This is a genomic window from Martelella sp. AMO21009 (genome assembly GCF_053484295.1).
In genome coordinates, this window is record NZ_JBAKFR010000041.1 from 1 (window position 1) to 41,164 (window position 41,164).

Consider the following 41,164-nt stretch of genomic DNA (forward strand, 5'->3'; position numbering starts at 1 on the left):
GTACGCGCATCCAAGCGCTCCATTTCGATACCGACCAGCGCAAATTCGCGCAAAAGCGCATCCGAAACCGACCTGTGACGTGTTCTGAGTGCTTCCAGAGCAGCATCGGGCCATTGCGATTGTCGCATTGAGGGCGCGCCTGAGAGGTTTTTCCTCCTCGCCGCCTGTCCCGCCTTGATCTCGTTCTTTGTCAGGTTGGAGGGGCGTGACCACACCGCCAGATAGGAACGTTCTCCGGTCAGCTTTCGCGGCAAAATCCTGCGGCGCTCGTCAATCAAATCGCCGACATCAAGTCCGCTGTCATGGGCAACGCGGCCGATTGAGCTTAACGCCATGTCGATTTCGGATGCGCCGAGATTCGGCGATTGGCCGAACCAGAATTGCAGGGCGCAGCCGGGGGAGGCGAAATAGGGCGTGATGGTGCGTCGCAGCTGTTCGACAGTCTGCGACACCTCCACTTCACCGGCCAGCGAGCGGAACCCTTCGAGCGCAAAGACACTCACCAGCGACCCGTCGTCGGCGACAAGAGTATCGTTGTCCTCCGCGGTTACCAGACGGCAATAGCTATCCAGCGACTTGCGGAAGGCCGAGCGGCTCAAGGCCGCTGCGATGTAGTCGAGGGTTTCGCCGAAACGTGCCATATCAGTTGATGCTTCTCAGCGTTCCATCAATGGTCGACGTATCCGCACCCGAGCCGAGGAAGCTCGTGACACCAACGCCGGCCCAGGCCGGCAAGCCGATCAACAGTGCGCCGGCGAGAAACCAGATGAGCATCGACATCGGGGAATGCTGTTGATGCGGATTTCTGGAGTTCGAGACTAGTTTCACAATGCCGATGATGATGCACAAAAGGCCGCCGAAGAAGGCGACTGAGCCGAGAAGGTCGGCCCATGGGCCAAGCGTGGTCGTCGAAAAGTTGCTGGCAAGATCGCCCAGCGATTGTTGCGCCATCACGGGCCCTAGCGTGGCCAGATAAAAGCCGGAAAATGTCAGCAGGCCGGTGCACTTTCTCTGCATTTGGTCTCTCCTTTTTATTTGACCAGAAGTTTTTCAAGCATCTGCAGGACAACGACGATGTTGATCGCCAATGTCCCTGCCACGAGATGGACAATCCCGCGTCCCGTATCGCCGATTTGCCCGCCATTGCCGGCGCGGGCGAGCAGGAACAGACCCCGTACAAATCCGAGAAGGCCGATGAATTGCGCGAAACGAACGAGAGCAATAACGGCTCTCTGGCTCATTTCGGCGGAAAGCGGCTTGGTGATTTCGGGCGCGTAGGTGAATACCTGTTCCGCCGACACGCTCTCGGATTGCAGGAAGAAGCTCATCAGGAATGCCCCGATGACCGTCGACAGCGAAATCAGCAGTGAGCCGACGAAGAACAGGACCAGCGGACCGGTGTATGAGCCAGACACCGCGCCCCCAATACTACGGAGCTCGTGGGCTGAAGCCATGCCGACGATCGAGCGCGCCACGAAGATGAGACCCACCAAAAAGCAGGTGCCTGCGACCAATGCCTGCAAGGGGGCAATGATCGCGACACCGCGCTCCAGAAGCTGGACAAAACTATCCATAGCCCGCCCTATTCCGCACTATCCCCGTCCGGGGCCGGCATGGCGACGACCGGATGGGTTACAATCTCGTGCTGCACGCCAACGCCGCCATTTGCGGCCTCTAAGCTCAGAGGTCCGCCGGTGCCTTGGAGTGTGACCAATTCGTTCAGGATGAACCTGTCCTGTTTCTTCAGCTCATTCACATGGCCGATAATGCGCTCGAGAACGCCGTTCCTGGCGGTCAGTGTGTTCAGTTGCTGTACCAGGTCAGCCTGTGCGGTTTTAAGCCGTTGTACCTCTGAATGTAGCTCTGAGACCTGCGCCGATGTTGCATCGGAGACCCGGCCTGATTTGACCGCCACTGGTTCACGCAAAAACAGATAGAGGTTGGCCGCCGACGCGGCCACAGCGACCACGATCGCCGTGAAAACAAGCGATTTAGGGCCAATTTTCAGCAAATTAGGGTTGCGTCGATACGATTCGTGTTCGTATAACTCAATTTGATTTGTCACGAGAGCCCCCGATGAGGTCTGATTTTTCCCCGAAATCACCCGCCTTCCAAGGGGACTTCACAGCTCCAATGTCTTGATGTATTACAGGCTCACGCCATTAAATGCAACATTGACAGGAACAAACTAGCGCCGGGGGCCTCCTTAATGTTCAAACGCAAGTCGGCGGTTTCTACGTCCGTCCTTTTCCCCGCCGCCTTACTCGGCCTGTGGCCACTCGGGGCGATCGCCGAAAACGTCACTCAGGCCGACATCGATCTGCCCTGGCAGACCACCTTTGTCGGTTGCAGCACATCAGCAGCACCTTTCATCGAGAACCAGCTCAACCTTTACGGCGCGCGCCCGTTGATGAAGGTCGGTGGTATGCAGGCATGGGCTGTGCCGCAGGGTGACGGCACAGAGAAATTTGCGCTGACAACGGAAGACGGACTGACGATTTTCGGCTCGGTTGTCGGGCCGCAGGGCGAGGACATTTCCGGCGCGTTGCTATCGACCAAGCCGAATGCCGTCTCACTCAAAACCGCCAGCGCCCCTTCTCCTTCACGGCCCCCTTCACCGAAGGTCGCCAAAGAGGAACCCGCTGCATCGAACCCCGGCGCTCTCAAAGCCCCCAAGCGGTTGACCGAGGCAGATACTGCGGAAGCTGTCGAAGCACCGTCTTCGGATGTGGTTGAACCGGGCGAGGATGCCGCGCCGGCCGCTTCGCCCGTCGAGGTTGACGCAGGCAAACCGCCCAAATTGGCGTCGGTCGGCTCTCAAAATACGCCTGACATTCCGACCGCTCAGTCTTTGGATGAGCTGGTGCAGCAGGCCCATGATTTCAGCGCGTGGTTCCCGGTCGGCAAGCCAAAGCCCGATGCGCCGACCTTCTTCCTGCTTGCCGATCCCACTTGCCCGCATTGTGCATGGTCGATCGATTCAATGAAGCCGCTCATTCAAAACGGCGATATCGACCTGCGCATCATTCTCGCTCCGATCCTCAGCGAGGCGGCTTTCAATATCTCTGCGGCAATCCTTCAGTCGGACAATGTCGGCACGGTTTTCCTGAAAAATGAGTATGCCGCGACCTCAAGCGTTGGTGGTCAAAAGGTTGCTGCAATCGCTCCCGACAAAATCGACGATCAGACGGCGGATATCCTTCGCAGAAACGTATTGTGGATGCGTCAGAACGTATCCATCCGAGCAGGACCGCGGGATTTTTGCTTTCGCACGTGGTAGATTGGCGGAATGGAGATCGACGAAGGCAAAATCGAAGATGCGGTGTTGGCGCTGCTATGGCTGACGCTTCACAACGAGCGTTTCGCCTGGAAGGGGTTTGACTGGGCGACAACGGATCGGTTGCACCAGAAAGGCTTGATTGGCGATCCGGTGAACAAGTCGAAGTCGCTGGTGCTGACGGATGAGGGTCTGCGCCGATCGGAAGAACTCTTCCGGCAGTTATTTACGCAGCAACTGCACCCTCCACCGCCTTGATCCTCTTCCATCCCCACGGCAACAATTCGTGCAGGAGGGAGACGGGCAGATCGGCGATGCGGGCCAGCACGTCCGCCAGCCAGGCCTTCGGATCGATGTCGTTGAGACGAGCCGTGGTGATGAGGGTCAGCATGATGGCGGCCCGGTCTGCGCCGCGATCGGAACCGGCGAAGCTCCAGTTCTTTCTTCCGCAGGCCACGCCGCGCAGGGCTCTTTCTGCCGCGTTGTTCGTCATGCAAATCCTGCCGTCGTCGGCGTACCGGGCAAAGTCTTGCCAGCGCGACAGCATGTAATTGATCGGCTCAAGCACCGGCGAGGATCGTGACAAACCTTCGCGCTCCTGCCGCAACCAAGCCTCCAACTCGTCGAGCAGCGGTTTGCTCTTTTCCTGGCGCACGGCAAGGCGCTCTTCGGCGCTCTTGCCGTTGATATCACGGTCAATGTCAAACAGCGCATCGATGCGTTTGACCGCTTCCAACGCCGTCGCAGAGACAGGCCTCAAGCCCTTGCCCCGCCGGGCGCTGCGAGAGACATCCGCCAGTTCGAAGAACTTTCGCCGCGCATGGGCAAAGCAGAAGGCCGGCGTCACCGGGATTTGTTTCCTGGTCCGGTCGAAGAGCGGATTGAAGCCATTGTAGCAATCGGCCTGCAGGATGCCGGTGAACTCGGCCAGGTGTCGTTGCGGATGTTCACCCCGCCGGTTGCTGGAGGCGTAGAAGACGGCCGCCGGCGGCGACTGCCCGCCAAAGGGCCTGTCGTCGCAAACGTAAGTCCATATTCGGCCGGTGGTGCACTGGCCTTTTGCGAGAATTGGGATAGTCGTGTCGTCGCCGTGCAATCGCTCGGCGGCAAACACATGGGTCTCGATCATATCGAAGAGTGGCTTGACGGCGGCGCTGATATAGCCAACCTGATCGGCAAGCGTCTGGGTCGACAGATCGATCCCCTCGCTGCGGAACCGGCGACTTTGGCGGTTAAGCGGCTGATGCTCGGAGAATTTGTCGAAGACGATGGTGGAAAGCAGGTTTGGGCCGAGGAAACCGCGTGGCGTTGCATGGAAGGGCGCGGGTGCCTGGCTGATGCAGCCGCACTCCCGGCAGGTAAACTTCTCCCGCACGGTCTCGACCACCTTGAATCGGCGCGGGATCTCCTCCAGCGTCTCGGTGATGTCCTCACCGAGCTTCGACAGGCGTTCGCTGCCGCAGTGATCGCAGGCACCGGGTGCGTCGATGACGACGCGCTCGCGCTCGATATTCTCTGGCCAGGGCTTGCTTGACTGCCGCTTGCGGGTGAAGGCACGCACAACTTGGGTTTTGGCCGAAGCCGCTTCTGAAGCGATCTCATCTTCGGTCGCATCGGCAACCAGCTCTTCGAGCTGCAGTTCCATCTGGTCGATCAGCCGCTGGGTGCGCTCCCGGCTCGGACCGTGTTTGTCCCGCTCCAGCTTGGCGATCAGCAATTGCAGATAGGCGTTGAGCGCCTCGATGCTGGAAAGCTCTGCTTTGGCTTTGGTCGCTTCGGCCTCGGCCTGCAACCGTGCCTCGCGTTCTGCCAGCAGCGCGGCATGGGCGCTGGCAAGATCGTCAGGAAAGGAAAGCGGCGGCAACGACATGCCGACACAAGAGCATATTTCTTCAACGAATTCAATGAATAAGACAATCAAATCCGTGTCGGACGCCAGGTTTCCTGAGGGGCCCGCCAGTCAATTCCGGACAGCAAATAAGAAAGCTGCGCCGGTGTGATTGCCACTGCGCCGCCCTCCACAACAGGCCAGATAAACCTACCGCGCTCCAGCTTTTTCGTGAACAGGCAGGCGCCCTGGCCATCATGCCAGATCAATTTTATCAGATCACCGCGGCGGCCCCGGAAGCAGAACAGATGACCGCCCAGCGGATCGTGCTTCAATACCTCCTGTACCCGCAACGCCAGCGAAGGGAAGCCGCACCGCATGTCTGTATGTCCGGTCGACAGCCACACCTTGATCCCCGCTCCCATCGGAAACGGGTTCATCGCAACGTCTCCAGTCCACGCATGATCCGCAGCAGGACCTCAACGTCGACATCCTGGCCGACGATCACACGGCGGCCGTTCGCACTCACCACCTCCATGCGGCCGTGGTCGATGACAGGCGGCGGCACAGCGACAGTCGCCGCGGGCGGCGTGTTCGCAACAACCGGATTGCCAACAACGACCGCCGGAACAAACCCGTTCGGCGCGCCGTGGACAAGCCGTCCTTCCCGCGCCGCCCTGCGCCAGGCATTCAACTGCCAGCGCGTGATCCCATGTCGCTGCGCGGTCGCCGTCACCTGCCGCGGGCCGTTATAACTCTCAGTCACAATCGCCAGCTTCGCTTCGTCCGTGAAACGACGGCGACGCCCGCTATCGACAATCTCCATCCGGCTGAAATGCCCGGTGAGATCGCTTGTGATGTCCATCATTAATGCACCGTCTATATTGCCGTCTATATAGACAGAGCATTCACACGATCACTCACATCCGCAATGCGGCCCTGCTCGGATGCGTACGTCAGAACGGGATCAAGGGCGTTCCTTTTTTCATCTACAAGACCCCCGAGGGCGGACAATTCGCATTTGGCAATCTCACCCAGCAGGCGCTCGATACGGCGCTCACGATGGAGTGAGGCATGAGCGAGCAATCCTATGGCGCACTCGAAACCGTCATGAAACGCACACAGACGTATCGGACAGCGTTCCGGGTGATGTCGGTGATCAGCGGTGCGCTTCTGGTCACAACCGTCGTTTCGGTGGGCGCGGCGGCCTACCTTGCCACCCATAAGCCCGCGCCGCGCTATTTTGCGACAACGACCAACGGCCAAATCTTGCCATTGGTGGCTTTGGATAAACCGCACCTCAATGCAAACGAAGTCGCCAACTTCGCCACCCAGGCCGTGACCGCCGCGTTAACCTACTCGTTCACCAACTATCGCGCCGACCTCACCGCCGTTCAGAAATATTTCACCCAGCCCGCCGGATGGAATTCGTTCATCGACGCTCTGGACAAGAGCGGTCAGCTCGAAATGGTGAAAGAGCGCAGGCTGAATACTACGGCAGTCGCACAAGATGCGGTGATCCTGTCGCAGGGGCCAAACGCCCGCGGCGTTTATCAGTGGGTCGTGCAGATTCCGCTCCGCATCACCTATGAATCCGCGAGCGAAGTGTCCGGGCAGGATCTTCTTGTGACAGTTACCATCAATCGGATGGAAACCTATCAGACCCCTGAAGCCGTCGCGATCAACCGCTTTATCGCAGCGCGTGGAGGCGCCTGATGACAATGCGTATTTCAGGCGTCCTTCTGTGCACTTTCCTGGCCACGACTACCCCTGCCCTCGCGCAGGACGCGCCAAGCGGGCTTGCCCAGGCGGCCGCGCAAGGCACACAGCGCGCCGAACAGATCAATCAGCAGAAGGCCGACCAACAGCAATATGAGCAGCCTGAGAGCGAGTTTCCTGTCATTGGGTCTGACCACTTACTCAAGTCGCTGGATGAGTTGGACCGGCCGCTGTCACCGGAAGAAATCACCGCTTACGGCGCGGCGGTTCAATCTCAAATGCCGATGACTCCCGAGTTGATCCGCGACTACAAGCGTCGGGTGAATGAAAGCCAGAAGGCCGCGGCTCAACCCGCGGCCGGCTTTCGGCCGAAGGCGATCTCTGATCAGGTTCAGGTTTCGCTTGAGGCATCCGCACAAACCACCGCCATCAAAACCTCGCTCGGAACGATCTCCAACCTCGCCTTCTTTGACCGCACCGGAAAGGCTTGGCCCATTGCCAGCTATGGCGTCGGTCGCCCCAATGCGTTTCAGGTCTATGCGATGCAGGAGGGCAGCAATCAGCTCATGATTACCCCGCTTCTTCCGCATGCCTTTACAAACCTGACCGTTTCGCTGGTCGGCGAGGACCGGCCATTGATCATTGACGTCGAGACAAACGAGAAAGTCACGCAATATCGGCGCGACTATCAGGTCGACGGACTTGGCCCGAACGCCCATGTTTCCACGGCTGTCAGCGCACCGCCGAGCCGCGCCTCGAACCAGGTTATGATGGCGTTCGTGCAAGGCGCTGGCATTCCACAAAACGCTACGAGGCTTTCCACGGACGAGCCGTCCGTATCGGCATGGCGCTACGGAAAGGATCTCTACATTCGCACGACCAGCACGCTGCTTTCACCGTCCTGGACTGAAAGCCTGACCGGTCCTGGCTCGGTTCACGCCTACAAGCTCAAACCTACGCCCGTTGCACTGATCTCGTCCGATGGCTCTGTCAAGAAAGTGAGAATTTTCCAATGACCGATTCAGAAAACCGATCTGACGAGAACCACAACAACCCCGATACCAGCGAAACGCACCAGGGCGCGCCGGAAGTCGAGACTGAATCGCCCATGAACGATGAACGGCGTTCCACGATCGATCGGAGCGCGCAGCGCAACAATCGCATTGTCTACGGCGGTATTCTGGTGATCGCAGTCGGTCTTGGTTTCGTGTTGTGGCAGAGCTATTCGTCTTCGCCCGTTCCATCGTCGAGCGTTGCGCGCCCACCGAATGTCGAGAGTACGCCCGGCGGCGAACAGCAGGGACGGTCGGAGCGCTACCAGAATACGCTCGATCAGTCTAACGAGGTCGGTGCCAAGACAGCTTTCGAAAACGACGAAAGCTTCATCGCGACACCTGACGAAGCCATGCGGTCGATTGATACGATCGGGCAAAAGAAAGAGCCGCCGCCGGTAAAACGGCCAGTCGCGCCCGCCAATGTAATCGAGCGTCGCGACCAACCTGTTGAATACCGAACCGCCGATCGTCGGCCGCCCCCCAAACCGCAAACTGACTATCGACGCATCGATCAGCTTGCGAGCGCCATGAGCGCGCAACAGCAAGGTTTGCTTCAGTCCTGGCAGCCTGTGGCCTCACAGGCAACAGTTGTCGTCGAACAGGATCTGTATACGCCGCCAGAACAGCTCACGGCCAGTAATGGACAGGGCGGTGGCAATGGTTCCGTCCAGTCGTCCGGATCTTCACCGGTTCAAACCTATGCGGTCGCCGGCGACACGGTCATGGCGCGTATCCAGAACGCTTCCGATTCCGATACGCCCGGACCTGTGATCGCCGAGATCATCAATGGCCCCCTCGATGGCGCCCGCGCCATTGGCGCCTTAGAGGTGAACAAGACGCAGAGCGCGCTCGTCATTCAGTTCGATCGGATCGTGATGCCCGATGGCGCAAACTACGACACCAGCGCCTATGCGATCGATGCGCAGCAGTCGACCATCGCCGTGAAAACAGACATCGACCGTCGTTATTTTCAGCGGTATGGCGGCAAGATGGCAGCCGCGTTCATTTCCGGGCTGAGTGGTTCTCTATCTGAACCACAGCAGCAATATGTTGGCATTTCCGACAATATTGGCTCCATCATCACCAACAAACCGACGGTGAACGAAAGCATCTATGCCGGCTTCGCCGCGGCTGGCGACGCCATTTCCAGCGACCTCAACAACAACGCGCCGAGCGGCCCCTTGGTCAAGGTTCGTGCCGGTCAGATGATCGGCATCCTTTTCCTCGAAAATGTCGGGGTGGCGAACTGATGGCGGAAAGCAGCTTTAATATCTACGGCACGCCGGTCTACTGGCGGGAAACAGTGCGAATGCCGCGCCTGCTTATCTTCGATGCACGCCTGATATTCTTCTTCCTGCTTCTGACGTTGCACTTGCGGCTGTGGACCTTCATCGCTCTCGTTCTCGCTTGCTGCGGATTCTGGCTCATCGAGCGCTATGGGTACGCTTTCCCGAATGCATTGAGAGCTATTCGCAGCCATGTTGCAGGTCGTCAACGCCCTGCCCTGCCCGGCTACAGATACCGGTCAATGATCGACTATGGCTTTGAGACGCGTGAGGTTCAGGGATGAGCACAGGTCGAGCAAACACCGCCAAAGCTCTCGTTTGCGCATGTGTACTCTCGGAAGGCACTGCCGGTGGCGGCGCAATTTGCGCTGTGCGTGGCGACTATAGCTTGATCAACGCGATACAGAACCAGTTGGCGGATGCCGCTGATTCTATTTTGACTTCGGTGAAGCCCAACTCAGCCTCGACAAAAAGGAGAGAGAATTTGAGGTAGCCTCAAAACGACAAAGCCCCGCGCGGCGGCAACCGGCGGGGGCTTAGTGCTAAAAATAGCCAACACTTGGATAGGTTCTTTTTAGCATTCGCCCGACATCGTAGGCAAGAGGAAAAACGCAGTTTCTGCGCACGATACCCCTTTGCCTGCTTCCTGCTCGAAAGCAAGGAAAACGGAATGTTAAAATCATCGACCGGGTGGCGCAAACAGACGGCATTGCCAAGTTGTTTGTCTTTGGTCGCGGGTTGGCGAGGTGTTCGTTTTTCAAGCTGCCATTTCTGCCGTGTAATCGGCCCACAGGCAGAAGGCATCTGCTCTTGCGTGTCGATATGAGAGAGCTGAGAGGTTGTATCGGCGGGGACGAAAGAGGGTGTTTATCTGATCGTGGGCTGACAGAAAACGTTGAGCTTGAGGAGGTGATTTGAATCGCCCCATGATCTTCTCTCGCTTCCTCGTCTGACGGTATGAGTTTTCAATTCTGTTGTTCAGGCCCTTGTGGGCCCGATGATCAGCATCTGGCGTCAGGTCTTGTATCGGCTTGATATAGCTGCGCAGCTTGTCCGTCACGACGACACGTGGTTCACCGAATTGCTTGACCAGCCTTGAGAAAAAACGCTTGGCAGCTTTGGTATTGCGGCGAGCTTGAACCAAAATGTCGAGCACGTCACCAGCGGCGTCAATTGCCCGCCAAAGCCAGAATTTCTTTCCGCTGATCGTGATGACAGCCTCATCCATATGCCACTTATCGTTCGGCTTGGGCCGGTCTGTGCGAATACAGTCGGCAAAATGTCGGCCAAAGCGGTTGATCCAGAGACGAACCGTTTCCCTGCTCACGATCACACCGCGTTCAGCAAGAAGATCTTCCACATCGGCCGTGCTCAACGCAAATCGATGATAGGCCCAGACCGCGTAGGCGACAACTCCACGCGGAAAACGAAACCCCTTCAGACGGGGAAATGAGCTCGGCAACTTCATCTCGTCTCGATACCCGAAACGCGGAGGTCAAACAACTCGGCAATGCCTACGAGAGGCATCAAACTTCCAATCGGCGGACGCTTCTGACCGGCTGATGTCGGCGAGCGGATACGAGCGAGGGGAAGACTACTTCCGCCTGATCTCAGCAGGATAGTCGCCAATCCGGCCGTCAAGCGCAACAAGCCAGGCCCGTGCGCCCTGGTCATCCGCCAGATACGCGTCGAGGAAGGCGAGCGTGAGTTGCGAGACTGCGGTACGCTGGCTGGCATTGCCCGGCGTGGGGTCGTTGTCGGTCATACCGCCGAGATAGTGGTCTGCGTTCCCAAGCACGGCAAGATATTTGTCGCTGGCGGGCGCAAGGTCGAAGGGCTCGGTCTTCCAGTGCCAATCCTGGCCCTTGGCGCCGCCGTCACGGCTACCGGTCACCGTCAAAACCGGACCATCCATAGCGTGCCATGAGCCGTCTCGCAGACCTTGCTGGTCGCGGCCCTGGGCACTCAGCAGAATAGCGGCGGAAAACCGCGGATCGCGAAACGAACGCGGCCCCTCGCCCGGCAGGTCGATTTCCGCACCGGCCAGAAGCTGCGCGGTATAGGCCCCGAAGGAATGACCGGCGATCGCAGCCGGCAGGGGCTCGTCCCAAGAACCCAGCGTCGCCGCACGGATCGACCGGAAATTGTCCATGATCGTCCCGACAATCCGGATCCGCGCCAACCAGTAGGCTGGCGTGTGCAGAATGTCGTATAGACGCGTCTTCAGCGCCGGAACGGTTGTCCACCGTAAAAGCTCCGGCGCATCGGGGGCAAAGCCAAGCTCCGGTTCGGCGGCCGCGACCGCCAAAATGCCATCGGCAAAGCTCGGATGAATGACGAGATAGCCGTGGCTGGCCAAAAAAGTCGAAAGTTCGACATGATCCTCACCACAGGCGCCAAGCCCGTGACAGAAGATGATGTATCCTTTCGCCCGGCCGTCCGACGGGAACCGGCAGACGAGCGGCAAGCTACCCTGGTCACTGCCAAGGCTGATCCGCACTGTCCTCGCAGTCCCGGGTTCACCCGGCCAATCCATGGTTTTCATGGCCATTCCTCAGATTACTCCGGCTGCACGCAGGCCGGCGATCTCGCTCGCCGAAAGTCCGAGACCCTCAAGCACGCTTGTCGTATCGGCGCCGAGTTCGGGCGGCGGGCTTGCCGCCGTCACCGCCGCGCCATTGGCGCGAAAGCTCATTGATGGAACATGGATCGGCGTGTCATGGCCTGCAATGGTGAACTCGGAAAGCAGCCCGCGCGCATCGATATGCGGTTCGGCAAGCGTTTCGTCGAGACCGCGCACGCGGGCGGCAGGGACATCGACCTCTTCCAGCGCTGCTTCCCATTCATCGGCAGATCGGGTGAGGAAGGTGGCGTTCAGCGTTTCGCGCAGAGACGCGCCGTTCTGCTTGCGCGCCGCCGGGTCGCGCCAGCGCGGATCGGACAGGATATCCTCGCGGCCGATCGCGCCGCAGAGCTTTTGAAACTGCGGCTCGTTGTTGGCGGCGAGCATCAGTACGCCGTCCATGGTCTGAAACGCGCCCGAGGACGGGCTTGCGCTCCAGGCCTCGTTGCCGTTCTGCTCGGGCTTCCAGTCGGCGGTCTTCTGCTGGGTCATCAGCGAGGCCATCAGCATCAGCGCGGTATCGAGCATGGCGACATCAACCTGCACGGCCTCACCGGTACGTCTGACTTCCAGCAGGCCGGCCATGATCGCCTGGGCGGCGTTCATGCCGGTTGCGAAATCGACATAGGGCGCGCCAACTTTGGTGGGGCCATCACCCGGCTTGCCCGTGGTCAGCATGATACCGCACATGCCCTGGATGACATGATCATAGGCGGGCCTGCCGCTCCACGGCCCGTTCTGGCCGTAAGCGGAGATCGAGCAGTAGACGATATCGCTCTTCAGCGCCTTCACCGTTTCGAAGCCGAGGCCGAGACGCTCGGCGACGCCCGGCTTGAAATTTTCAACGAAGACGTCCGCCTCCGCGATCAGGCGTTTTGCGATTGCCAGTCCTTCCGGGCTCTTGAGATTGAGTGTCACGGATTTCTTGGCGGCATTCTGGGTCAGATAGTTCGAGGCCATGCGCCGCTCGGCAAGTCTCGGCAGCAGGCCGCCAAGACGCGTCCAGTCGCCCTCGCCCGGCTTTTCGATCTTGATCACTTCGGCGCCCATCAGGGCCAGTTGATAGGTGGCGTAGGGACCGGCCAGAACCTGGCTCAGATCGATCACCTTCACACCCGTGAGCGGCTGAAACATGTTTACGTTCCGATTTTTTGGCGGGTGCGCCGCGCCAGGGCGCGACGCGATTTGACGCGGGGACCTTACTTGGCCGCTCCGCCCATGATGATCGCCTTGTTCTTGTCGTATGTGGCCTGCATTTCCGCATAGGCCTCATCGACGCCGAAATAGTCGATCGGGATACCGGCCGCTTGAGTCACCTTCTGGAAGCCGGGATCGGTTTCGGCGACCTTCAACGCTTCGGAAAGGCGATCGAGGATTTCCCGCGGCGTGCCCTTTGGCAGGAACAGCGTGGTGCGTGAATCCATGGCCAGCGGATAGCCCTCCTCCTCGATCGTGGGAACGTCAGGGGCGGAGGGATGGCGGAAACTGGTCAGCGCGGAAACCGACTTCAGTTCGTCCGGATAGCGGTAGTGGATACCCCCGGAAAAGGCGAGCGCCACCTGATTGCCGAGAAGCACATTGATCATTTCGCTGCCGCTCTGCAGCGGTACGATGTTGACGTCGAGGTCATTGGCCTTGATCAGTGCTTCGATATAAAGCCGGGCTTCCGGACTTAACGCGCCATAGCTCGAGCCCGGATTTTCCTTGGCCCAGGCTACATATTCGGTGATGTTGTTAAAGGGCTGGTCCTTCTGGCTCGCCATACCGACCTGGTAAGCGGTGATCATGCCGGCATATTCGAAATCACCCGGCGTGAAACTGACGCCCTCCATGATGAAGGGGGCCGAATTCACCACCGTATTGGAGTGAAACAGCATGGTATAGCCATCGGGCTTTGCCTTCATCAGCTCGCGCGCGGCAACGGCGCCACCCGCACCCGGCTTGTTGACGACATTGATCGGCTGGCCGAGACTGGTCGCCATCACCTGCGCTGCGGCACGGGCGATCAGGTCGGTCTGGCCGCCGGCGCCGTAGCCGACCAGCATGGTGATCGGCTTGTCAGGATAGGTATCGGCAGCAACTGCTGCGCCCGAGAAGCCGGCAAGCCCGATGGCCGCACCCCCGATGAGGCCGAGCAGGCCTCGTTTGGTAATCGATTTCATCGCTCATCCTCCCTTTTGGTTGCGATAAATTCATTGTCGTCCCGTCCTTCGGGGCCGGAAAAATCATGCGCGTCATGCTTGACGACCGAGGTCGCCATTCTGCTGCCATGGCCGATCCACCACGTGACCACGACCGTCAGGATCAGGAAGACAAGCGCGATCGGATGCTTCGCGATATTGAAGGCGTTGTGATCCAGCAATTGCAGCGACTGGCGGAAGCTCAGTTCCAGATTGGGGCCGATGACGAAGCCGATCAGGAACGTGACAAATGAAAAATCGAGCTTGCGCGCGAAAAACCCCACCAGCGCAAAGGCGAGCATCACATAGATCGAGAAGATGCTGCCGGTCTCCATGTAAGCGCCGACGCAGCACAGCAGCAGCACGCCGGGAATGATCAGGCGCATCGGCACCTTGATGATCTGCGAGAACACGCGCTGGCCGAGATAGCCGATCGCGAGCATGATCACGCTGGCGCACAGCATGGCGGCGTAGACATCGGCGACAAGGCGCGGCTGCTGCCTGAACATCAGCGGACCGGGGGTCAGCCCGTGCAGAATGAAGGCGGCGATCAGGATGGCGGCGATGACGCTGCCCGGAATGCCAAGCGCGAACAGCGGGATCAGGCTCGAGGGAACCACTGCATTGTCCGCGCTTTCGGCGGCCGCCACCCCTTCGATCATGCCCGTGCCGAATTTTTCGGGCGTCTTCGAGGCCTTCTGGGTCGCGCCATAGGAGAGGAACGAGCCGACGCTTGCGCCAAGCCCCGGCAGAATGCCGACCACCGAACCGATCAGCGTGCCACGGGCAATGGCCGGGAAACAGCGACGCCATTCCGACCACAGGATCACCCGGTCCTCGCGCTTGTCGCCGTCGCGAATCTGACCGGTTTCCGCATCCAGCGTCTTCAGATTGCCGGCCTGCACCACCATTTCAGCGACCGCCAGCATGCCGATCGCCATCGGCACCAGCTTGATGCCATCATCGAGTTCGAGAAAGCCAAATGTCAGGCGCGGCACGAAGGTTTCGGTCTCGAGCCCGATCGTGGCGAAGAAGATGCCGAGCGCGCCGGCAATCAGCCCCTTGGTCATCGATGAGCCTGAAAGTCCGCCGATGAAGGTGAGCGAGAACAGCAGGATGGTGCAAAGCTCCACCGGCCCGATCAGCAGCGCATAGCGCGCGATGGGGGCGGCCAGAACGATGAGGACGATGGTCGACAGGAAATCGCCAATCACCGAGGCAAGCAGCCCCATCTTCAGCGCCTTCTGCGCCTTGCCCTGGCGCGCCAGCGGGTAGCCGTCAAGCGCGGTCGGCGCTGACGACGGCTCGCCCGGCGTGTTGAGCAGGATGGCCGAAACCGCGCTGCCCGCGCCGCTGCCCTTGGCAATGCCGATCAGCATGCCGAGCGCTGCCGGCGGGGTGAGGTAGAAGGTCAGCGGAATGGCGACCGCCACGCCCGTGCCCTTGCCGAGGCCAGGCAGCGCGCCGACGACATAGCCGATGAACACGCCGAGCGCGACCCAGAACAGCGTCGTCGGGTTCAGCACATCCTGGAAGCCGAGAAGAAGATGGCTCATAGAATGCCCGTCCCGAGTATCTTGTAGAACAGCAGCCAGACCGCAAACAGCAGACCGACGGTCATGCCGATAATCACCAAAGGCCGGCGTTCGCCGAGAACAAGCAGGCTCGCGACCAGCAGGAAGGCCCCGCCGGCAAGCGGCGACACCCAGACGAACAGCGCTATGGCGCCCAGAAACACTGCGCCGATCTTGATCAGCGCCAGCAATTCGCTTGCGAGAATCGGCGGCTCGGCATCCCTTTGCGCGGGTTTTGCGCGGAGGTTGGACATCACGAGAAGAACCGAAAGCGCAACCACGACGACCATCATCATGCTCGGTACCAATCGTGGCGACATCATGCCCTGCGGCCCGTGGCCGATCGCGTTCGGTATGATCACGACAAGGGTCAGCAGGCCCAGAAGGACCAGAACCACGCCGGAAATGATGTTGGCGCGTCTCATTGCACCTCCCGTTTGATGACGTTTCGCCGGCACACAGCCTGGCCGTCACGCTCCTCGAAGAAACTATCGCCGATATAGCGAAAAGAAATAGTCGAAACTTTCTTCAATGTGATAAGATATGCTTATGACCGCCTCTTCAAACCGGCTCGATGGCCTCCGCCTCAGGCATCTGCGCATCCTCGCACTGATCGACGAACATCGCTCGCTCAGGGCCGTGGGCGCTGCCCTGAACCGTACCCAGCCGGCGGTTTCGCAGATGGTCAAGGATCTGGAATATGCGCTCGGCGCCCAATTGGTCGAGCGTTCCGTGCGCGGCGTCGAACTGACGCCCGCCGGCCATGTCGCGCTGGAGCGGGCCCGATCCGGCCTGTCCTCGTTCGATCACCTGCAGGCCGAGCTGAAGGCCCAGCCGTCGCCAATTCTGAGGATCGGCGCCAATCCCGCGCTGATCTTCAACATCATTCCGGCCGCGCTTCGTATCCTCGATGCCGAGAAGGGTGCGATCCGCTTCCGGCTGTCGACCGGCGTGGTCGGGGATATCCTGCATGGGCTCTGGGACGGCCAGCTCGACTGCTATGTCGGACGGATCGACTGGGACCAGATCCCGCAAAAGGTGATGCCGGCGCTGCGGCACGATCCCTTGATGCGCACCGATCTGGTGCTCGCCTGTTCGAAAAGCCATCCGCTGGCCGGTCGCACCGATATCGATATCGCAAGTCTTGCCGACTGGGCCTGGGTGCTGCCGCCCGCCGACAGCAACAACCGCATCGCGCTCGAGGCGGAACTGCGCAATCACGGCGTGACAACGCCGCCGCCGATGATGGAACTGACCGCCGACCCCGGCGCGCTGATGACGCTGACGCGCGACATGCAGGTGCTCACGCTCGCCCCCCGCTTCGTGCTGGAAACCAGGATCGCCGCCGGCGAGGTGGTGGCGCTCGACCTGCCGGATTTCAAGCTGCCGCCGATCCAGATCGGCTTCGTCACGCTTGCCGAACACGAGAACATGGCGACTATTCGCGCCTTCCGTCAGGCGATCAGGCAGGCCGCCGAGGCACTCGATCCATCCGCCCTTTAAACCGCCTCACATATGCGCGCATACGCGTTCTTCCATATTTGCCATTAGTCTGATTTAACTTAGATGCAATTGATGTTATCAATTTCTGAAGTCTTACTTCGAGAGCATCATGGACCTGAGGCAAATCCGTTATTTCGTGGCCGCGTGCGAAGAGGGCTCGCTCAGCGCTGCCGCCCAACGGTTGAATTGCACAGCACCTGGCGTCAGCCAGCAGATGAGTGCGCTCGAATCCCGCATCGGCACCAGCCTGTTCAAACGCACCCGCCGCGGCGTGGTGCCGACCGATGCCGGCCGCCGTTTCTATGAGCGATGCCTGGTCGTGTTGAAGGCGGTTTCGGAGGCCGAGATCGAGCTGGAGGATTTTCGCGCCGGCATGAGCGGCACGGTTTGCGCCGGCTTTGCCCCGGGCCTTGCCAAGGCAATTGTGCCGGCAGCCCTTGCCCGCTTCACCCGCGAATTTCCCCGCATCGACATCGAGATCGCCAGCGGCACGGCCGATACGTTGGTGAACTCCACCTCGTCCGGCGCGCTCGATTTCTACGTCGGGCAGTTCGTGCGACCGCAGCCGGGGGTCTCTGACGTTCATATCGGGCGCTATCCGGTCTCGCTACTCTCCGGTTCCAGGCGCGGTCTGGTGCAGATGAGGCCGATCCGCCTTGGCGATACCCCACTGAAACTGTTCGTGCCATCCGCCGCCAACAGCCTGCGGCCGCGGATCGAAGATGCGATCCGCAGCGGCGAGATCAACGTCGACCGCCGGATCCTGATCGACAGTCTCTCGGCTGCGCTAGAATTCCTGAGCCAGACCGACTGGTCCGGAATCCTGCCCTACTGGATCGGCTTGAAGGAACTTGCCAATGACCGGATCACGGTCAACCCGATCGCCGATCCGGCGCTGAGCGTCGACCTGGAAATGACTCACCCCGCCCAACGCTCGCTGTCGCGCCCGGCGCGGGTGCTGTTCGATTACGTCTGCCAGGAGCTGCAGCGAACCGAGGAAGAATGGCGCAGGCTGACGAATGTCAGCCTTAAGTAATCCTTAGGTTAGTTGTTAGAAGAAATAACTGCACGGAATGGCTGATCGCCTTTACAGAATGGAACGTCGGCAAGCTCTCATTCGCTGTCGGCGCGCAATTCAAAGGAGCAGCGCGACGAGCGCGCGGATGTCGGCGGTGTGGAGCGTCGACCGTCCGGATCCGTGGAGGAGAAACAATGCGACACCTGATTCTGGCCGGCGCACTCGCGCTGGCAAGCCTTGGCGGCGGCACCGCCGCGTACGCAGCCGACGGACCCGAGCTGAAGATGCAGTTCGCCTCGCCGGACGGCACGCCATGGAACGATATGGACCGCCGCTTCGCGGCTGAAATCGGGGACATCACCGGCGGCACCGTCGAATTCTTCCCGCCGAATTCGGTCAGCCCGTTCAAGGACTGGCTGCAATCGACAGGCGCCGGCCTGCTCGATCTCGGCTTCGTCTGGCACCCGGTTCTGCCCGGAAAGTTCCCGCAGATGGACCTTCTGAGCCTGCCGGGCCTTGCCAAGAACCAGACGATCGCCACCGTGGTCTACTGGCGCCTGCGCGAGAAATATCCCGAACTTGGAGAACTGTTCACCGACCAGGACAATGTCGTCGAGCTCGCGACCTTCGTGGCGATGGGGTCGCATCTGCATTCGGAGGATCCGGTCAAGACGTTGGCCGATTTCAAGGGCAAAGTGTTCGGCGCGCAGGATCCTGCCGGCGTGAAGGTGCTCGAGGAGCTGGGCGCCAGCGCTTCGGTCATGGTCGGGCCGGACGCCTATCTGGCTCTGCAACGCGGCACCATTGACGGCGTGCTGTGCGCCTGGGGCTGGGTCAACAATTTCAAGCTCAACGAAGTGACCACCTATCATACCCTTTTGAACCTCAATCCCGGCACCTATACATCGGTGATGAACAAGGATGTGTTCGACACGCTGACGCCGGAGCAGCAGGCAGCGCTCACCGGCATGGAGCCGCTCTACTTCTTCTACAACACAACCGATGGCGCGGCGCAGGCGACCGCCGACATTCCAGCCGAAAACATCTTCACGCTGTCGACCGAAGATCAGGAAGCGCTGACCGACAAGATGAAGCCGCAATGGGATGCCTGGGTCCAGAAAGCCAATGAACTGGGCTGGCCCGGACAGGAGATTCTGGACGAAGCCCAGCGCCTGATGACGCTGTACGATCAGAACTGAGGGATGATCCGCGCCGGTGCGCCGGCGCGGCTTTGTGGAGCGGCTCCGCGTTTCTCGGAGACGCAAATCCGCTCCATCTCTTTGTTTGCAGCATTTTCAAGCTGGTCAGGTGTCTCCGCCTGACCACGAGATGCGCCATGGGACATGACATGAATAACGCCACGCCGATGGTTTCCGGGACAAACGGGGTCGCAGCCCTGATCGAGGGCGCCGCTGCCGGTCTGCGCGCAACACTTCTCTGGCCGAGCCGGCTTGCGATCACTGTCGGCGGCCTCGCCATCGTCCTGCTGATGGGACTGACCGTTGCCGATGTCATCCTGCGCAATCTGTTTTCGCTGGTGGTGCCCGGCGGGCTGGAGCTTGCCGGCCTTTTGACCATCCTCGTCGTGCTCGCCGCCGTCAGCGTCGTCGAGATAGAGCGCAATCATGTGCAGGTTGATCTGGTGCTGGACGCGTTGCCGGAATACGCACGGACGCCGACCCTTGCCGGCGGCCTGATGCTTGCCCTGGCGGCCATGATGATCACGACCGTGGAGATCGGCAAACAGGCGCTGTACGTCAAGGGCAACGGCATCGTCACCGGCGTTCTCGCCCTGCCGGAATGGCCGTTTGTGGCTGCTGCCGCCGTGTTCCTGTTCCTGTTCGCCGTCGCCCTCCTCGCCAATCTGCTCGGTGCGCTCGCCAGGATCGCGGCAGAGCCGGACGGCCGCGCGCTTGCCATCCTCGCAGTCTGGGCACTGGTCGCCGCAGCCATTCTGTTTCTCTGCTTCTATCCCAAGCTCTCGCCCTTCGACTTCGCGCGCAGCACGCGGGCGCTCTTATCGATCGGCTTCTGTTTCGCCATGATCTTCCTCGGCGTCCATGTCGCCGCCGCCATGGCGCTGACGGCGCTGGTCGGCATCTCCGTGCTGATTGCGCCCGGCGCGAGCTTCACCAGCCTTGCCACCACCTCGATCTCGGTCGTCAGCGACCAGACCTGGAGCGTCGTGCCGCTGTTCACCTGGATGGGGCTGATCGTGGTCGCGTCCGGCTTCGCCGCCGAACTCTACCGCTCCGCCAATCGCTGGATCGGTCACCTGCCGGGGGGCCTGGCCTCCGCCAGCACGATCGCCTGCGCTGGCCTCTCCTCGATCGTCGGCGACACGCTTTCCGGCGTCTATTCCATGGGCGCGATCGCGCTGCCGGAAATGCGCGCCCACCGCTATGACATGAAGCTTGCCACCGCCTCGATCGCCTGCGCGGCGACGATCGGCGTGATGATCCCCCCGAGCCTGGCCTTCATCGTCTACGGGATGATCACCGAGGTTTCGATCGGCAAGCTGTTCATGGCCGGCATTCTGCCGGGCGTGCTGTTCGCCGTGATTCTGATCGGTTTCATCACCATCCGTGCGGCGCTCTATCCCGAGCTTGCGCCGCGCGGCGAGAAAAGCACGTGGAGCGAACGCATCCGCTCGAGCCTTTCGACCTGGCCGATCCTGCTTCTGATCCTGCTTGTACTCGGCGGAATCTATTCCGGCGCGGTCACGCCCAACGAGGCTGCGGGCCTCGGCGTCTTCGGCGCCCTGGCGATCGCCACGCTGATGGGGCGGATGAACTGGGAAAAGTTCATTGCCTCGATCACCAGCACGTTGCGGCTGACGGCGGGGATCATCGTGATCTTCATGTTCGCCGCCGCATTCAGCCGGTTCATCGCACTGTCGGGCCTGACCCAGCAACTGGCCGATCTGGTGATCAGCCTTGATCTCGGCAAATACCAGATCATCGCCGCGATCCTGGTGTTCTACCTTGTCATCGGCATGTTCATGAACGCGCTGCCGGCGCTGGTGTTGACCGTGCCATTGTTCTTCCCCGTCGCCATGAATGCCGGTTTCGATCCGGTCTGGTTCGGCGTCGTGGTGGTGATCATGGTTGAACTCGGCGTGGTGACGCCGCCGGTCGGCGTCAATGTGTTCGCGATCTCCGCGATCGCCCGCGACGTGCCGATGTACGACATCTTCCGTGGCGTATTGCCCTTCTGGCTCGCCTATCTGGCGCTGATCGCCCTGATCGTCATCTTCCCGCAGATCAGCCTCTTTCTACCCTCTCTGATGTAGGACCGTTTCAACAGGAGTTTTCCCATGACCATCGACCTGACAAACCGCGTCGCAATCGTTACCGGCGCCGGCGGCGGCCTTGGACGTCAACATGCGCTCGCGCTGGCAAAACGCGGCGCGAAACTGGTCGTCAACGATCTCGGAGGCAATGTCGATGGCACCGGCGGATCTTCGGCGGCCGCCGAGGCCGTCGTCGAGGAAATCCGGCAGACTGGCGGCGAAGCCATTGCCAACGGCGCTTCCGTCACCGATTACCAGGCGGTGGAGGCGATGGTAGCCAAGGCGACGGAACGCTTTGGCAGCGTCGACATATTGGTCGCCAATGCCGGCATCCTGCGCGACAGATCCTTCGCCAAGATGGATATAGCCGACTTCAAGGCGGTGCTCGACGTTCATGTCATGGGCTCGGTCAACTGCGCAAAGGCGGTGTGGGAGGGCATGCGCGACCGCGGCCACGGCCGCATCATCTTCATCACCTCTTCCACCGGCCTGTTCGGCAATTTCGGCCAGTCCAACTACGGCGCGGCCAAGATGGCGCTGGTCGGTTTGATGAACACGCTGGCGCTGGAAGGGGCGAAATACGACATCAAGGTCAATTGCCTGGCCCCCTCCGCCGGCACTCGCATGCTGGAAGGCCTGATCCCCGAAGACCAGTTGAAGGCGCTCGACCCGGCGCTCGTCAGTCCGGCAGTCGTGGCGATGGCGGCAAAGGACGCGCCGACCAGGACGATCATCTGCGCCGGCGCCGGCAGCTTCGAGATCACCCGCGTGCTGATGAGCCATGGCGTCCATATCGGCGGGGCCGACGATGCCGCCGAACAGATCCTCGGCGCGATGGACACGCTGAAAAGCATGGATGATTTCATCGATCCGCCGAGCGGCTTCACCCAACCCAGCCACGAACTGACGCTCGCCGGTTTTGATACCAAAAAGGAGAGCTGAGCCATGCGCGATGCCGTGATCGTTTCCACCGCCCGCACCCCGATCGGCAAGGCCTATCGCGGCGCGTTCAACATCACGCCGGCACCAACGCTTGCCGCCCATGCGATCCGCGCGGCGGTCGAACGGGCCGGCCTCGAGGGCGGCGAGATCGATGACAGCGTGTTCGGCGCGGCCCTGCCGCAGGGCTACCAGCACACGATCGGTCGCACCGCACCGATGCGCGCCGGCCTGCCCCAGACCGTTGCCGGCATGACCATGGACCGGCAATGCTCCTCCGGCCTGATGGCGATCGCGACAGCTTCCAAGCAGGTGACCGTCGACCGCATGGATATCGTGCTTGCCGGCGGCGTCGAATCGATCTCCACGGTCCAAACCGATCCGCTGCGGATCGACGAGGATGCCGCCTTACTCGCCATGCATGACGACATGTTCATGCCGATGATCGATACCGCTGAGGTGGTGGCCGCCCGCTACGGCATCGACCGCGCGCCCCAGGATGGCTATGCGCTGCAATCCCAGCAACGGACCGCCGAGGCCCAGAGGCAAGGTCGTTTCGACGACGAGATCATCCCCGTCACGGCCACCATGCGGGTGACCGACAAGGCGACGGGCGCCACCTCCGAGCGCGAAGTGACGCTGGAGCGCGACGAGGGCAACCGCCCGGAAACGACCGCCGAGGGCCTCGCTGGCCTGAAACCGGTGCGCGATGGCGGCGTGATCACCGCCGGCAATGCAAGCCAGCTTTCCGACGGCGCGTCCGCAACAATCGTGATGGAGGCTGGCCTTGCAGAACGCAGGGGCATCACCCCGCTCGGCCGCTATATCGGCATGGCCGTTGCCGGCACCAAGCCGGACGAGATGGGCATCGGCCCGGTTTTCGCCGTGCCGAAACTGCTGGAGCGTTTCGGTCTCGGGATCGACGATATCGGGCTCTGGGAACTGAACGAGGCCTTTGCCGTGCAGGTGCTTTACTGCCGCGAGCGGCTCGGGATTCCCGACGAGATTTTGAACGTCAATGGCGGCGCGATCTCGATCGGCCATCCCTATGGCATGTCGGGCGCGCGCATGATCGGCCATGCCCTGATCGAGGGCCGCAGGCGCGGCGTGAAATACGCTGTCGTCGCCATGTGCGTCGGCGGCGGCATGGGCGCGGCAGGCCTTTTCGAGGTATTCTGATGACGACATTTTCAGAGCTGCAAACCAAGATCGGCTCCGAACTTGGCGTCTCCGACTGGCATCTCGTCGATCAGGGGCGCATCTCCGGCTTCGCCGATGTCACCGAGGATCATCAGTTCATCCACACTGAACCGGAACGGGCAAAAGGCACGCCACTTGGCGGCGTCATCGCACACGGCTTTCTCACCCTGTCGCTGCTTTCGGTGTTCTTCGCAGAGGTCGTCGGCGAGATTGAGGGCACCTCGATGTCGATGAACTACGGTTTTGATGCCGTCAGGATGCTGAGCCCAGTTCCGGTGGGAAACCGGGTTCGCGGCCGGTTTTTGCTGGAGAAATGCACCGAGCGCCGACCCGGCCAGTGGCAGCTTTCCTTCACGGCATCAGTCGAGATCGAAAACCACGAAAAACCCGCGCTCGTGGCAAGCTGGCTGGTTCTAGTATGGCTTGGCACATAGCAAGGGTGAGGGCGTTGTCACGTAAACCGGGTTGCAGTTGCCTGCATTTCGGGTTGGGCGTAGATTTCTGCGATGCAAACACCCGAAATCAGCTTCAAGCGTCACCGTTTTCCGCCGCAGATCGTTGCCCATGCAGTTTGGCTGTATCTGCGATTCAATCTGAGCCTGCGTGAAGTTGAGGAAATGCTTCTTGAGCGTGGTATCGACGTTTCCTATGAGACGGTCCGCCGCTGGACCGCCAAATTCGGGCCCAAGATCGCCAGCAATTTGCGACGACGGCAGGCCCGCCCCGGCGATGTTTGGTATCTGGACGAGGTCGTCGTGAAATGTTCTGGAGAGAAATTCTGGCTTTGGCGTGCGGTAGATCAGCATGGCACCGTTCTTGAAGAAATCTTGCAGAAGCGACGTGACAAAAGGGCGGCAAAACGCCTGTTGGTGGCGTTGATGAAGCGCTATGGCTTTGCACCCAAACGGATCATCACCGATAAACTGCGCTCCTACGGCGCAGCAAAGGCTGATGTAGCCCCCGGCCTCGACCATTGGTCGCATAAGGGTCTCAACAATCGGGCTGAGAATAGCCACCTGCCGTTTCGAAAACGGGAACGAACCATGCAGGGACACCGATCACAGGGAGCATTGCAACGGTTCGTCTCCATGCACTCTGCTACCCGCAATTGCTTTTCAGTTCCATCCCGACGCCGAGCCGCACAAACAATTCGCTACCATCGGCTCGAAGCGTTCGATGCATGGAATATTGCGGCCTGCTGCGCCTGAAATTTTGGGAGCGCGGCAGGCCTTTCTCGGCATGGAAAACTCAATGTGACAACACCGGCGCGCAATATCCGTCATCGATCGAGTGGCCGGACAATGTCGAACGGATCGAGCATGTGCCGCCAGCCGAACATGCCGATTTCTACAGCCGCCAGCGCTTCACCCTCAATGTCACCCGCCAGGACATGGTCCGCGCCGGCTGGTCGCCGAGCGTGCGGCTGTTCGAGGCCGCCGCCTGCGCTACGCCGGTGATCAGCGATATCTGGCCCGGGCTAGAGGAATTGCTACCTGACGGTGAGGCAATCATTCTCGCACCTGACGGTGACGCCGTTGTGGCGGCCCTGAGGGAAACGGACGACGCGCAACTTGCGGCGATTGCCGAAGCGGCGCGCCAGCGGGTGATGTCAGGCCATACCGGCCTCGCCCGCGCCCGGGAATTGATCGCGGCGCTCGCCAGCCTGAAAGGCAGTAGCGCTGCAACGACCGCATCCGCCATCGACCAATAGACCAGCAAGGAGGAACACGATGACTGCACCGACACGTCACGGGGCCGATGCCGACATCGCTGCACTGGGACCCTGGTTCCACAACCTGCGGATCAACGGCAGCGAGACGGCGCCCGACCACTTTCTCGGCGACTTTCCGTCGAACAAATGGGCGGGCTTCAGCCACGTCCTTCCCGACGATCTGCAAGGCTGCAGCGTGCTCGATATCGGCTGCAATGCCGGCTTCTATTCACTGGAAATGAAGCGCCGCAATGCCGGGCGCGTGCTGGGAATCGATTGCGACGAACGTTATCTGGCGCAGGCGCGGTTTGCCGCCGCCGAATTCGACGTCGACATCGAATACCGCCAGATGTCGGTCTACGATCTGCGGCAGCTCGACGAGACCTTCGACCTGGTGCTGTTCATGGGCGTGTTCTATCATTTGCGCCACCCGCTGCTGGCGCTCGATCTGCTGCATGAAACGGTGGTGGGCGAGCGGATGCTGTTTCAGTCGCTGCAGCGCGGCGCAACGCAAACGGCCGAGCTTGCGGAGAACTACCCGTTCGATGAACAGGCATTGTTCGATCGCCCGGACTTTCCGAAACTGCATTTCGTCGAACAACGCTACGCCGACGATCCCACCAACTGGTTCATTCCCAACAGGGCGGCGGTGGAGGCGATGCTCAGAAGCGCGGGCTTTGCCATTCTTGAAAACCCGGAGCCGGAGGTCTTTCTCGTCGAGAGGGGCGAACGCTATTTCGCGGCGGATCCGGCGCCGCACACCGGTCAGGCTTGATGCCGCTGGCGTTGCGAAGGCGGCGCGTCGTCCGGCATTTCGCCGTTGTCGGCATCGAACAGCCGCCTGGCGGCCTCGTCGCTGCTTTTTTTCTCGGCGCTGGTAAGCCGCCGTTCGCGCGCAATGCCATAGGCGATCGCGGCGCCGAGCAGAACCGGGCCGATGGCCACGGCAAACAACCACAGAAGATTGGACATTTCGTCACCTTTCTCTCTGGAATCTCTCTGGAAACAGATTTCGTCCCAAACCGGTGAGGCCGACCTTTGTTCCGTCTCGAAAGACTGCGGGCGGGCGCGCTTTTCCGGGAACCGATCCGCGACGCGATGGTTAGAGGGCGGTGCGTCCATGCGGACGCGAAACGTGTTGAATCTGCGACAGGCAACCAACAGGAGAATATCCCATGGCAAATTCTGTAGCGCTGGTCACCGGAGCCGGTTCCGGGATTGGCAGGGCCGCCGCGATAGCGCTGGCGGCGGATGGTTTTGTCGTCGGTGTGCTCGGCCACACGCCCGGGGAGAATCGCGAAACCGTCGAAACGATCGAGGCCAGCGGCGGCACGGCGCTTGAACTTGCCGCCGACGTGGCCGGCGAAGAGGAGATGAATGCCGCTGTGGAGCAACTGGTTTCCACGCATGGCCGGCTCGATGTTGTCGTTGCAAATGCCGGCGTCAACGGCGTCTGGGCCCCGATCGACGAACTCGCACCAAAGGAGTTCGACCGGACCATCGCGATCAACCTGCGCGGCACCTATCTGACGATCCGGGCGACCGTGCCGCACCTGAAGTCGGCCGGCGGCGGCGCGATCGTGGTGGTCTCCTCGATCAACGGCACACGCACGTTCTCTTCCCCGGGGGCCACCGCATACACCGCAACCAAGGCCGCGCAACTCGCCATGGTCCAGCAACTGGCGCCGGAACTCGGCCAGTCGTCTATCCGCATCAACGCCGTCTGCCCCGGAGCCATCGATACAGAAATCGACGACAACACCAACATCCGGCATGCCGACAAGAGCGGCATCGAAAGCGAATGGCCCGAAGGCAATATTCCGCTTACCGGTGGAAAGCCCGGCCGCAGCGAAGATGTCGCTGCCGTTATCGCCTTTCTTGTCTCCGGCAAGGCTCGTCATGTCACCGGCACGCCGGTCTGGGTAGACGGCGGCCAGGGACTGCTGCGCTGATCATCTCGTATAGGAGCTGAAAATGACCCAATCGAAAACCACCACGGATCACGACGAAATCCGCCGCTGGATTGAAGATCGGAACGGACGTCCCGGCATCGTTCAGACCCGCGGCGTAGGCGGTATTCTGCGGATCGATTTCGCCGAACCAGAAGAAAGTCTGAAGCCCGTCGACTGGGACGAGTTCTTCCGCGTCTTCGACCGGAACAACCTCGCCTTTCTGTATCAGGAAGAGACGGGCGACGGCGAAACGAGCCGTTTCAACAAATTCATTTCCCGGCCGTGAGGCGAGCCGGGTTCTCGTTCCGGTCAACCGGAATCAACGATCAAAGGAGTACGAAATGCTGAAATGGGCACTGATATTTCTGGTAATCTCACTGATTGCCGGCTTCTTCGGTTTTACCGGAGTTTCGGCTGCCGCCGCAAATATCGCAAAGATCCTGTTTTTTGTCGCGATCGCGATCTTCATCATACTGTTCGTGCTCATGCTTCTGGGCGTGGGGGCCGCCTTCTAGAGCCGTCTCGCCGCCTTCAGGAAAGCCGTCAATCGGCTTTCCGACACGCGCAGACCGCCTGCTGGCTCGGCAGGCTGTGCTGCCTGCCGAGCCAGCAGGTGGCGCTCACTGTCGTCATTCGAAAGCGCTAGCACGGCCGGGTGGATATAGCTGCTGCGGCAGATCGTCGGGGTGTTGGAGAGTTCGCGCGCGGCGGCCTCGGCCATGTGCCTGATGAGCGGCGCCTGATTGCGGCCGAGTTCGTCAAGCGCCGCCTCGAATGCCGCAACCGTTCCGCCCCAGGTCCGAAAGGTCTTTGCCGAAAATCCGGCCCCGGAGATCTCGCCCAGATAGGCGTTGAGCTGGCCGGATTCGATCACCCGCGTCGTGCCGTCGGCCTCGCGCCAGCCAAACAGTTCCCGTCCCGGCAGATCGGCGATCCTCTCGAACACCCTTTGCAGGCGGGGCCCGTGCAGCCTGCGGCGCACCCGCCGACCGCCCTTGCCAGAGAACTCGAGTTCCAGATGTTCCCCGAAACGAAGATGCCGTTTCAAGAGCGTCGAGGCGCCAAACGTGCCATTCTCGTCGCGGTAGGAGCGGTTTCCGACCCTCAGATGCGCCGCGTCGAGCAACAATGTCATTGCCCCCAGCACGGCGCGCGGCCGATCGTCGAGCCGTTCCGCATCGCGCCGAGCGCGGCGGCGGATGCGGGGCAGCGCCTCAGCAAAATCCACGAGCTGATCGTATTTCTTCTCTTCCCGGAGCGCACGCCAATCCGGGTGATAGCGATATTGCTTTCGCCCGCGCGCATCATACCCGGTCGCCTGCAGATGACCGTCGGCCCGAAGACAGATCCAGACTTTTTCGTGGGCCGGCGGAATGCCGAGCGCTTCGATGCGCCTGCGCAAGTCCTTGTCCCGCACCAGGCCGCCATCCGGCATCCGGTAGCAGAAACCGCGCCCCCGGCGTTCGCGGCGGATACCGGGGTCGCGGTCGCTGACATAGACAAGCCCCAGCTCTTTCAACCCGGGAACCTCTTTGTTCATGCCGCTGCTCACCCCGGATCGCTCGACCTCGACAATCAGGAACGTATGTCCAGCGGCTGCGGCGCATCTTGAGCCGGGTAGAGTGGATTCGGCGGTTCCCGGCGCGCCGGGGACCATAACAGTCCCGCCTCAAGCGTTGCGGCCAGGAAAGCCTCACGCGAGGCGGCCAGTAGGCCGGTCTTCCATGTCGCCGCATGACAAATCTGCAATGCCCTCCGGCAGTGCGGTCCATTGGCGGCCGCGCGGCCGCTTTCCAGCAGTTCCACCGCCTCACCGGGACCTTCGACAGCCGTCGCTGCGCCGGCTTCAGAGCGGATATGGACCGGCACGCTCCAGAATGTGTATAGCTTTCCCATTGTTTATTCTCCTTTTTTGGGCATCAGTCTGCAAAGGTCATCGATAACGACGCAGCCGCGGTTACGCCTCAGCGGTCCCGCTTCGTCTTCATGGCGTCCGAAAGATCCTTCTTGCGCGGATCGCGCAGGTTCTCCCCCGTTGCGTCCCGGTCCTTTTCCGGATCGTCCTTCGCCGGCTTGTAGGCATTCGGCCGGTTTTCCTGCGGACCTTCCCAGCGCGGCCTTTGCGCAATGGTGCCGGGACGCGCCTGCTCTGGCTTCTTGTCGGGCATTTCCGTTCCTTTCGAGCGAATTATCTCTGCCGCATCAAACCGCTATCGCCGGGATTTGTTCCCAGGATGAAGCGGGAACATTCGTCCCCTCCTTCGAGTTCGGTGGAGGAATTCGACGGTGACAGACGCCGGAACCCTTATTTTACGGATGGAGATGGAATGTTCAGAAACAGGCTTGCACCACTCGTTGTGGCTCTTGTCGTGGCGGTCCTGATGCTGGCGGCGGTGGCGGCGGTCTACCGCTATACGGCAGCGCCGGTCACGCCGCCGAGCCGCCATCCGCCGATAGACGACGTTCCGCCGAGCGCGACGGGCGATGCCGATACCCCCTGACATGGTGCGTCGCGCCCAGCGCCGATGATCCAAACCAAGGCACCTGCCGGCATAGGCAGCATCGGATCGGGGCTGCGAATCTCTCAGGCGATGCTGAGCACGACCTTGCCCTGCGTATGCTGGTTCTCGAGGACCTCATGGGCCTTCGCGGCTTCGCTGAGCTGCAGCGTTTGCTGCACGCAAACGCGCAGTTTCCGCCGCTCGATGAGGTCGGCGATTTCCGCGAGTTGAGCCGCGTTCGGCCTGGCCATATAGCCAGCGGTCCGGATATTGAACTTCGAGGCGGTCTCCCCATCCGGCTCGCCGAGCGTGGAGACCAGGATGCCGCCTTCCTTCAGCACCTGAAACGAGCGTGCACGGGTTTCGCCGCCAACGAGGTCGAAAACCATGTCGACCGGATCGAGAATGCCCTCGAACAACTCCGACTTGTAGTCGATCACGCGATCCGCCCCGAGTTTGCGCGCAAAGACGACGTCTTCGGGCGAAACGGTCGTGGCAACCCACGCACCCTTCGCCTTCGCGATCTGGACGGCCAGATGGCCGACCCCGCCGCCGCCGCCATGCACGAGAACGCGCTGCCCCTCCTCAAGGCCGCCGTGATCGAAAAGTCCCTGCCACGCCGTGATGCCGGCGAGCGGCACGGCTGCGGCTTCCTCGGCGCTCAGGGATTGCGGCACGGCGGCGAGTTCCTCCGCCGGAACGGCCACATATTCCGCATAGCCGCCACGGGCCATGTCGAGAAACGCGAATACGCGATCGCCGGGCGAGAAGTGCCCGACATCCTCGCCGACGGCGACAATTTCCCCGCAGATATCGCGACCGGGAATGATCGGCAAATCGTCCTCGCCGATGGCGCCGTAATTGCCCGAGCGTATCTTCCAGTCGACCGGGTTGACGCTTGCGGCCAGTACCCTGACCAGAACTTCACCGGCTGCTGGAACGGGGCGCTCGAGCTGCTCGAGTTTCAAGACCTCCGGCGCACCGAAATCGTGGATGCGGATCGCTTTCATCTTTGCCATGACGTATCTCCTTGTTCGGCGCGGCAGGCGCTCTGCCGCCGTGTCCTGTCTCAACGATCGACGGGCCGGAATGTTCGCCCGACGTCATGCCTTGGCCCCGAAAAAGTCCGGAACCAAATCCGGCATTCCGGGTTAGGCGCAGACCCCGACAGGCCAGGTCGCCATCCTGGGCCGCCATCCTGGTTTTGCGTGATAACGCGCGGCGGGCCGCATCCAATAGGAGGAAATCTGGTGAAAGCACTGCGTTGGCAAGGAAAGCACGACATTCGCTGCGAGAGTGTACCCGACCCCGAGATAGAGGACGGTCGCGACGCGATCATCAAGGTCACGGCCTGCGCCATATGCGGCTCCGACCTGCACATCTACGAAGGCACGATACCGGAGATGCATCATGGCGATGTCATCGGCCACGAGGCGATGGGCGAGGTTGTCGAACTCGGCCGGGACAACACCAACCTCAAGGTCGGCGACCGTGTCGTGATCCCCTTCACCATTGCCTGCGGCGAGTGCTTTTTCTGCAAGCGCGGCTTCTTTTCCGGCTGCGAACGCTCAAATCCCGACAGGGACAAGGTCAGCAAACTCTGGGGCAATTCTCCCGGCGGGCTGTTTGGCTATTCGCACCTGCTTGGCGGTTACAGCGGCGGCCAGGCGGAGTATCTGCGCGTTCCCTTCGCCGATGTCGGTCCCTGCAAGGTGCCTGACGGTCTCACAGACGAGCAGGTTCTGTTTCTTTCCGATATCTTTCCGACGGGTTATATGGCCGCCGAGAATTGCGGGATAGAGCGGGGCGACACCATCGCCATCTGGGGATGCGGTCCTGTCGGACAGATGGCGATCCGCTCGGCTTTCATGCTGGGAACGGAACGCGTCATCGCGATAGACACGGTGCCTGAGCGGCTCGCGCTCGCCGAAAAAGGCGGCGCCGAGACTATCGATTTCGGCGAAGAGGACGTCTACGACCGGATCATGCAACTGACGCGCAGTCGCGGCGCCGATGCCTGTATCGACGCCGTGGGTACCGAGGCCGACGCATCGGCAAGCTGGGATTCCCGCTGGGACAGGATCAAGGTCGCAACGTTCATGGGGACGGACCGGCCGCATGTCCTGCGTCAGGCGATCCATTGCTGCCGCAATTTCGGAACGGTCTCGATTGTCGGCGTTTACGGCGGTTTTCTCGACAAGGTGCCGATGGGCTCCGCTATCAACCGCGGCCTCACCTTCAAGATGGCGCAGACGCCGGTACAAAAATACCTGCCGACGCTGATGGACCTCATCGAACGTGACGAGATCGATCCGTCCTTCGTCATCACCCACACCGCCTCGCTCGAGGACGGCCCCGAACTCTACAAGACCTTCCGCAACAAACAGGACGGCTGCATCAAGGCCATCATGAAACCCTGAAAGGCAAAATCATGGACACCCAAAAGCAGGACGAACTCGCGGTGATCACGGGCGCATCGTCCGGCATCGGCTATGAACTGGCCAGATGCGCGGCGAACGAAGGTTACGATCTGGCCATCGCAGCCAATGAACCCGAGATTCAGTCGGCGGCGGACAAGCTGACGGCGATCGGCGTCAAAGTTTATGCGGCGGAGGTCGATCTCGCCACGCGCGAGGGCGTGGAACGCTTCGCCCACGCCATTGAGCAGACCGGCAAGCCGGTCGGCCTGTTGATGGCGAACGCCGGTCGCGGTCTCGGCCATGGCTTTCTCGATCAGCAGCTCGATGAGGCGCAAAGGGTGGTGGACACAAATATCAGCGGCACGATCGCGATCGTCCACGAACTGGGAAGACAGATGCGCGAACGCGGCAAGGGACGGATACTGTTCACCGGCTCGGTCGCCGGCCTCATGCCGGGAAGTTTTCAGGCCGTCTACAATGGTACGAAGGCATTCGTGAATTCGTTCTCTTTCGCGCTGCGCGAGGAGCTGAAGGACGCCAGCGTCTCGGTCACCTGCCTGATGCCCGGCGCCACCGACACTGAATTCTTCGAACGCGCCGGCCTCGCCGACACGGCGATCGGCCAAGGCGACAAAGACGATCCGGCAAGGGTCGCCAGGGTCGGTTATGACGCGATGATGGCCGGAGAAGGCGACGTCGTTCCGGGATGGAAGAACAAGATGATGGCCACCGCCTCCAATGTGGCCTCAGACGAAAGACTGGCCGCCCAGCACCGCAAGATGGCGGAACCGGGTTCGGGAGAAGACTGATCGCCCGTCAGCCCCGATACGGATCATGGCAAAGCGATGGTCATCACAGTTTCAGCAATGGCATCCGTACCGACGCGCCCGGCCCGAGGGGCCGGCGCGCCGCGAATTCTATATCTTGCTGACGGCTCCCTTGCCTTTCATGCCATCATGGCCATGCTGGAGATCGAGGCTCGGCTGCGGCGCCTGTTTCAATTCGTCCGGAACCATCTGCCCCGGGCCGCCCTTGGCAATGGTCGTGCCGCCATCGGCATACCACAGCGCTCCGGTAACGTTCGACGCCTCGTCGGAGGCGATGAAGGCGTAGACGTTGGCGATTTCCTCCGGCGTGCCCCGGCGGCCAAGCACCGTGCCGGCGAGCGTCATTTTCTCCATCTGCTCATTCATCGGTCCGGTGTCGGTATGAGTCCAGGCGGTATCCACAGGCCCCGGGCAGACGCAGTTCGCCCGCACGCCATATTTGCCCTGCTCGAAGGCGACGCCGCGCATGAAGGCGTGGACGAAACCCTTGGTTCCGCCATAAGCCGCATTGTTCGCCTCTCCGATCTCGCCGGCTTCCGATCCCGCGGAAACGACGACGCCATGTGTCTTGTGCAGATGCGGAAGCGCGTATCTGGTCATCAGAAAGACCGAGCGGATATTTTCCGTCACGGTGCGGTCGAAGTTCCCGACCGAATAGTCCTGGCATTCCGCGGTTTCGAGAAACATGCCCGCATTGTTGATCAGGATATCGAGGCGATCGTAGTGAGAAACGGCTTGTTCGATACAAGCCCGGGCGTTTTCCTCGTCGGCGAGGTTACCCGAAAATGTCTCCGTCTGCCCTCCCTTTTCGCTGATCGACTTTGCGACATCTTCAACCGGGTCGTCAGGCAAACCGGCGAGCAACAGCTTCGCGCCCTCCCGCGCGAATTTGTGCGCGATCGCTTCTCCTATTCCCGTGCCGGCTCCGGTGACGATGGCAACTTTTCCTTCCAGGCGTCCAGTCATGGCATTTTCCTTTCTTCACTAGCAGTTTGCCGCCGTCTAACCAGCGCCGGCGTTTCATGTTCCAGGAACTTTGCGCTACCGTCAGTTTTCGATTTCATTGGCACGGGCGGTTGAAATTCCCGTATCCGACACGACGTCTGGAGGACAGAACTTCGGTGATTGCGACTGAAATTCCGGTACAATCGCCATATTGTTCAACAGCGCGACGTTCGGAACACCGTCGGCTCGACCTCACGCGAGCTGCCTTGCGACGATTGCCTGTCGGCATTAGCAGTTGCGGCCATCCCTAAACCAAAGGACAGGTGAATGTCAGACCCAACCCGCAAATTTCCGATCGTCGGCATCGGCGCCTCGGCCGGCGGCGTGGCTGCGTTGCGTGATTTCTTCAATGACGTGCCGGCCGAATGCGGAATGGCGTTTGTCATCGTCACCCATCTGAGCGCCGATCGCGAAAGCCTGCTGCACGAAATCATCCAGCGCCAAACGGAATTGCCGGTCACCGTCGCTGAAGACGGGCAGGTGGTGGAAAAGAACAATGTCTACGTGATGCCGTCGGGCGTGTCGCTGTCGATCGGCAACGGCATTCTTTCGGTTCGGTCGCTTTCAGGCAAACGCGACCGCAAGCCGATCGATGCGTTCCTGAGCACGCTTGCGATCGACCAGGGCGAACATGCGGTCGGCATCATTCTCTCCGGCGGCGATGGCGACGGCACGCTCGGGGCCAAGGCGATCAAGATGCATGGCGGGCTGACGCTCGCCCAGACCGGTGACGGCTCAGGACCGCAGCAGGCCGACATGCCCCGCAGCGCCATCAAGACCGGGGTCATCGATCTGGCCGTTCCGGTCGAAAGCATGGCTTCGAAGCTTGCCGACTATGTGCGCGGGTTCAGCCTTCTCGAACAGATGGGAAAGAGCGGCGAGGCGCTTGAAAACGATCTGGAGACCGCACGGCTGAAGATCTGCGCAATCCTCGGCAGTCACACCGGTCATGACTTCTCGGGCTACAAGCCCAAGACCTTCCTGCGGCGCACCCGCAGACGCATGCAGATCATGCATATCGGCAATATCGACGATTATCTTGATTTGCTGTACCGAGACACAGAAGAGGTCGATGCGTTCTTCCGCGACCTTCTGATCAACGTCACCAGTTTCTTCCGCGACGCCCGCGCGTTCAAGCTGCTCGAGACGGACATCCTTCCGAAACTCTTCGCGGACAAGGACGAAACCGACACGCTTCGCATCTGGATACCCGGCTGCGCCACCGGCGAGGAGGTTTACTCCATTGCCATACTCGTGCGGGAACATATCGCGCAAAGCAGCGGCGCCGCACCGCGCATCCAGATCTTCGCCACCGATATCGACGAGGCCGCGCTGTCAGTGGCAAGGGCCGGACGGTATCCGGCGTCGCTGCTCGAAGGCGTTTCGCCCGAGCGCCGCCGACGCTTCTTCACCAGCGATGACACGAGCTATGTCATAAACAGCGAAATTCGTGAATTGTGCATCTTTTCGCCGCACAATGTGACGCGCGATCCGCCATTCTCCCGGATGGACCTCGTATCGTGCCGCAACCTCCTGATCTACCTCGGGCCGGAGGTTCAAAAGCGGGTGATACCGACTTTCCACTACGCCTTGCGCCCGGGCGGCTTCCTGTTTCTGGGAACGTCGGAAAGCATCAACCAGCACCACGACCTGTTCACGGCGGTCGACAAGCAGAACCGGATATTCCAGGCCCGCGCCTATAGCGGCGCGACAAGCCGCCTGCCGATCAACCTCACAGATGCCGTGCCGGGCGTCGATGCGCGAGCGGACAAACCCGACCGTCGCGGCTCATCGAAGCTTTCGCTTCACCACATCGTCGATCTGCAGGTTTTGGAACGTTTTGCCCCGCCTCACGTGGTTGTCGACGAACATGGCGACGTGGTCCACTACTCCGCGAGAACCGGAGGTTTCCTCGAAGCGCAGCAGGGTGCGCCCAATCGCCAGTTGCTGGGAATGGCGCGGCGCGGCCTGCGGTTCGACCTGCGAACCGCGCTCGGCCAGGCCCATGACACCGGCAAGACGGTCGTCCGCGACAACGTGGTTCTCGATCAGGAGGCGGATGTCACGCAACTCGTCCGCATCACGGTCGACCCGATCCAGAAGAGAAGTGACGTTGCGGACACGCTCTATCTGGTGCTGTTCGAAACGATCGGCATGCGGCAGGACTCTCATACGGCGCGGGCTGAAAACAACGATCAGGATGCGGCCTTTGAGTTGGAAAGCGAATTGCGCGAGACGCGCGAGCGGCTGCAGGCCACCGTCGAGGAATATGAAACCGCCCTGGAGGAACTGAAGTCCTCCAACGAGGAACTCATTTCCGTCAACGAGGAGGCCCAGTCGACAAACGAGGAGCTTGAGGCATCGAAGGAGGAGATGCAGTCGCTCAACGAGGAACTGAGCACGATCAACACAGAGCTGCACGACAAGGTCGATGAACTCGACCGCGCCAACAACGATCTGAAGAACCTGTTCGCCAGCACCCAGATCGCAACGGTTTTCCTGGACAAGAACCTCGTCATCCGCAATTTCACGCCGGCCGCCAGCAAGTTCTTCAATCTGCGGCCGCACGATATCGGCCGTCCGCTGACGGAACTTTCCAGCACCCTGAACTATTCGGACATGGAAAGGGACATTGCGGCGGTGTTCAAGTCTGGCGACGGCCATGACGAGCACCTCCACCTCGACGGCGAGGACAGCAGCTATCTCGCGCGCCTTCTTCCCTATCGCGGCGAGGGTGAAAAGATCGAGGGCGTGGTGTTCACGCTGATCGACATCACGCAGCTGACAAGAGCGGAGGAACACCAGAAAGTCCTGAACTCCGAACTCAACCACCGGGTCAAGAACATGCTGGCCGTGGTAATCGCCGTCGCCGATCAGACGCTGGAATCCACCTCGTCGATCACGGATTATCACGCCGCGCTTGTCGGCCGCCTGAGAGCCATGTCACGCGCCTATATACTGCTTTCGCGCGAGCAATGGCGGGAGGCGTCCCTCAAGGAAATTCTCCTGAATGGCCTTGAGCTGTTCGAGACCTCGCATTTCAGTTTCCGGGGACCCGAATTCAAGGTTCCGCCCGAAACCGGTCTCGCGCTCGGGATGGTAATCCATGAACTGGCCACGAATGCCGCGAAATACGGCGCCCTGAGCACCCCGAAGGGCAAGATCGATATCAGCTGGACCGTGGCGGGCGGGCATTTCCGCATGGAATGGCGGGAGACGGCGGGCCGCAAGATCGAACCGCCGCAGAAATCCGGCTTCGGAAGCAGCCTCATCGAGGGCGAAATTTCCTACCGCCTCGGCGGAACCGTGGAGAACACCTACGAACCGACAGGCCTTACAGTCAGGCTCGGCTTTCCGGTTGGTGATCAGAAGGTTTCAGTGTCTTGAGCAGTATTCCTATGCGGCGATGCCGCGTGTGGTCACCCGGGAAAGAAAGTGTGGTCTGACGACGGAAAATCCAAACCGGATCGACGTTTGCACCGTAGCACTTCTAAAGAGAAAGAAGAGGTAGCTTTTTTGCACAACAAAGACGACCGACTTCGTCCGTTTTCCGGCAAGCATATCCTCGTCGTCGAGGACGAGTTCCTGCTCGCCGAACGGCTCAGGAGAGGGCTCGTGGAATCCGGCGCGCGCGTGGTCGGACCGGTGGGAAATGTCGAGGGGGCGCGGGCGCTCATCGCCGAGGCACATATCGATGCTGCGATACTGGACATTTCCCTGAACGGCGAGATGGTGTTCGCGATCGCGGAGCGGCTGGAGCGCGAGGCCATCCCCTTCGTCTTCGCCTCGGCGCACAACGTCAGCGACCTTCCTCTCCGCTACAGAAAATACCCATTATGCAGCAAGCCAGTAGAAATCCACCAGATCGCCTCGGCGCTGTTCGGCTGACATGGCCTTCTTGCCAGCGTCTGAAGTGGGTGGCAGTGCGAAGCGAGGAGCTATCGACCTCACCTTGCTTTTTATCAAGGGCACTGTAGGTTCACGCACACTGGGCCTCCTGCGCGAGAGGTCGCCTGGGTTAGCGGTGGAACAACATCCTTGTTCATGCGTTGGTCTGCTGGAATGCGATTTGACTTTTCACGACGGGGATTGCACGCCGTTTCTCCCATACGCAGGCCAAGCGATTTTGCGACTGATGAATGCGTGGAAAGCGTGTGGACCGAACGAGGATCCAGATCCCCTGTTATTCCCACGCTCCGGTCATCTGAACGCCACCGGAGGTTCGAATATGCAACTTGCAACCCAACACAATCCTTTCAACGGATCCGGTCCGGCGCCTCATGGCAGCGATTTTGCCCTGCAAAATCTGCGCGGATCCAGAATTCTGATCGTTGAAGACGAGTATCTGCTCGCGCGCAACCTCTCCCAGACGTTTGAACAGATCGGCGTCAATATCCTGGGTCCGGTTCCGACCATTCAACGGGCAATGCCGCTTCTGGCGCGCGCGGACGCAGCCGTGCTGGACATCGATCTGAATGGCATCCCGGTCTTCCCTCTCGCCGATCTTCTCGACCGCAACCGCACCCCCTTCGTTTTCTTCACCGGTTGCTCAGATATCGTCGTACCGGAGCGATTCCGCTATGTCCGCAATCTGCCCAAACCGGCGGATGTCCGCGACATCGTGTCGTCGCTGGCTTCGTCCTGCAATGCCTCCGAACACGTATGCGGCGAGACCGAAAGCGTCATGGAGACGATCCCGAGCCTCAGACTTGCCGCCCGGCTGATGATTTCTGACGAAGCAGCGGCCGACAGGCTTGTCGAGCGGACGTTCCTGCGGGCCATCGAGTCCGTTGCAACCAAGGAGGATGGGACGGTGACGCTCGGATGGCTGTTGACCCTGCTCGAAGACGTCCGTCGCGAAGAGGGCCAGTTCTGCCTGAACTGATGATGCCAAGCCACGATCTGCTTCGACCGGTTGCGGCGCGGCGAGGCGGCCGCGCGGGTCACCCTCATTTTATTACCTGTGGACCGCGCATGCGACCCGATGTCGGGCGCATCGTTAATAATTCATCCTGCAGGCTCTCCGCAGCGAGCCGCTGACGAACTATGGCGACGGCCGCCAGACCTGCTCCTTCTGCTTCTTTGATGGCCACCTCAGCGGCCTTGTGCGGTCGATGAACCTCACGGTCAATCCGGGGCCGTTGGAAACGGTTTCTTGCGAGCGCTCCGCCACGTGCCGGTTCGAGGAATTTTGCCATAGATTGAGCGCCAATGGTGCCTCCTCCAATGGAAAGGCGCGTGAACCCAGATCTCGGGTAATTTTGCCGCTGCCATCGACTGCGACGAATGGAATTTCCACGTGCTTTGGCCGGTCTCTTCTTCGTGTCCGGCTTGGAGCATCAACTTGCAGCCGGAAGTCGCCGAGCTGCTTCTTCAGCACCTCCTGCTCATAGCGTTGAATAATTGCCGCGCAGGGCTTGCACGACGCTTTCTCGAAGATCAGCGTGTTGTGGCCGTGTGCGAACGGAATGATATGCTCGTCAGTGAGATCAATGTGAGAGAATGCCGAGCCGCAATAGATGCAGACGCCGGGTAACGCGATGCGCCGCTTTTCGAACCTGTCGATCTCATATGTTCTCGTCCTCATCCAGCAAAGATAGGCGAGCGATTGCAGGGATGCCAGCAGGGGAACCCTGTCAGGGCAAATCCAGTCGTGCTGAAGGTCAATCGCCTCACAAAACTTTACGAGATTTACGAACTTGACGAACTAACGAAAATAGCCCATATTGGCGGTGAAGGAGCACCAAGATCATGTCTACCGCTAAAGCTATTGAGAAGCGCGGTCGAAAGTCCAGCCACGGCGGGTCACCCAACATTACGTTTTCTACAAAGCTCGCTGGAATTGCGGCGTTCAAGAAAGCGCTTATCGAGCAATACGGCGAGGCAGTCCGTCGCAGCAAGAAGGTTGGGCACCGGGTCAGCTTTCGGGTCGATGTCGATCCAGAAGCCGGAGCGCAAACCATCACAGTTGTCGAGGAGCAACCAGGCGCGGCCGCGGATGGGTTTCCCGTCGAACAGGTCGAGGAGCCGGATGCGGACCTCAAGGCAGCTTTGAGGGAAGCCCGAGCTCGCGGGAAAAAGCGTGTCTCCGAAATCGTTGCCGCAGACGATATGCTCACCGCAGAGGCGTTTGCGGATCTGTTGGGTGTGTCCAGAGTGACAGTCAACTCACGGCGTCAAAACGGCCAGCTTCTAGGCATCGATGGGGCCAAGAGGGGCTTCCGCTTCCCTGCCTGGCAACTTGATGATGAGGGCCGTCCGTTCGAAGCGCTGCCCGAACTCCAGCAAATCCTCGGTGGCAGTGCCTGGGCTGTCTATAGGTTTCTGGTAACACCGCAAGGCGGTCTTAACGGGCTAACCGGACTCGATGCGTTGCGGAGTAAGAAGCCTGATGAGGTTATCGAAGCTGCCAAGGGTATTGCTCACGGTGACTTCAGGTAATGCCAGCAACTGCGCCGCCCGCCGGCTTCGAGAACGCAAAGCTCGATATTGAAACTGTTCCTGCCGGAAAGCGGTTCGGGCGCATCTATCTGAATGCCTATCCGGATCCGCTCGGATTCGGAAAAAGCCCGAGCCGGTTCAGCGACCCGAGACGCCGGATCGCTGCAAACCGGTTCGGCGTCCTCTATCTCGGTGGATCCTTGAAGGTTTGCTTTCTGGAAGCTCTCCTTCGCGATCGCCGGGATGGACAAGTCGGCGACCTCCCGATTGAGGAAATTGAGATTCACGCCCGCCGGTTTGCCGAGATCGAGACGACAGAAGAGCTTCATCTCGTCGACCTGCGTGACGATCATGCCGTACGTATGGGCGTGCCCTCCGACGTCGCGAAAGCCTCGCGCCAGAGCCTTGCTCGCGCCTGGTCGTTGGCGTTCTATGAGCACAAATCTTCGCCGGATGGGATTATCTATCCCTCACGGCTCAATGGGCATGTCAACTTGGCAGTCTTCGATCGGGCGGTTTCCAAACTGGCAGCAAAACGTGTGGTTCCCCTAATGGGCGCACCGGGGCTGGCATCTGTTTTGCGGGAATTGCTGGTGGCACTGGTCTGAGAAGATCGGCTATTCTCGAATTGCCCGCAATTCAGGTTCAAGCCTTCCGACGCCGCTTGTTGGTGGCCTCGATCATCGACTGTGGCCGCGATATGTCCAGCACGACAACCGAAAGCTTCTCCTTCAAGTGAAGCGGAAGGTCATCTACAAGCATCGCCTCAAGCGCCTCGGGACTGTCGGCGCCATCGCATCTCTTAGGCGCGTT

General features: G+C 60.7%; 45 protein-coding genes and 2 pseudogenes. 27 read left to right on the top strand and 20 right to left on the bottom strand.

Features of this window, described 5'->3' with window-relative positions; all coding sequences use genetic code 11:
- From V6766_RS23435 to V6766_RS23450, 4 genes and pseudogenes are all read right to left on the bottom strand, one after another.
- Positions 1–641 (bottom strand): annotated as a pseudogene (locus tag V6766_RS23435) (hypothetical protein); the annotation flags it as partial.
- Position 642: 1 nt separating this feature from the next.
- A complete protein-coding gene (locus tag V6766_RS23440; protein WP_448470687.1) occupies positions 643–1,017 on the bottom strand; it encodes a hypothetical protein in 375 nt (124 codons plus the stop codon).
- 14 nt (positions 1,018–1,031) lie between these two features.
- On the bottom strand, positions 1,032–1,574 hold the full coding sequence (locus V6766_RS23445; protein ID WP_448470688.1) for a hypothetical protein: 543 nt from the start codon (positions 1,572–1,574) through the stop codon (positions 1,032–1,034).
- An 8-nt stretch (positions 1,575–1,582) separates the two neighbouring features.
- Positions 1,583–2,065 carry a hypothetical protein gene (locus V6766_RS23450; protein WP_448470689.1) on the bottom strand — a complete coding sequence of 161 codons (483 nt, stop codon included), beginning with the start codon at positions 2,063–2,065 and terminating at the stop codon, positions 1,583–1,585.
- A gap of 144 nt (positions 2,066–2,209) precedes the next feature.
- Between V6766_RS23450 and V6766_RS23455 the strand changes: the two genes are divergently transcribed.
- Both V6766_RS23455 and V6766_RS23460 read left to right on the top strand, forming a co-directional pair.
- Positions 2,210–3,280, top strand: coding sequence for a hypothetical protein (locus tag V6766_RS23455; RefSeq protein WP_448470690.1), 1,071 nt, complete (start codon positions 2,210–2,212; stop codon positions 3,278–3,280).
- Positions 3,281–3,289: 9 nt separating this feature from the next.
- Positions 3,290–3,535 (top strand): DUF6429 family protein, encoded by a 246-nt coding sequence (locus tag V6766_RS23460; protein ID WP_448470691.1) that lies wholly within the window; start codon positions 3,290–3,292, stop codon positions 3,533–3,535.
- On the opposite strand, the gene tnpC is transcribed toward V6766_RS23460, so the two are convergent.
- Genes tnpC through tnpA form a run of 3 tightly spaced genes read right to left on the bottom strand, consistent with a single transcriptional unit; the run spans position 3,504 to position 5,970 of the window.
- Positions 3,504–5,147, bottom strand: a complete 1,644-nt coding sequence (tnpC, locus tag V6766_RS23465; protein WP_448470717.1) for an IS66 family transposase — start codon at positions 5,145–5,147, stop codon at positions 3,504–3,506. The genes V6766_RS23460 and tnpC overlap by 32 nt on opposite strands.
- Positions 5,148–5,194: 47 nt before the next feature.
- On the bottom strand, positions 5,195–5,545 hold the full coding sequence (gene tnpB, locus V6766_RS23470) for an IS66 family insertion sequence element accessory protein TnpB (RefSeq protein WP_448470692.1): 351 nt from the start codon (positions 5,543–5,545) through the stop codon (positions 5,195–5,197).
- Positions 5,542–5,970: an IS66-like element accessory protein TnpA gene (gene tnpA, locus V6766_RS23475; protein ID WP_448470718.1), complete on the bottom strand. Its 429-nt coding sequence runs from the start codon at positions 5,968–5,970 to the stop codon at positions 5,542–5,544. Before tnpA ends, tnpB begins: the two co-directional genes overlap by 4 nt.
- 209 nt (positions 5,971–6,179) lie before the next feature.
- Between tnpA and V6766_RS23480 the strand changes: the two genes are divergently transcribed.
- From V6766_RS23480 to icmT, 4 genes are read left to right on the top strand one after another with little or no spacing between them, the layout of a single operon-like run.
- Positions 6,180–6,821 (top strand): type IVB secretion system apparatus protein IcmL/DotI, encoded by a 642-nt coding sequence (locus tag V6766_RS23480; protein ID WP_448470693.1) that lies wholly within the window; start codon positions 6,180–6,182, stop codon positions 6,819–6,821.
- Positions 6,821–7,840 (top strand): DotH/IcmK family type IV secretion protein, encoded by a 1,020-nt coding sequence (locus V6766_RS23485; RefSeq protein ID WP_448470694.1) that lies wholly within the window; start codon positions 6,821–6,823, stop codon positions 7,838–7,840. Before V6766_RS23480 ends, V6766_RS23485 begins: the two co-directional genes overlap by 1 nt.
- Positions 7,837–9,129 carry a TrbI/VirB10 family protein gene (locus V6766_RS23490; RefSeq protein ID WP_448470695.1) on the top strand — a complete coding sequence of 431 codons (1,293 nt, stop codon included), beginning with the start codon at positions 7,837–7,839 and terminating at the stop codon, positions 9,127–9,129. Before V6766_RS23485 ends, V6766_RS23490 begins: the two co-directional genes overlap by 4 nt.
- Positions 9,129–9,449 carry an IcmT/TraK family protein gene (gene icmT / locus V6766_RS23495; protein ID WP_448470696.1) on the top strand — a complete coding sequence of 107 codons (321 nt, stop codon included), beginning with the start codon at positions 9,129–9,131 and terminating at the stop codon, positions 9,447–9,449. The genes V6766_RS23490 and icmT overlap by 1 nt, the downstream gene beginning before the upstream one ends.
- Before the next feature lie 473 nt (positions 9,450–9,922).
- On the opposite strand, the gene V6766_RS23500 is transcribed toward icmT, so the two are convergent.
- The 6 genes from V6766_RS23500 to V6766_RS23525 form a co-directional block, all read right to left on the bottom strand.
- A complete protein-coding gene (locus tag V6766_RS23500) occupies positions 9,923–10,633 on the bottom strand; it encodes an IS6 family transposase (RefSeq protein WP_448470697.1) in 711 nt (236 codons plus the stop codon).
- 126 nt (positions 10,634–10,759) lie between these two features.
- Positions 10,760–11,710 (bottom strand): alpha/beta hydrolase family protein, encoded by a 951-nt coding sequence (locus tag V6766_RS23505; RefSeq protein WP_448470698.1) that lies wholly within the window; start codon positions 11,708–11,710, stop codon positions 10,760–10,762.
- Positions 11,711–11,719: 9 nt separating this feature from the next.
- Entirely contained in the window at positions 11,720–12,922 is a 1,203-nt protein-coding gene (locus V6766_RS23510; protein WP_448470699.1) for a CaiB/BaiF CoA transferase family protein, read from the bottom strand.
- A 65-nt stretch (positions 12,923–12,987) separates the two neighbouring features.
- A complete protein-coding gene (locus V6766_RS23515) occupies positions 12,988–13,950 on the bottom strand; it encodes a Bug family tripartite tricarboxylate transporter substrate binding protein (protein ID WP_448470700.1) in 963 nt (320 codons plus the stop codon).
- Positions 13,947–15,524, bottom strand: coding sequence for a tripartite tricarboxylate transporter permease (locus V6766_RS23520; RefSeq protein WP_448470701.1), 1,578 nt, complete (start codon positions 15,522–15,524; stop codon positions 13,947–13,949). The genes V6766_RS23515 and V6766_RS23520 overlap by 4 nt, the downstream gene beginning before the upstream one ends.
- On the bottom strand, positions 15,521–15,967 hold the full coding sequence (locus tag V6766_RS23525; protein ID WP_448470702.1) for a tripartite tricarboxylate transporter TctB family protein: 447 nt from the start codon (positions 15,965–15,967) through the stop codon (positions 15,521–15,523). The genes V6766_RS23520 and V6766_RS23525 overlap by 4 nt, the downstream gene beginning before the upstream one ends.
- A 124-nt stretch (positions 15,968–16,091) precedes the next feature.
- Between V6766_RS23525 and V6766_RS23530 the strand changes: the two genes are divergently transcribed.
- From V6766_RS23530 to V6766_RS23575, 10 genes and pseudogenes are all read left to right on the top strand, one after another.
- On the top strand, positions 16,092–17,045 hold the full coding sequence (locus tag V6766_RS23530) for a LysR family transcriptional regulator (RefSeq protein WP_448470703.1): 954 nt from the start codon (positions 16,092–16,094) through the stop codon (positions 17,043–17,045).
- 109 nt (positions 17,046–17,154) lie between these two features.
- Positions 17,155–18,081 (top strand): LysR family transcriptional regulator, encoded by a 927-nt coding sequence (locus tag V6766_RS23535; protein ID WP_448470704.1) that lies wholly within the window; start codon positions 17,155–17,157, stop codon positions 18,079–18,081.
- A gap of 176 nt (positions 18,082–18,257) precedes the next feature.
- Positions 18,258–19,262 carry a TRAP transporter substrate-binding protein gene (locus tag V6766_RS23540; RefSeq protein WP_448470705.1) on the top strand — a complete coding sequence of 335 codons (1,005 nt, stop codon included), beginning with the start codon at positions 18,258–18,260 and terminating at the stop codon, positions 19,260–19,262.
- Between the two features lie 137 nt (positions 19,263–19,399).
- Positions 19,400–21,355 (top strand): TRAP transporter large permease, encoded by a 1,956-nt coding sequence (locus tag V6766_RS23545; RefSeq protein ID WP_448470706.1) that lies wholly within the window; start codon positions 19,400–19,402, stop codon positions 21,353–21,355.
- 24 nt (positions 21,356–21,379) lie between these two features.
- Complete coding sequence (locus V6766_RS23550; protein ID WP_448470707.1) at positions 21,380–22,297, top strand: SDR family NAD(P)-dependent oxidoreductase; 918 nt, start codon at positions 21,380–21,382, stop codon at positions 22,295–22,297.
- Positions 22,298–22,300: 3 nt separating this feature from the next.
- Positions 22,301–23,473: an acetyl-CoA C-acyltransferase gene (locus tag V6766_RS23555; protein ID WP_448470708.1), complete on the top strand. Its 1,173-nt coding sequence runs from the start codon at positions 22,301–22,303 to the stop codon at positions 23,471–23,473.
- Positions 23,473–23,928, top strand: coding sequence for a MaoC family dehydratase (locus V6766_RS23560; protein ID WP_448470709.1), 456 nt, complete (start codon positions 23,473–23,475; stop codon positions 23,926–23,928). Before V6766_RS23555 ends, V6766_RS23560 begins: the two co-directional genes overlap by 1 nt.
- Before the next feature lie 72 nt (positions 23,929–24,000).
- Positions 24,001–24,702, top strand: a complete 702-nt coding sequence (locus V6766_RS23565) for an IS6 family transposase (RefSeq protein WP_448470710.1) — start codon at positions 24,001–24,003, stop codon at positions 24,700–24,702.
- A 56-nt stretch (positions 24,703–24,758) separates the two neighbouring features.
- A pseudogene (locus V6766_RS23570) lies at positions 24,759–25,205 on the top strand (glycosyltransferase family protein); the annotation flags it as partial.
- A 19-nt stretch (positions 25,206–25,224) separates the two neighbouring features.
- Positions 25,225–25,980 (top strand): TIGR04290 family methyltransferase, encoded by a 756-nt coding sequence (locus V6766_RS23575; RefSeq protein ID WP_347443851.1) that lies wholly within the window; start codon positions 25,225–25,227, stop codon positions 25,978–25,980.
- Here the strand turns inward: V6766_RS23575 and V6766_RS23580 are convergent.
- Positions 25,971–26,327: a hypothetical protein gene (locus V6766_RS23580; protein ID WP_347443852.1), complete on the bottom strand. Its 357-nt coding sequence runs from the start codon at positions 26,325–26,327 to the stop codon at positions 25,971–25,973. The two genes, V6766_RS23575 and V6766_RS23580, sit on opposite strands and share 10 nt — an antisense overlap.
- Positions 26,328–26,380: 53 nt before the next feature.
- On the opposite strand from V6766_RS23580, the gene V6766_RS23585 reads away from it, so the two are divergent.
- Genes V6766_RS23585 through V6766_RS23595 form a run of 3 tightly spaced genes read left to right on the top strand, consistent with a single transcriptional unit; the run spans position 26,381 to position 27,672 of the window.
- Positions 26,381–27,157 carry an SDR family oxidoreductase gene (locus V6766_RS23585; protein WP_347443853.1) on the top strand — a complete coding sequence of 259 codons (777 nt, stop codon included), beginning with the start codon at positions 26,381–26,383 and terminating at the stop codon, positions 27,155–27,157.
- 22 nt (positions 27,158–27,179) lie between these two features.
- Positions 27,180–27,443, top strand: a complete 264-nt coding sequence (locus V6766_RS23590; RefSeq protein ID WP_347443854.1) for a hypothetical protein — start codon at positions 27,180–27,182, stop codon at positions 27,441–27,443.
- Between the two features lie 55 nt (positions 27,444–27,498).
- Positions 27,499–27,672, top strand: a complete 174-nt coding sequence (locus V6766_RS23595; RefSeq protein WP_347443855.1) for a DUF1328 domain-containing protein — start codon at positions 27,499–27,501, stop codon at positions 27,670–27,672.
- Here V6766_RS23595 and V6766_RS23600 read toward each other — a convergent pair.
- From V6766_RS23600 to V6766_RS23610, 3 genes are all read right to left on the bottom strand, one after another.
- The gene (locus V6766_RS23600; protein ID WP_448470711.1) at positions 27,669–28,697 is read right to left on the bottom strand and encodes a DNA topoisomerase IB; all 1,029 of its coding nucleotides are present in this window, start codon (positions 28,695–28,697) and stop codon (positions 27,669–27,671) included. The genes V6766_RS23595 and V6766_RS23600 overlap by 4 nt on opposite strands.
- Positions 28,698–28,732: 35 nt before the next feature.
- Positions 28,733–29,053: a DUF982 domain-containing protein gene (locus tag V6766_RS23605; RefSeq protein ID WP_347443857.1), complete on the bottom strand. Its 321-nt coding sequence runs from the start codon at positions 29,051–29,053 to the stop codon at positions 28,733–28,735.
- A 68-nt stretch (positions 29,054–29,121) separates the two neighbouring features.
- Positions 29,122–29,325 (bottom strand): hypothetical protein, encoded by a 204-nt coding sequence (locus V6766_RS23610; RefSeq protein ID WP_347443858.1) that lies wholly within the window; start codon positions 29,323–29,325, stop codon positions 29,122–29,124.
- A gap of 159 nt (positions 29,326–29,484) precedes the next feature.
- Between V6766_RS23610 and V6766_RS23615 the strand changes: the two genes are divergently transcribed.
- Positions 29,485–29,658, top strand: a complete 174-nt coding sequence (locus V6766_RS23615) for a hypothetical protein (RefSeq protein ID WP_347443859.1) — start codon at positions 29,485–29,487, stop codon at positions 29,656–29,658.
- Positions 29,659–29,741: 83 nt separating this feature from the next.
- On the opposite strand, the gene V6766_RS23620 is transcribed toward V6766_RS23615, so the two are convergent.
- Positions 29,742–30,677 (bottom strand): NADP-dependent oxidoreductase, encoded by a 936-nt coding sequence (locus V6766_RS23620; protein ID WP_448470712.1) that lies wholly within the window; start codon positions 30,675–30,677, stop codon positions 29,742–29,744.
- Positions 30,678–30,908: 231 nt separating this feature from the next.
- On the opposite strand from V6766_RS23620, the gene V6766_RS23625 reads away from it, so the two are divergent.
- The gene (locus V6766_RS23625; protein WP_347443861.1) at positions 30,909–32,078 is read left to right on the top strand and encodes a zinc-dependent alcohol dehydrogenase; all 1,170 of its coding nucleotides are present in this window, start codon (positions 30,909–30,911) and stop codon (positions 32,076–32,078) included.
- Between the two features lie 11 nt (positions 32,079–32,089).
- Positions 32,090–32,887 (top strand): SDR family NAD(P)-dependent oxidoreductase, encoded by a 798-nt coding sequence (locus tag V6766_RS23630; RefSeq protein WP_448470713.1) that lies wholly within the window; start codon positions 32,090–32,092, stop codon positions 32,885–32,887.
- 108 nt (positions 32,888–32,995) lie between these two features.
- On the opposite strand, the gene V6766_RS23635 is transcribed toward V6766_RS23630, so the two are convergent.
- Positions 32,996–33,871, bottom strand: coding sequence for an SDR family NAD(P)-dependent oxidoreductase (locus tag V6766_RS23635; RefSeq protein WP_347443863.1), 876 nt, complete (start codon positions 33,869–33,871; stop codon positions 32,996–32,998).
- A 306-nt stretch (positions 33,872–34,177) separates the two neighbouring features.
- Between V6766_RS23635 and V6766_RS23640 the strand changes: the two genes are divergently transcribed.
- The 3 genes from V6766_RS23640 to V6766_RS23650 all read left to right on the top strand — a co-directional run bounded on the left by V6766_RS23640 (position 34,178) and on the right by V6766_RS23650 (position 38,795).
- Positions 34,178–37,297: a CheR family methyltransferase gene (locus tag V6766_RS23640; RefSeq protein WP_448470714.1), complete on the top strand. Its 3,120-nt coding sequence runs from the start codon at positions 34,178–34,180 to the stop codon at positions 37,295–37,297.
- A 48-nt stretch (positions 37,298–37,345) separates the two neighbouring features.
- Positions 37,346–37,798, top strand: coding sequence for a response regulator (locus tag V6766_RS23645; RefSeq protein WP_448470715.1), 453 nt, complete (start codon positions 37,346–37,348; stop codon positions 37,796–37,798).
- Positions 37,799–38,138: 340 nt separating this feature from the next.
- A complete protein-coding gene (locus V6766_RS23650) occupies positions 38,139–38,795 on the top strand; it encodes a response regulator (protein ID WP_347443866.1) in 657 nt (218 codons plus the stop codon).
- 159 nt (positions 38,796–38,954) lie between these two features.
- Here the strand turns inward: V6766_RS23650 and V6766_RS23655 are convergent, their stop codons facing one another.
- On the bottom strand, positions 38,955–39,497 hold the full coding sequence (locus V6766_RS23655; protein ID WP_347443867.1) for an HNH endonuclease: 543 nt from the start codon (positions 39,495–39,497) through the stop codon (positions 38,955–38,957).
- A gap of 164 nt (positions 39,498–39,661) precedes the next feature.
- On the opposite strand from V6766_RS23655, the gene V6766_RS23660 reads away from it, so the two are divergent.
- Positions 39,662–40,351 carry an XRE family transcriptional regulator gene (locus V6766_RS23660; protein WP_347443868.1) on the top strand — a complete coding sequence of 230 codons (690 nt, stop codon included), beginning with the start codon at positions 39,662–39,664 and terminating at the stop codon, positions 40,349–40,351.
- A complete protein-coding gene (locus V6766_RS23665) occupies positions 40,351–40,959 on the top strand; it encodes an RES family NAD+ phosphorylase (RefSeq protein WP_448470716.1) in 609 nt (202 codons plus the stop codon). Before V6766_RS23660 ends, V6766_RS23665 begins: the two co-directional genes overlap by 1 nt.
- Positions 40,960–41,164: the final 205 nt, after the last annotated feature.

Excerpts from the sequence above, each read along its gene's own strand:
- V6766_RS23440 (WP_448470687.1), bottom strand. The coding sequence starts at position 1,017 with ATGCAGAGAAAGTGCACCGGCCTGCTGACATTTTCCGGCTTTTATCTG.
- V6766_RS23445 (WP_448470688.1), bottom strand. The coding sequence starts at position 1,574 with ATGGATAGTTTTGTCCAGCTTCTGGAGCGCGGTGTCGCGATCATTGCC.
- V6766_RS23455 (WP_448470690.1), top strand. The coding sequence starts at position 2,210 with ATGTTCAAACGCAAGTCGGCGGTTTCTACGTCCGTCCTTTTCCCCGCC.
- V6766_RS23460 (WP_448470691.1), top strand. The coding sequence starts at position 3,290 with ATGGAGATCGACGAAGGCAAAATCGAAGATGCGGTGTTGGCGCTGCTA.
- tnpC (WP_448470717.1), bottom strand. The coding sequence starts at position 5,147 with ATGTCGTTGCCGCCGCTTTCCTTTCCTGACGATCTTGCCAGCGCCCAT.
- tnpB (WP_448470692.1), bottom strand. The coding sequence starts at position 5,545 with ATGAACCCGTTTCCGATGGGAGCGGGGATCAAGGTGTGGCTGTCGACC.
- tnpA (WP_448470718.1), bottom strand. The coding sequence starts at position 5,970 with ATGGACATCACAAGCGATCTCACCGGGCATTTCAGCCGGATGGAGATT.
- V6766_RS23480 (WP_448470693.1), top strand. The coding sequence starts at position 6,180 with ATGAGCGAGCAATCCTATGGCGCACTCGAAACCGTCATGAAACGCACA.
- V6766_RS23485 (WP_448470694.1), top strand. The coding sequence starts at position 6,821 with ATGACAATGCGTATTTCAGGCGTCCTTCTGTGCACTTTCCTGGCCACG.
- V6766_RS23490 (WP_448470695.1), top strand. The coding sequence starts at position 7,837 with ATGACCGATTCAGAAAACCGATCTGACGAGAACCACAACAACCCCGAT.
- icmT (WP_448470696.1), top strand. The coding sequence starts at position 9,129 with ATGGCGGAAAGCAGCTTTAATATCTACGGCACGCCGGTCTACTGGCGG.
- V6766_RS23500 (WP_448470697.1), bottom strand. The coding sequence starts at position 10,633 with ATGAAGTTGCCGAGCTCATTTCCCCGTCTGAAGGGGTTTCGTTTTCCG.
- V6766_RS23505 (WP_448470698.1), bottom strand. The coding sequence starts at position 11,710 with ATGAAAACCATGGATTGGCCGGGTGAACCCGGGACTGCGAGGACAGTG.
- V6766_RS23510 (WP_448470699.1), bottom strand. The coding sequence starts at position 12,922 with ATGTTTCAGCCGCTCACGGGTGTGAAGGTGATCGATCTGAGCCAGGTT.
- V6766_RS23515 (WP_448470700.1), bottom strand. The coding sequence starts at position 13,950 with ATGAAATCGATTACCAAACGAGGCCTGCTCGGCCTCATCGGGGGTGCG.
- V6766_RS23520 (WP_448470701.1), bottom strand. The coding sequence starts at position 15,524 with ATGAGCCATCTTCTTCTCGGCTTCCAGGATGTGCTGAACCCGACGACG.
- V6766_RS23525 (WP_448470702.1), bottom strand. The coding sequence starts at position 15,967 with ATGAGACGCGCCAACATCATTTCCGGCGTGGTTCTGGTCCTTCTGGGC.
- V6766_RS23530 (WP_448470703.1), top strand. The coding sequence starts at position 16,092 with ATGACCGCCTCTTCAAACCGGCTCGATGGCCTCCGCCTCAGGCATCTG.
- V6766_RS23535 (WP_448470704.1), top strand. The coding sequence starts at position 17,155 with ATGGACCTGAGGCAAATCCGTTATTTCGTGGCCGCGTGCGAAGAGGGC.
- V6766_RS23540 (WP_448470705.1), top strand. The coding sequence starts at position 18,258 with ATGCGACACCTGATTCTGGCCGGCGCACTCGCGCTGGCAAGCCTTGGC.
- V6766_RS23545 (WP_448470706.1), top strand. The coding sequence starts at position 19,400 with ATGGGACATGACATGAATAACGCCACGCCGATGGTTTCCGGGACAAAC.
- V6766_RS23550 (WP_448470707.1), top strand. The coding sequence starts at position 21,380 with ATGACCATCGACCTGACAAACCGCGTCGCAATCGTTACCGGCGCCGGC.
- V6766_RS23555 (WP_448470708.1), top strand. The coding sequence starts at position 22,301 with ATGCGCGATGCCGTGATCGTTTCCACCGCCCGCACCCCGATCGGCAAG.
- V6766_RS23560 (WP_448470709.1), top strand. The coding sequence starts at position 23,473 with ATGACGACATTTTCAGAGCTGCAAACCAAGATCGGCTCCGAACTTGGC.
- V6766_RS23565 (WP_448470710.1), top strand. The coding sequence starts at position 24,001 with ATGCAAACACCCGAAATCAGCTTCAAGCGTCACCGTTTTCCGCCGCAG.
- V6766_RS23575 (WP_347443851.1), top strand. The coding sequence starts at position 25,225 with ATGACTGCACCGACACGTCACGGGGCCGATGCCGACATCGCTGCACTG.
- V6766_RS23580 (WP_347443852.1), bottom strand. The coding sequence starts at position 26,327 with ATGGACGCACCGCCCTCTAACCATCGCGTCGCGGATCGGTTCCCGGAA.
- V6766_RS23585 (WP_347443853.1), top strand. The coding sequence starts at position 26,381 with ATGGCAAATTCTGTAGCGCTGGTCACCGGAGCCGGTTCCGGGATTGGC.
- V6766_RS23590 (WP_347443854.1), top strand. The coding sequence starts at position 27,180 with ATGACCCAATCGAAAACCACCACGGATCACGACGAAATCCGCCGCTGG.
- V6766_RS23595 (WP_347443855.1), top strand. The coding sequence starts at position 27,499 with ATGCTGAAATGGGCACTGATATTTCTGGTAATCTCACTGATTGCCGGC.
- V6766_RS23600 (WP_448470711.1), bottom strand. The coding sequence starts at position 28,697 with ATGAACAAAGAGGTTCCCGGGTTGAAAGAGCTGGGGCTTGTCTATGTC.
- V6766_RS23605 (WP_347443857.1), bottom strand. The coding sequence starts at position 29,053 with ATGGGAAAGCTATACACATTCTGGAGCGTGCCGGTCCATATCCGCTCT.
- V6766_RS23610 (WP_347443858.1), bottom strand. The coding sequence starts at position 29,325 with ATGCCCGACAAGAAGCCAGAGCAGGCGCGTCCCGGCACCATTGCGCAA.
- V6766_RS23615 (WP_347443859.1), top strand. The coding sequence starts at position 29,485 with ATGTTCAGAAACAGGCTTGCACCACTCGTTGTGGCTCTTGTCGTGGCG.
- V6766_RS23620 (WP_448470712.1), bottom strand. The coding sequence starts at position 30,677 with ATGGCAAAGATGAAAGCGATCCGCATCCACGATTTCGGTGCGCCGGAG.
- V6766_RS23630 (WP_448470713.1), top strand. The coding sequence starts at position 32,090 with ATGGACACCCAAAAGCAGGACGAACTCGCGGTGATCACGGGCGCATCG.
- V6766_RS23635 (WP_347443863.1), bottom strand. The coding sequence starts at position 33,871 with ATGACTGGACGCCTGGAAGGAAAAGTTGCCATCGTCACCGGAGCCGGC.
- V6766_RS23640 (WP_448470714.1), top strand. The coding sequence starts at position 34,178 with ATGTCAGACCCAACCCGCAAATTTCCGATCGTCGGCATCGGCGCCTCG.
- V6766_RS23650 (WP_347443866.1), top strand. The coding sequence starts at position 38,139 with ATGCAACTTGCAACCCAACACAATCCTTTCAACGGATCCGGTCCGGCG.
- V6766_RS23655 (WP_347443867.1), bottom strand. The coding sequence starts at position 39,497 with ATGAGGACGAGAACATATGAGATCGACAGGTTCGAAAAGCGGCGCATC.
- V6766_RS23660 (WP_347443868.1), top strand. The coding sequence starts at position 39,662 with ATGTCTACCGCTAAAGCTATTGAGAAGCGCGGTCGAAAGTCCAGCCAC.
- V6766_RS23665 (WP_448470716.1), top strand. The coding sequence starts at position 40,351 with ATGCCAGCAACTGCGCCGCCCGCCGGCTTCGAGAACGCAAAGCTCGAT.